The sequence below is a fragment of the Streptomyces sp. NPDC046203 genome (assembly GCF_040646255.1).
Lineage (GTDB): Bacteria > Actinomycetota > Actinomycetes > Streptomycetales > Streptomycetaceae > Streptomyces.
This window is the reverse complement of sequence record NZ_JBEYZX010000030.1, coordinates 1-57,671: the sequence shown is the minus strand read 5'-3', so window position 1 is coordinate 57,671 and position 57,671 is coordinate 1. Positions and strand designations below refer to the sequence as shown.

General features: G+C 72.2%; 48 protein-coding genes (1 of these 48 running past the window's edge). 12 read left to right on the top strand and 36 right to left on the bottom strand.

Annotated elements, in window-relative coordinates:
- The 4 genes from ABZ990_RS21150 to ABZ990_RS21135 form a co-directional block, all read right to left on the bottom strand.
- Positions 1–1,554, bottom strand: the 5' portion of a protein-coding gene (locus ABZ990_RS21150) for a serine/threonine-protein kinase (RefSeq protein WP_361233557.1). Its footprint begins 249 nt before the window's first position; only the first 1,554 of its 1,803 coding nucleotides appear in the window; the start codon lies at positions 1,552–1,554; the stop codon falls past the left edge of the window.
- 275 nt (positions 1,555–1,829) lie between these two features.
- Complete coding sequence (locus ABZ990_RS21145) at positions 1,830–5,453, bottom strand: hypothetical protein (RefSeq protein WP_361233555.1); 3,624 nt, start codon at positions 5,451–5,453, stop codon at positions 1,830–1,832.
- Positions 5,454–5,536: 83 nt separating this feature from the next.
- Positions 5,537–8,107: a protein kinase gene (locus tag ABZ990_RS21140; protein WP_361233552.1), complete on the bottom strand. Its 2,571-nt coding sequence runs from the start codon at positions 8,105–8,107 to the stop codon at positions 5,537–5,539.
- Between the two features lie 141 nt (positions 8,108–8,248).
- Positions 8,249–9,955 carry a glycerol-3-phosphate dehydrogenase/oxidase gene (locus ABZ990_RS21135; RefSeq protein WP_361233550.1) on the bottom strand — a complete coding sequence of 569 codons (1,707 nt, stop codon included), beginning with the start codon at positions 9,953–9,955 and terminating at the stop codon, positions 8,249–8,251.
- Between the two features lie 417 nt (positions 9,956–10,372).
- On the opposite strand from ABZ990_RS21135, the gene ABZ990_RS21130 reads away from it, so the two are divergent.
- A complete protein-coding gene (locus tag ABZ990_RS21130; RefSeq protein ID WP_361233547.1) occupies positions 10,373–11,626 on the top strand; it encodes a nucleotide sugar dehydrogenase in 1,254 nt (417 codons plus the stop codon).
- Positions 11,627–12,485: 859 nt separating this feature from the next.
- On the opposite strand, the gene ABZ990_RS21125 is transcribed toward ABZ990_RS21130, so the two are convergent.
- The 4 genes from ABZ990_RS21125 to ABZ990_RS21110 form a co-directional block, all read right to left on the bottom strand.
- Positions 12,486–13,610, bottom strand: coding sequence for a GuaB3 family IMP dehydrogenase-related protein (locus ABZ990_RS21125; protein ID WP_361233544.1), 1,125 nt, complete (start codon positions 13,608–13,610; stop codon positions 12,486–12,488).
- A gap of 109 nt (positions 13,611–13,719) precedes the next feature.
- Positions 13,720–15,222, bottom strand: coding sequence for an IMP dehydrogenase (guaB, locus tag ABZ990_RS21120; protein WP_361233540.1), 1,503 nt, complete (start codon positions 15,220–15,222; stop codon positions 13,720–13,722).
- A 144-nt stretch (positions 15,223–15,366) separates the two neighbouring features.
- Positions 15,367–15,978, bottom strand: coding sequence for a sigma-70 family RNA polymerase sigma factor (locus ABZ990_RS21115; protein ID WP_361233537.1), 612 nt, complete (start codon positions 15,976–15,978; stop codon positions 15,367–15,369).
- Positions 15,979–16,233: 255 nt separating this feature from the next.
- Positions 16,234–16,845, bottom strand: coding sequence for a response regulator transcription factor (locus ABZ990_RS21110; protein ID WP_003948568.1), 612 nt, complete (start codon positions 16,843–16,845; stop codon positions 16,234–16,236).
- A gap of 494 nt (positions 16,846–17,339) precedes the next feature.
- Between ABZ990_RS21110 and ABZ990_RS21105 the strand changes: the two genes are divergently transcribed.
- The gene (locus tag ABZ990_RS21105) at positions 17,340–17,696 is read left to right on the top strand and encodes a WhiB family transcriptional regulator (protein WP_361233534.1); all 357 of its coding nucleotides are present in this window, start codon (positions 17,340–17,342) and stop codon (positions 17,694–17,696) included.
- Between the two features lie 632 nt (positions 17,697–18,328).
- On the opposite strand, the gene ABZ990_RS21100 is transcribed toward ABZ990_RS21105, so the two are convergent.
- The gene (locus tag ABZ990_RS21100; RefSeq protein ID WP_361233531.1) at positions 18,329–19,252 is read right to left on the bottom strand and encodes a LysR family transcriptional regulator; all 924 of its coding nucleotides are present in this window, start codon (positions 19,250–19,252) and stop codon (positions 18,329–18,331) included.
- A 91-nt stretch (positions 19,253–19,343) separates the two neighbouring features.
- On the opposite strand from ABZ990_RS21100, the gene ABZ990_RS21095 reads away from it, so the two are divergent.
- From ABZ990_RS21095 to ABZ990_RS21080, 4 genes are all read left to right on the top strand, one after another.
- Positions 19,344–20,060, top strand: coding sequence for an MOSC domain-containing protein (locus tag ABZ990_RS21095; protein WP_361233528.1), 717 nt, complete (start codon positions 19,344–19,346; stop codon positions 20,058–20,060).
- A gap of 136 nt (positions 20,061–20,196) precedes the next feature.
- Complete coding sequence (locus tag ABZ990_RS21090; RefSeq protein ID WP_361233525.1) at positions 20,197–20,970, top strand: SDR family oxidoreductase; 774 nt, start codon at positions 20,197–20,199, stop codon at positions 20,968–20,970.
- Between the two features lie 340 nt (positions 20,971–21,310).
- The gene (locus ABZ990_RS21085) at positions 21,311–22,330 is read left to right on the top strand and encodes a hydroxyacid dehydrogenase (RefSeq protein ID WP_361233522.1); all 1,020 of its coding nucleotides are present in this window, start codon (positions 21,311–21,313) and stop codon (positions 22,328–22,330) included.
- 116 nt (positions 22,331–22,446) lie between these two features.
- Entirely contained in the window at positions 22,447–23,145 is a 699-nt protein-coding gene (locus ABZ990_RS21080) for an ester cyclase (RefSeq protein ID WP_361233519.1), read from the top strand.
- A gap of 134 nt (positions 23,146–23,279) precedes the next feature.
- Here ABZ990_RS21080 and groL read toward each other — a convergent pair whose 3' ends face one another.
- From groL to ABZ990_RS21060, 4 genes are all read right to left on the bottom strand, one after another.
- The gene (gene groL / locus ABZ990_RS21075; protein WP_361233516.1) at positions 23,280–24,908 is read right to left on the bottom strand and encodes a chaperonin GroEL; all 1,629 of its coding nucleotides are present in this window, start codon (positions 24,906–24,908) and stop codon (positions 23,280–23,282) included.
- Positions 24,909–25,025: 117 nt separating this feature from the next.
- A complete protein-coding gene (gene groES, locus ABZ990_RS21070) occupies positions 25,026–25,334 on the bottom strand; it encodes a co-chaperone GroES (protein ID WP_004955293.1) in 309 nt (102 codons plus the stop codon).
- Positions 25,335–25,508: 174 nt separating this feature from the next.
- Positions 25,509–26,072, bottom strand: a complete 564-nt coding sequence (locus tag ABZ990_RS21065) for a hypothetical protein (RefSeq protein WP_361233513.1) — start codon at positions 26,070–26,072, stop codon at positions 25,509–25,511.
- Positions 26,069–26,980 carry a polysaccharide deacetylase family protein gene (locus tag ABZ990_RS21060; protein WP_361233511.1) on the bottom strand — a complete coding sequence of 304 codons (912 nt, stop codon included), beginning with the start codon at positions 26,978–26,980 and terminating at the stop codon, positions 26,069–26,071. Before ABZ990_RS21060 ends, ABZ990_RS21065 begins: the two co-directional genes overlap by 4 nt.
- Positions 26,981–27,258: 278 nt before the next feature.
- On the opposite strand from ABZ990_RS21060, the gene ABZ990_RS21055 reads away from it, so the two are divergent.
- Positions 27,259–28,548 carry a class I SAM-dependent methyltransferase gene (locus ABZ990_RS21055; protein ID WP_361233508.1) on the top strand — a complete coding sequence of 430 codons (1,290 nt, stop codon included), beginning with the start codon at positions 27,259–27,261 and terminating at the stop codon, positions 28,546–28,548.
- 2,291 nt (positions 28,549–30,839) lie between these two features.
- On the opposite strand, the gene ABZ990_RS21050 is transcribed toward ABZ990_RS21055, so the two are convergent.
- The 6 genes from ABZ990_RS21050 to tsaB form a co-directional block, all read right to left on the bottom strand.
- Positions 30,840–31,211, bottom strand: a complete 372-nt coding sequence (locus tag ABZ990_RS21050; RefSeq protein ID WP_361233505.1) for a YciI family protein — start codon at positions 31,209–31,211, stop codon at positions 30,840–30,842.
- A 127-nt stretch (positions 31,212–31,338) separates the two neighbouring features.
- On the bottom strand, positions 31,339–32,190 hold the full coding sequence (locus ABZ990_RS21045) for a polysaccharide deacetylase family protein (protein WP_361233502.1): 852 nt from the start codon (positions 32,188–32,190) through the stop codon (positions 31,339–31,341).
- Between the two features lie 79 nt (positions 32,191–32,269).
- Positions 32,270–32,563, bottom strand: a complete 294-nt coding sequence (locus tag ABZ990_RS21040) for a hypothetical protein (RefSeq protein WP_361233625.1) — start codon at positions 32,561–32,563, stop codon at positions 32,270–32,272.
- 20 nt (positions 32,564–32,583) lie between these two features.
- Entirely contained in the window at positions 32,584–33,705 is a 1,122-nt protein-coding gene (gene tsaD / locus ABZ990_RS21035; protein WP_361233499.1) for a tRNA (adenosine(37)-N6)-threonylcarbamoyltransferase complex transferase subunit TsaD, read from the bottom strand.
- Positions 33,705–34,169, bottom strand: coding sequence for a ribosomal protein S18-alanine N-acetyltransferase (gene rimI / locus ABZ990_RS21030; RefSeq protein WP_361233622.1), 465 nt, complete (start codon positions 34,167–34,169; stop codon positions 33,705–33,707). Before rimI ends, tsaD begins: the two co-directional genes overlap by 1 nt.
- A 269-nt stretch (positions 34,170–34,438) precedes the next feature.
- Positions 34,439–35,095, bottom strand: a complete 657-nt coding sequence (tsaB, locus tag ABZ990_RS21025) for a tRNA (adenosine(37)-N6)-threonylcarbamoyltransferase complex dimerization subunit type 1 TsaB (RefSeq protein ID WP_361233496.1) — start codon at positions 35,093–35,095, stop codon at positions 34,439–34,441.
- Positions 35,096–35,235: 140 nt separating this feature from the next.
- Between tsaB and ABZ990_RS21020 the strand changes: the two genes are divergently transcribed.
- Complete coding sequence (locus ABZ990_RS21020; RefSeq protein ID WP_361233620.1) at positions 35,236–35,784, top strand: hypothetical protein; 549 nt, start codon at positions 35,236–35,238, stop codon at positions 35,782–35,784.
- A 101-nt stretch (positions 35,785–35,885) separates the two neighbouring features.
- On the opposite strand, the gene ABZ990_RS21015 is transcribed toward ABZ990_RS21020, so the two are convergent.
- The 8 genes from ABZ990_RS21015 to ABZ990_RS20980 all read right to left on the bottom strand — a co-directional run bounded on the left by ABZ990_RS21015 (position 35,886) and on the right by ABZ990_RS20980 (position 43,813).
- Entirely contained in the window at positions 35,886–36,089 is a 204-nt protein-coding gene (locus ABZ990_RS21015; protein WP_361233493.1) for a hypothetical protein, read from the bottom strand.
- A 282-nt stretch (positions 36,090–36,371) separates the two neighbouring features.
- Positions 36,372–36,887: a tRNA (adenosine(37)-N6)-threonylcarbamoyltransferase complex ATPase subunit type 1 TsaE gene (gene tsaE, locus ABZ990_RS21010; RefSeq protein WP_361233490.1), complete on the bottom strand. Its 516-nt coding sequence runs from the start codon at positions 36,885–36,887 to the stop codon at positions 36,372–36,374.
- 93 nt (positions 36,888–36,980) lie between these two features.
- Entirely contained in the window at positions 36,981–38,180 is a 1,200-nt protein-coding gene (locus ABZ990_RS21005) for an alpha/beta hydrolase (protein ID WP_361233487.1), read from the bottom strand.
- A 10-nt stretch (positions 38,181–38,190) separates the two neighbouring features.
- Positions 38,191–39,339: an alanine racemase gene (alr, locus tag ABZ990_RS21000; protein ID WP_361233484.1), complete on the bottom strand. Its 1,149-nt coding sequence runs from the start codon at positions 39,337–39,339 to the stop codon at positions 38,191–38,193.
- 391 nt (positions 39,340–39,730) lie between these two features.
- Positions 39,731–41,227 (bottom strand): NAD(P)H-hydrate dehydratase, encoded by a 1,497-nt coding sequence (locus ABZ990_RS20995; protein WP_361233481.1) that lies wholly within the window; start codon positions 41,225–41,227, stop codon positions 39,731–39,733.
- A 3-nt stretch (positions 41,228–41,230) separates the two neighbouring features.
- Positions 41,231–41,599, bottom strand: coding sequence for a holo-ACP synthase (locus tag ABZ990_RS20990; protein ID WP_361233478.1), 369 nt, complete (start codon positions 41,597–41,599; stop codon positions 41,231–41,233).
- An 8-nt stretch (positions 41,600–41,607) separates the two neighbouring features.
- Positions 41,608–43,455 (bottom strand): glutamine--fructose-6-phosphate transaminase (isomerizing), encoded by a 1,848-nt coding sequence (gene glmS, locus ABZ990_RS20985; RefSeq protein ID WP_361233475.1) that lies wholly within the window; start codon positions 43,453–43,455, stop codon positions 41,608–41,610.
- A gap of 136 nt (positions 43,456–43,591) precedes the next feature.
- Entirely contained in the window at positions 43,592–43,813 is a 222-nt protein-coding gene (locus ABZ990_RS20980) for a hypothetical protein (RefSeq protein ID WP_361233472.1), read from the bottom strand.
- 53 nt (positions 43,814–43,866) lie between these two features.
- On the opposite strand from ABZ990_RS20980, the gene ABZ990_RS20975 reads away from it, so the two are divergent.
- Entirely contained in the window at positions 43,867–44,334 is a 468-nt protein-coding gene (locus tag ABZ990_RS20975) for a hypothetical protein (RefSeq protein WP_361233469.1), read from the top strand.
- A 303-nt stretch (positions 44,335–44,637) separates the two neighbouring features.
- On the opposite strand, the gene ABZ990_RS20970 is transcribed toward ABZ990_RS20975, so the two are convergent.
- A complete protein-coding gene (locus ABZ990_RS20970) occupies positions 44,638–45,405 on the bottom strand; it encodes a sensor domain-containing protein (RefSeq protein WP_361233467.1) in 768 nt (255 codons plus the stop codon).
- Positions 45,406–45,747: 342 nt separating this feature from the next.
- On the opposite strand from ABZ990_RS20970, the gene ABZ990_RS20965 reads away from it, so the two are divergent.
- Together ABZ990_RS20965 and coaA are read left to right on the top strand one after the other, a co-directional pair.
- The gene (locus tag ABZ990_RS20965; protein WP_361233466.1) at positions 45,748–46,968 is read left to right on the top strand and encodes an acyltransferase; all 1,221 of its coding nucleotides are present in this window, start codon (positions 45,748–45,750) and stop codon (positions 46,966–46,968) included.
- 4 nt (positions 46,969–46,972) lie between these two features.
- Entirely contained in the window at positions 46,973–47,953 is a 981-nt protein-coding gene (gene coaA / locus ABZ990_RS20960; RefSeq protein ID WP_361233462.1) for a type I pantothenate kinase, read from the top strand.
- 175 nt (positions 47,954–48,128) lie between these two features.
- On the opposite strand, the gene glmM is transcribed toward coaA, so the two are convergent.
- The 5 genes from glmM to ABZ990_RS20935 form a co-directional block, all read right to left on the bottom strand.
- Positions 48,129–49,487: a phosphoglucosamine mutase gene (gene glmM, locus ABZ990_RS20955; protein ID WP_361233459.1), complete on the bottom strand. Its 1,359-nt coding sequence runs from the start codon at positions 49,485–49,487 to the stop codon at positions 48,129–48,131.
- Positions 49,488–49,693: 206 nt separating this feature from the next.
- Entirely contained in the window at positions 49,694–50,206 is a 513-nt protein-coding gene (rpsI, locus tag ABZ990_RS20950) for a 30S ribosomal protein S9 (protein WP_361233456.1), read from the bottom strand.
- Positions 50,207–50,247: 41 nt separating this feature from the next.
- The gene (gene rplM / locus ABZ990_RS20945) at positions 50,248–50,691 is read right to left on the bottom strand and encodes a 50S ribosomal protein L13 (protein ID WP_361233454.1); all 444 of its coding nucleotides are present in this window, start codon (positions 50,689–50,691) and stop codon (positions 50,248–50,250) included.
- Between the two features lie 369 nt (positions 50,692–51,060).
- The gene (locus tag ABZ990_RS20940; protein ID WP_361233452.1) at positions 51,061–52,683 is read right to left on the bottom strand and encodes an ATP-binding cassette domain-containing protein; all 1,623 of its coding nucleotides are present in this window, start codon (positions 52,681–52,683) and stop codon (positions 51,061–51,063) included.
- A gap of 267 nt (positions 52,684–52,950) precedes the next feature.
- Positions 52,951–54,348, bottom strand: coding sequence for an endo-1,4-beta-xylanase (locus ABZ990_RS20935; protein ID WP_361233450.1), 1,398 nt, complete (start codon positions 54,346–54,348; stop codon positions 52,951–52,953).
- 345 nt (positions 54,349–54,693) lie between these two features.
- On the opposite strand from ABZ990_RS20935, the gene ABZ990_RS20930 reads away from it, so the two are divergent.
- Complete coding sequence (locus ABZ990_RS20930; RefSeq protein ID WP_361233447.1) at positions 54,694–55,695, top strand: hypothetical protein; 1,002 nt, start codon at positions 54,694–54,696, stop codon at positions 55,693–55,695.
- A 46-nt stretch (positions 55,696–55,741) separates the two neighbouring features.
- Here the strand turns inward: ABZ990_RS20930 and truA are convergent, their stop codons facing one another.
- The 3 genes from truA to ABZ990_RS20915 all read right to left on the bottom strand — a co-directional run.
- On the bottom strand, positions 55,742–56,599 hold the full coding sequence (truA, locus tag ABZ990_RS20925) for a tRNA pseudouridine(38-40) synthase TruA (RefSeq protein ID WP_361233444.1): 858 nt from the start codon (positions 56,597–56,599) through the stop codon (positions 55,742–55,744).
- Positions 56,600–56,723: 124 nt separating this feature from the next.
- A complete protein-coding gene (rplQ, locus tag ABZ990_RS20920) occupies positions 56,724–57,167 on the bottom strand; it encodes a 50S ribosomal protein L17 (RefSeq protein ID WP_361233441.1) in 444 nt (147 codons plus the stop codon).
- A 163-nt stretch (positions 57,168–57,330) separates the two neighbouring features.
- Positions 57,331–57,671, bottom strand: a 341-nt coding sequence (locus ABZ990_RS20915) for a DNA-directed RNA polymerase subunit alpha C-terminal domain-containing protein (protein ID WP_361233438.1), incomplete at its 5' end; no start/stop codon positions are given.

The following is a 57,671-nucleotide window of genomic DNA, read 5'->3' as shown; positions in this document are numbered from 1 at the left end:
GTAGGCGGGAAGCCGCTCGCGCAGCTTCACCTCGACCTCCTGCATATGCAGGTACGGGTTCTCGAAGTCGGGCGACGGGTCGATGCTGACCCGGATGTGGTGCCGGCCGTTGTCGGGCGTGTAGTCGATCTGGCCGTCCCGGACCTGCCGGGTCCAGCCGTCGGGGACCAGGATGCTGAAGCCCACCGGGTCCTTGACCCGGTGCCAGCCGGCCGGGGCGTCGGCGGTCGCCTGGCCGTCTCCCGGGCTCGGGTCGGCGCTCTGGTCCCCGTCCTGGTTCGCGCTCTGGTCCGCGCCCGTACCGGTGCCGGACCCGGCGCCCGGATTCCCGGACGCGCTGTGGGTGGTGCCGTCGGCCTTGTCGTCACTGGGGTCGGCTCCGACGCCGGCCAGATGGGTCATGGTGGCGAAGACCGCACCGCCCGCGAGCAGACCCGCGACTACAGCGGCCAGGACGGCGGTGCGCCAGCGGCTGCGGGCTCGGGGCTGGGCCGGGGCGGAAGCGGCGGCAGGGGCCGAAGCGGGCGCGGTGACGGACGGGGAGGCGGAGGCCGAGGCGCCTGCGGTCGCGGAGGCGGCAGAGCGGGACTCGTCGTACGGCCGCGGGCGCGGCTCGGCGTACGGCTCCGGCAGCGGTGTCGTCGCGGACGGGGCCGCGGCGGCCCGCTCCTCCGCCGTCATCCGGCGCGTCGGCACGTACGCGTGCGCGGCGAGCGGCGTCCGCCCCTCCATCGCGTCGAGCAGCATCCGCTCAACCTCGTCCGCGCCCGGCCGCCGCTCCGGGTCCTTGCGCAGCAGGGCGACGACGACCGGGGCGAGCGGACCTGCCTTCTCCGGATACGGCGGCTCCTCGGTCACCACGGCCTGCATGGTGCTGATCGGCGAGGACCGGCGGAAGGGCGAGGTCCCCTCCACCGCCGTGTACAGCGTCGCGCCCAGCGACCACAGATCGGAGGCCGGGCCCGGATCGGCGCCCTGCACCCGTTCGGGCGCCAGATAGTCGATGGAGCCGACGAGTTCACCGGTACGGGTGATCGACGTGTCGCCCTCGACCTGCGCGATGCCGAAGTCGGTGAGCAGGACCCGTCCGTCGCGGGCGAGCAGGACGTTGCCGGGCTTCACGTCCCGGTGCAGCACCCCGGCGGTGTGCGCCGCGCGCAGGGCGCCGACGACGTGCAGACCGATCCGGGCGGCCTCGCGGGCGTCGACCGTGCCGCCCTCCTTGAGGGCGTCGGCGAGCGAGGGCCCGTCCACGTACTGCATCACGATCCACGGGCGGTCGTCGTGCTGGAGCACGTCGTGCACGGTGACCACACCCGGGTGGCTGATCCGGGCCGCGGCCCGGGCCTCCGTCTGGGTCCGGGTGTGCAGCACCCGGCGGTCGCTCTCGGTCACGTACCGACCCGCCGTCAGTTCCTTGACGGCCACGGTCCGGTGCAGGACCTCGTCGTGCGCGCGCCAGACCCGGCCCATGCCGCCGCGCCCGATGGCCTCGCCCAAGCGGTAGCGCCCGGCCAGCAGAAAACCGGTCCCGGTGCTCTCAGAATGTTCCACTTGCCCCCGCCCGTTCGCTTCGGGGACAAGCGTACGGATCACGGCCCGGAGCGCGGAACCTCGGGGCGGCACCAGCGACAACTCTGTGACAGGAAAAGGGGAAGAGACACGGGGGAACGGTGGTGCGGCCGGTCGGCGCGTGACCGAGCGCGCGATCGGACGGGCTATCGGACGGGCTATCGGACTGGCCACCGAACGGGCCACCGGGCAGGCCACCGGCGGCAGATGACACCGGCGGCATCTGCGGCGGGGCCGCTCGCGAGGCGCCCCGCCGGTCAGCGGGTGACGCGATAGCTCTTCACCGCCTGGTCGTAGACCTCGGAGATCCGGTCCCGTTCGTTGGACGGGCCGACGACCTGGACGACGTGATAGCGACCGCCCTCGATCAGGGCCAGGTTCCGGCCGACCACCTCGTGTCCGGTGCTGTCGATCCAGCTGAACGTCCCCTCCGCCATGGCCTTCTGGCCGATGTCGACGCGCCGCAGTCCGTACTGGTCGGACCAGGACGACTCGCGCCAGCGGGTGAGTTCGCGTTCCGTGTCCCGCTGGTAGCGCAGCGGGTCGTCGCCGTCGGCCTTCACGGAGTCCCGGCCGGGCACGACGATCATCGTGAAGTCGCCGTCGGTGTACCGCACTTGTCCGGCGTCGTTGATCGGGCTGCGCCGCCAGCCGCTCGGGACGCCGACCTGGAAGCCCTCGGGGTCCTTGCGCAGGGTGTAGCCGGAGGCGAGCGCCGGGTCCGAACCGCCGGAGGCAGACGGGGTGTCGGCCGGCGGCTTGGAGGCGGGCACGGAGGACGGCTGGGTGCCGCCGCCGGCGGACGGGGTGGCCGGGTCCTTCGCCGGGGGCGCGGGGGCGGAAGCGCTGCTGCTCGCCGCGCGGTCACCCTGGTCGGGGGCGCCGGCCTTGGGCATGAACACCACCGCGTACGCGACCGCCCCGCCGAGCAGCAGGACGAGCAGGACCAGCAGCACCCGGCCGACCGAGAACGGCGAGTCCGTCGTCCGCCCGGGGGCGCGGGGCTTGCGCAGGGCGCTGCGCGGTATCTCCTGGTGCGGGTCGACCGGCGTCACGTCGTAGGCCGGGTCGTACCTTGTGTCGTCGTACCTCGGGTCGTCGTACCTCGGGTCGTCGTACCTCGGGTCGTCGTACGAGGCGTCGGACGACGTGTCATATGCCGCTTCGTACGGGCGCTCGTCGTACGACGGTCTGTCATATGCCGTGTCGTCGTGGAGCAGATCGTTCAGCGAGCCTCGCGGAGAGGCGCCGGGGGACGACGGGCCGGAGAACGCCTCCGGGTCCCCAGGGTGCCCCGGATGCCCGGCGGGCTCGTACCCGGCGGTGTCGTAGCCGGTCGCGTCGTAGCCGGTCGTCTCGTACGGGTCCGTCGCGCGCAGGACCGAGTCGCGGACGTCCTGTTCGTGGAAGTCCGGCTCGTGGGAGTCCGGCTCGTGGGCATCCGTCTCGTGGAACGCGGGCTCGTACGAGGCGTTCTCGTCCGGGGCGCCGCTCTTCGCGTGCCGGTGCCGCCCGTTCTTCGTACCGCCACCGCCACCGCCCCGGCCCGCCCACCAGCGACGGCGGCGCACCAGCTCGCCGCGCTTGCGGACCAGCGGCAGCCGGGTCGCGTCGGCCGGACCCGGCGGCACGGCGCCGGTCCCGGCGTCGGGCTCCGGCGCCGAGCGCACGAGGGAGCGCAGCCAGCCGCTCAGCTCCTCGACGTCGGGCCGCTCGGTGGGGTCCTGACGCAGCAGCGACTCCACGACCGGCCGCAGCGGACCGCATTCCTCGGCGAAGGCGGGTGGCTCGGCGCAGACCAGCTGGACCAGATCGCCCGCGTTGTCCTCGGGGTACGGCGCATGGCCCTGGACGGCCCGGTAGAGGAGCGCGCCGAGGGCCCACAGGTCGGTCGCGGGGCCGATGGGCGGGGCGAGCCGCCAGTGCTCGTGCACGGGGCCGGCCTGCTCGGGGGCCCAGCGCTCGGTGACGGGACCGACGACGGCCATCCGGGTCTGCCGGGCCCGCTCGGCGGCGAGCCGGGTCACCGGTCCCCGGTAGAGGTCGGCGGCGGGCGCGCCCGCCAGGCTCTCAGCCTCGGGCGCGGAACGGGGCTCCGGGACGGCCGCCGCGTACCCGGCCGGGAGCGCGGGCGGCAGCGGGCCCGGTCCACCGCCGGCGGGCACGGAACGCCCGCTGTCACGGGAGGCGTGCGGCCCGTCGCTCCAGCTTCCGGTGAGGTACGCGCGCGGGGGCGACGGGGGCGTCCGGTCCTCGCCGTAGCCGCCCGGCTCGTCGTCGCCGTCGTCGCTGTCGTCGCCGTCGTCATCAGTTGGCCGCGACCACCACTGCGGCCCGGCGGGCACAGCCGGCGGGGCCGGGGCCGGCTCCTGGGCCTGCGGCAGAGGCAGGGCCGGGGTCGCGGTCGGGGTCGAGGACTGCGGGGCCTGTGGGGTCTGTGGGGTCTGCGGTGACGGCGTGGCCGGGCGCTGGATCGGGAGCGCGCCGGTCTCGCCGATCCGGGCCGCGGCCCGCGCGCCCGCCCGGTAGGCGGCGATGGCTCCGGCCCGGACCGCCCGTACCTCGGCGGTGGCCGGCACCGCGCCCGGCGGTGCGACCCGCTCGGCGGGCGGTTCGGGCCGCGCGGCGGCGCGCCCGGCACCGTACGGCGTGCCCCCGTGCGGGCCGTATCCGGTCCCGCTCGAAGCCCCGGGCACCTCCGGCTCCCGCGGCCCCTCCGGCTCGGGCCGCTCGTCGGACTCGCCCTGGCCGGCGCCGTCTTCGGACGGGTACGGCTCCAGCGCGTACCCACCGGTCCCGGCGGACGCGAGGCCCTCGGCCTCGACGTGGTCCGCGTACACCGCGTGTTCGGCGTATCCGACCGGCTCGGCCCACTCGGCCCGCTCGGTGCGCGGGACGAAGACGGCGTCCTCTCCGTACCCGACGTGCTCGGTCTTCTCGAGGTACACGACCGGCTCGGCCTGCTCGGCCCGCTCGATGTACAGGGCGTCCTCGGCGTACCCGGCGCCCTCCCCCTCGTCCTCGCCCGGCCCTGCGTATCCCGCGCCGCCGGCATCCGCCTCATCCGCGTACTCGGCATGGTCGGCGTGGTCCGCGTGGCCGGCGTACTCGTCATGCTCCGCGTATGCGGCGGACTCGGCAGACTCGGCGTACTCGATGTCGTCGGGTGGTCCCGCGTGCGGGAACTCGTCCGGCGGCGGCACCGGCGCGTACCCGCACAGGGCCTCCTCGGCCGCTCCCGCGGCGAGGCCGGTCAGGACCACCCGGCCGTCCTCGCAGACGAGGACGGTGCGGGCGGTGACATTGCGATGGGTCCAGCCGAAGGCGTGGAGCGTGCGCAGCGCGGTGAGGAGATCGGCCCCGATCTCGGCCGCGCGGTAGGGGCTGAGCGGGCCCATGGCGAGGAGTTCGGCGAGCGGGGCGGCGGCGACGAACTCGCTGACTATCCACAGCGATCCGGCCTCGGCGAACACATCAAAGACCTGTTCGAGGCGCGGATGGTCGGGGATGCGGGCGGCGGCCTGGGCCGCCTCGACGGCGCGGCGCACGACCGGGTCGGCCGGTCTGCGGGTGGCCCGCCCGGCGCCCGGACCGGTGCCGGTGCCGGTGCCGGTGCCGGTGTGCGGGCCGCGGCCGGCGCCCGGCTCCGGATCGCCGAAGTCCGCGGCATCGGCCGGCTCGACGACCTCGGCGTCGACGACCTCCGGCAGCGGCACCTGACGGATCCGCACTTCCTGGCCGCTGTAGGTGTCGAACGCGCGCGTCTCGACCAGGTCGTAGACGGCGGAGTACGCGTACGGATCGGTAGGCCCGTCCGGATCGGGCGGCGGCAACGGCAGACGGTAACGGTCCGCGAGCACTCTTCCCGCGTAGTCGTCCACGACGCCTCCCCACGCGCCCGCCGTGCCCCGTGCCCCGCAGCAGCGGCCGGACGGGGCTTTTCAGGACACGATACGTCCGCGCGTCAGTCCTTGGGGCCGAACGTCGCGAACGCGGTCTCCCGCAGCGTCTTGCACTCCGGTTCGTCCCACGCGTCGGCCCGGCAGCTGACCATGATCGAGTAGCCGTGATCGGCGTCGACCTTGAAGCCCCGGTTGAGCACCCGGATCCGCTGGCCGCCCTGCGTGCGCTCGAACTCCCAGTCGGCGACGGTCGGGTAGCCCTTGTACGAGACCGTGCGGATGCCCAGGTGCCGGTAGCCGTTGCTGGTGGCGGCGACGGCGGCGCGGGCGGCGTTCCAGGCGGCGGCCGCGTCGTCCTTGGGACTGCCGTTGAAGTCGACCTGGACGCGCGGGAACGCGCCCGAGGAGGCGTTGAAGATGCCGCCGGAGTTCCGGCCCGCGATCGCGGTGAGCTTGAAGGACTCGGGCATCGCCATCGTGAAGTGGAACCGGTCGTTGGTGACCTGGTGGTACCCGTCGGGCAGCTTGGCGGCGGAACCGCCGTCGCCCGTGCCGCCGGAACCCTTCGTGTCGTCGCCGCCCTTGCCCGCCCCCTTGCCCTCGCCGTCGCCGGAGGTGCCGGAGGAGGTGCCGGAGGGCTGGGTGCCGCCCGGGCCGCCGCCGTCGGCGGACGGCTTGCCGCCGCCCTGCTCCTCGGGGGCGCTCGGGGTGGTGTCGGCCGTGTTCCGGCCGTCGGCTCCGGCCGAGGCACTGCCCGCGGTGGCGGTGGTGGCGCCACCGGTCCCGCCGCCCTTGCCCTGTTCGGTGCCGTCGCCGCCACCGCCGAGGGCGACGTAGAGGATCGTGCCGAGCAGTGCGGCGACCACGACCGCGGCGATGATCACCAGGGTCCGGCGCGGGACGACATCGGTGAGCGACGCCTTGGCGGGCCCGGCCGCGGGCCGGCCGCCGGGCCGTGCGGCCGGGGCGACCGGAGTCCCCCTGGGAGGCGTGGGGGTGGCGGCCGCGTTCCGTACCGACTTCAGGGCACCGCGCAGCCGCTCGGCCGTCGCCTCGCCGGGAGCCTTGTCACGACCCGTCTTCCGGTTGCCGGACGCGGCCGGGGCGGTCGCCGGGCGCTCGGGGAGCTGCGGCAGCGGGATCATCCGGGTCGCCTCGGCGGACGGCTCGGGCGCCGCCTCCGGCGCGTCGAGCACGGCGCGCAGCAGAGCCCGGGCACCGGCGTCGTCGAGCCGCTCGTCGGGGTCCTTGGCGAGCAGCCCGTAGATGACCTTGGTCAGCTCCGGGCCCGCGTTCTTCGGCGGGTCGACGGGCTCGGTCATCACGGCGGTGAGCGTGGCGATCGCGGAGCCCTTGTCGTAGGGCGGGCTGCCCTCGACGGCCGCGTAGATCAGTCCGCCGAGCGACCAGAGGTCGGCGGCCGGGCCCGGCTTGTGGCCGCGGGCACGCTCGGGCGAGATGTACGAGGGGGCGCCGACGAGCATGCCGGTGGAGGTGATCGAGGGGTCGCCCTCGACCTGGGCGATACCGAAGTCGGTGAGGACGACCCGGCCGTCGTCGTCGATGAGCACGTTGGACGGCTTCACGTCGCGGTGCAGGATGCCTTCGCGGTGCGCGGAGCGCAGCACGTCGAGGATGGCGAGTCCGACCTCGGCGGCGCGGTGCGGGGTGAGCGTGCCGTCCTCGCGGATGGCCTCGGCGAGGGACTTGCCCCCGATGAGCTCCATGACGATCCACGGACGGTCGTCCTCGTCGACGACGTCGTAGACGGTGACGGCGCCGTTATTGCGCACCCGGGCGATGGCCTTGGCCTCGCGGAGGGTACGGGTGATGAGGCGTCGCTTCTCGTCCTCGTCGATGCTGGTGGGGAAGCGCAGTTCCTTGACGGCGACGGTACGGCCGAGCGTCTCGTCGACGGCGCGCCACACGGTGCCCATGCCGCCGCGGCCGAGGACATCGCCGAGCCGGTAGCGCCCGGCGAGCAGCCTGCCCTCGGCGGACGCGGCGTCAGCGGACTTGCCGCGGCGGGCCGTTCCGGACGCGTCGGAGCCGAATCCGGCGGCCGGAGCGGCCCCGTCGGTCGACCCTCCGGCGGCGCTCTTGCCCCGCCTCTCGGACACGGACGCGGCAGCGCTCGCGGTCTTGGGCTTGGGCTTGGGCTCGTCCTTGGGCTCGTCCTTGGGCTCGTCCTTGGGCTCGTCCTTGGGCTCGTCCTTGGGCTCGACCTCTGCCTTGTCCTCGGCCTTGCCCTCTGCCTTGTTCTCCGTGCCCTCCGGGCCCTCGGTGACCGCCTCGCTCGCTGCGGCTTCACCCTTGACCCAGGAGACGCCCCCGGCAGCCGACTCCGGCTCAGCCGCACCCGTACGACGAAGGTCTGACGGCGCATCGGCACCGGACGCGTCCACGTCCTCGCCCGCCGCCTCGCCCGTCACCTTGTCCGCGGCCTCCCCCGCCGCCTTCTCCGCGCGCGGGGCATCGGCCGTCGGCGCGGGCTTCGGCTCGGCCGCTTCCTTGTTCCGTTCCGCCGCGCGGGGCGCGGGGACCGCGCCCCGTTCGCCGTCGGTGGCGGCGCCCGTGGCGGCGTCCCGCCGGGGGTCCTGCCCCGTGTTCCGCGACTGCTCCGCCTCCGACATGCGTCCCCTCTGCGATCCTGTTTCTCGCCCGCGTCCCGGAGCTCCCGCGCAATGCGGCAACCCGCCCTGGAAGAGAGCCCATTGTCCCTCACTCCAGGACCTCCGACTCCCCCGGGTCCGCACTCCGGGGAGCCCACCTGCTCAGATCGGCACGATGTCCGGTGCTCCGAGGCGGGCCGCGTCCGCCGTCAGGTCATCGGGCTGACGCTGTGATTCACATTCCGCCTCGACCCGCTTTTCGTAGTGTTCGACCTCTTTGTCGACCTGCTCGGAATCCCAGCCGAGCACCGGGGCCATGAGCGCGGCGCACTCGCGGGCGCTGCGCGTGCCCCGGTCGAAGGTCTCGATGGAGATGCGGGTCCGCCGGGTCAGCACGTCGTCGAGATGCCGGGCGCCCTCGTGGGACGCGGCGTACACGATCTCGGCTCTCAGGTAGTCCTCGGCGGCCGGCAGGGGCTTGCCGAGGGCGGGGTCGGCGGCGACGAGATCGAGGATCTCCTCCGTCAGGGAGCCGTAACGGTCGAGGAGATGCTCGACCCGGGCCACGTGCAGTCCGGTGCGGGCGGCGATGCCGGCGCGGGCGTTCCACAGCGCCCGGTAGCCCTCGGCACCGAGCAGCGGGGTGACCTCGGTGACGCAGGCGGCGACCCGCTTGTCGAGCCCGTGGACGGCCTCGTCGACCGCGTCCTTCGCCATCACGCGGTACGTCGTGTACTTGCCGCCGGCGACCACGACCAGTCCGGGCACGGGATGCGCGACGGTGTGCTCGCGGGACAGTTTGCTGGTGGCGTCGGACTCGCCGGCGAGCAGGGGCCGCAGCCCCGCGTAGACGCCCTCGACGTCGTCGCGGGTGAGCGGGGTGTGGAGCACGCTGTTCACGTGCTCCAGGAGGTAGTCGATGTCGGCGCTGGACGCCGCCGGGTGGGCCTTGTCGAGGTCCCAGTCGGTGTCGGTGGTGCCGATGATCCAGTGCCGGCCCCAGGGGATGACGAACAGGACGGACTTCTCGGTGCGCAGGATGAGTCCGGTGGCGGAGTGGACCCGGTCCTTGGGCACGACCAGGTGGATGCCCTTGGAGGCACGCACGTGGAACTGGCCGCGCTCGCCGATCAGCGCCTGCGTGTCGTCCGTCCACACGCCCGTCGCGTTGACGATCTGGCGGGCCCGGATCTCGTACGAACCGCCGGTCTCGACGTCCTGGACCCGGGCGCCGACGACCCGCTCCCCCTCGCGGAGGAAGCCGGTGACCCGGGCCCGGTTGGCGACCTCGGCGCCGTAGCTCGCGGCGGTGCGGACCAGCGTGGCGACGAAGCGGGCGTCGTCCATCTGGGCGTCGTAGTACTGAAGGGCGCCGACCAGGGCGTCCTTCTTGAGGCAGGGGGCGACGCGCAGGGCGCGCCGCCGGCTGAGGTGGCGGTGGACGGGCAGCCCCCGGCCGTGGCCGGAGGAGACGGACATCGCGTCGTACAGCGCGACGCCGGAGCCCGCGTACAGCCGCTCCCAGCCCTTGTGCCGGAGCGGGTAGAGGAACGGCACGGGTTTGACCAGGTGCGGGGCGAGCCGTTCGAGGAGCAGACCGCGCTCCTTCAGGGCCTCGCGGACGAGTGCGAAGTCCAGCATCTCCAGATAGCGCAGTCCGCCGTGGATGAGCTTGCTCGACCGGCTGGAGGTGCCGGACGCCCAGTCGCGGGCCTCGACGAGCGCGGTCGAGAGCCCTCGGGTGACGGCGTCGAGGGCGATGCCCGCGCCGACGACTCCGCCCCCGACGACAAGGATGTCCAGTTCGCGTTCGGTCATGGCCGTGAGCGCCGCGGCGCGCTCGGTGGGTCCCAGTGTCGCTGTCCGCACGTCGACCGCCTCCCGTCGTCCCCTGTCTCTCGGCAGAGCCGGACCCGGCACGGGCCACCACGGCGACGCGACCGCGCCGACCGCGGCGACTTCGCCGGCGGCCGAGGAACCGCCCCGACACCATCCCGGCACCTCCCGGCCGCGACCCGACCGGGGCCCGACCGAGACCGGCGTCGCCGCGCCTCCCGCACCGCCGCATCGCCGTACGAATCCGGCTCACAGACTCGATTCTGTCCTGGCTCCCCGACTTCAGCCACCGCCTCCGCCCAGCCTGTGGATAACACTCGGCGACGTTCACCCTCGCAATGCCACATATCGGTCATATTTACGCTTAGTCTGACATCGCGTCGACTCCCTTCGGTCCACCGGGGTTGCGCGTCGCATCCCCTCCGGCTACTGGGAAGGACGGCCCACTCCATGCCCGCTGATCTCGCCGTCATCGGCCTCGGCCACCACGGACTCCCCCTCGCCCAGGCAGCCACCACGGCCGGCGTCGGCACCATCGGCTACGACACCGACCCCCGCGCCGTCACCGAACTCGCCGCGGGCCGCTCCCCCGTCGACGGCTCCCTCACCGCCGCCGAGATCCGCCGGATGCTCTCCGCCGGCTTCCGGCCCACCACCGACCCCGCCGAACTCGGCCGGGTCCGCACCGCCGTCATCTGCGCCCCCACCCCACCCGGCCCCGACGGCGCCCTCGACCTCACCGCCGTCACCGACGCCGCCCGCGCGCTCGCCGCCCGGCTGCGCCCCCACACCACCGTGCTCCTGGAATCCCCCGTACCGCCCGGCACCACCGAGGGCCCGCTGCGCGACATCCTGGAGACCGGCTCACGGCTGCGCGCCGGACGCGACTTCCACCTGGCGTACTCCCCCGGCCGCCTCGACCCCGGCAGCAGCACCCATGGCCGCACCCGGGGCCTCGCCGCCATCCCCAAGGTGATCGGCGGTCTGACCCCCGCCTGCACCGAGTCCGCCGCCGCCTTCTACGGCCGCCTCACGGACAAGGTCGTCCGCGCCCGCGGCCCGCGCGAGGCCGAGACGGTCAAGCTCCTGGAGACCAACTTCCGGCACGTCAACATCGCCCTCGTCAACGAGATGGCCGTGCTCTGCCACGAGCTGGGTGTCGACCTCTGGGACGTCATCCGCTGCGCCGAGACCAAGCCCTTCGGTTTCCAGGCCTTCCGCCCCGGCCCCGGCGTCGGCGGCCACGGCGTCCCCGTGGACACCGTCGACGGCCACCGCCCGCTGCGCCTGGTCGAACTCGCCGGCCAGGTCAACGAGCGCATGCCCGCCTATGTCGTCCAGCGCTCCGCCACGCTCCTCAACGAACACGGCAAGTCCGCGCGCGGGGCCCGGGTCCTCCTGCTCGGCATCACCTACAAGCCCGATCTCGCCGACCGCCAGGGCTCACCGGCCGAGGAGATCGCCTGCCGCCTGATGGACCTCGGCGCGACGGTCAGCTACCACGACCCGTACGCCCAGGACTGGCGCGTCCGCGACCGTCCCGTCCCTCGCGCCGACTCCCTCTACGAGGCCGCCGCCCACGCCGACCTGACCATCCTGCTCCAGCACCACCGCACGTACGACCTCCAGGGCCTGTCCGTGAAGGCCCAGCTCCTCCTGGACACCCGCGGCGCCACCCCGATGGGCGCGGCGCACCGGCTCTAGAGGGGGCGCGCGCCCGGGCCCACGCTCCACGGGACCGCTGCCGGTCAGACCCCGGTCCGGTACCGTACGAAACAGGTGGGGCCCACCACAGAAATTGGTCGCTGCGATGGGCTCCTGGATGGTGCACGGAGTGTCCGCCCCTAGTGCGTATGGGGGCGGCCGCTCACGTCCGCCCCTACTGTGTTTGGGGACGGCCGCTCACCATCCGAAAATCCGCGAGATCCACCTCCTCCGACACTTCACCGTCCACTGGCGGGTCGGTCCCGGCGGGTCTTGTGGCCGCAGAAAGCCGGACGCCGCCCCAGGCCGTGTCCGGTACGTTAAAAAGGTGGAGCCCACCGCAGAATGGGTATCTGCGATGGGCTCCAGGATGGTGCACGGAGTGTCCGCCCCTAGTGTGTGTGGGGGCGGCCGCTCACCATCCGAAAATCCGCAAGATCCACCTCCTCCGACACTTCACCGTCCACTGACGGATTCGATCCCGGCGGGTGGGCCTGCGGTGACGTCCCATGGGCACGCCCCCTTCCGCGCTGCCGCCCAGTGACCCGGTGAGCGGCTCCGTTGGACATCGGGCCGGGCCCCGAGGGCGAGGTCCGGATACGCGTCCTGTGGAAGGGGGCGGCCCCACACAGCAGGGGCGCCGGAAAAGACGCTACCGCCCAAAATCGGCGACTCCGCTCGTATTCGCCCCGAAAGCAACCGCGCGCCCCCTGATCACGCAACGCGCCCCCGTCATATGCCATGCCACGGCACCCGGACACGCGAAAGCCCCGCACCACCATCGGTGGATACGGGGCCTCCGTACGTACGTGTGCCTGCGTCCTGCGTCCCGCGTCCTGCGACGAGGTACGCGCGCGGGTCAGCGCTTGTGCTGGGCGTCCGCGACCGTGACCTCGACGCGCTGGAATTCCTTCAGCTCGCTGTAGCCGGTCGTGGCCATCGCGCGGCGCAGGGCGCCGAAGAAGTTCATCGAGCCGTCGGGGGTGTGCGACGGGCCGGTGAGGATCTCCTCGGTGGTGCCGACGATGCCGAGGTCGACCAGCTTGCCGCGCGGCACGTCCTCGTGGACGGCCTCCATGCCCCAGTGGTGTCCCTTGCCGGGGGCGTCGGTGGCGCGGGCCAGCGGGGAGCCGATCATGACGGAGTCGGCACCACAGGCGATGGCCTTGGGCAGGTCGCCGGACCAGCCCACGCCGCCGTCGGCGATCACGTGGACATAGCGGCCGCCGGACTCGTCCATGTAGTCGCGGCGGGCGGCGGCCACATCCGCGACGGCGGTGGCCATCGGGACCTGGATGCCGAGCACGTTGCGGGTGGTGTGCGCGGCGCCACCGCCGAAGCCGACGAGGACACCGGCCGCGCCGGTGCGCATGAGGTGCAGGGCGGCGGTGTACGTGGCGCAGCCGCCGACGATGACCGGGACGTCGAGCTCGTAGATGAACTGCTTGAGGTTCAGCGGCTCGGCGGCGCCGGAGACGTGCTCGGCGGAGACGGTCGTGCCGCGGATGACGAAGATGTCCACGCCCGCGTCGACGACGGCCTTGGAGAACTGCGCGGTGCGCTGCGGGGAGAGCGCGGCGGCGGTGACCACACCCGCGTCGCGCACCTCCTTGATGCGCTGCCCGATCAGCTCTTCGCGGATCGGCGCGGCGTAGATCTCCTGCAGACGGCGGGTCGCGGTGGCCTCGTCCAGCTCGGCGATCTCGTCGAGCAGCGGCTGCGGGTCCTCGTAGCGGGTCCACAGACCCTCGAGGTTCAGCACGCCGAGGCCGCCCAGCTCGCCGATGCGGATGGCGGTCTGCGGCGAGACGACCGAGTCCATGGGGGCGGCCAGGAACGGCAGCTCGAAGCGGTAGGCGTCGATCTGCCAGGCGATCGAGACCTCCTTCGGGTCCCGGGTGCGCCGGCTCGGTACGACGGCGATGTCGTCGAACGCGTACGCCCTGCGGCCGCGCTTGCCGCGCCCGATCTCGATCTCAGTCACGTGTGTGTGGCCTTTCCCTCTGTGTCTGCGCCTACCAGTATCCCCGAAACACGCACAAGGGGCGGCTCCGGCCGTGCGCCGGAGCCGCCCCCTGCCGCGTGAGACGCGGTTACCGCTTGTTGCTGTAGTTCGGTGCCTCGACGGTCATCTGAATGTCGTGCGGGTGGCTCTCCTTGAGGCCCGCCGAGGTGATCCGGACGAACCGGCCCCGCTCCTGGACCTCGGGAACGGTGCGGCCGCCGACGTAGAACATCGACTGGCGCAGACCGCCGACCAGCTGGTGCACGACCGAGGCGAGCGGGCCGCGGTAGGGCACCTGGCCCTCGATGCCCTCGGGGATCAGCTGCTCGTCGGAGGCGACGCCCTCCTGGAAGTAGCGGTCCTTGGAGAAGGACTTGCGGTCGCCGCGGGTCTGCATCGCGCCCAGCGAGCCCATGCCGCGGTACGACTTGAACTGCTTGCCGTTGATGAAGAGCAGCTCGCCCGGGGACTCCTCACAGCCCGCGAGGAGCGAGCCGAGCATCACGGTGTCGGCGCCCGCGACGAGCGCCTTCGCGATGTCGCCGGAGTACTGCAGGCCGCCGTCGCCGATGACCGGGACACCGGCCGCCTTGGCGGCGAGCGACGCCTCGTAGATGGCGGTGACCTGCGGGACGCCGACACCGGCGACCACACGGGTGGTGCAGATGGAGCCCGGGCCGACACCGACCTTGATGCCGTCGGCACCGGCGTCGACGAGCGCCTGGGCGCCGTCGCGGGTGGCGACGTTGCCGCCGATGACGTCCACCGAGGCGTTCGACTTGATCTTGGCGATCATGTCGCCGACCAGGCGGGAGTGACCGTGGGCGGTGTCGACGACGATGAAGTCGACGCCGGCCTCGATCAGGGCCTGGGCGCGCTCGTAGGAGTCACCGGCGACGCCGACGGCCGCGCCGACGAGCAGCCGGCCGCTCGCGTCCTTGGCGGCGTTCGGGTACTTCTCGGCCTTGACGAAGTCCTTGACCGTGATGAGGCCCTTGAGCAGACCGGACTCGTCGACGAGCGGAAGCTTCTCGATCTTGTGGCGGCGCAGCAGCTCCATGGCGTCCATGCCGGAGATGCCGACCTTGCCCGTGACCAGCGGCATCGGGGTCATGACCTCGCGCACCTGGCGGCTGCGGTCCGACTCGAAGGCCATGTCACGGTTGGTGACGATGCCGAGCAGCTTGCCCGCCGGGTCGGTGACCGGGACACCGCTGATGCGGAACTTCGCGCAGATGGCGTCGGCCTCGGCGAGCGTGGCGTCCGGGTGCACGGTGATCGGGTCGGTGACCATGCCCGACTCGGAGCGCTTCACCAGGTCGACCTGGTTGGCCTGGTCGGCGATGGAGAGGTTGCGGTGCAGCACGCCGACGCCGCCCTGGCGGGCCATGGCGATGGCCATCCGGGACTCGGTGACCTTGTCCATCGCGGCGGACAGCAGCGGGACGTTCACCCGTACGTTCTTCGAGATGTACGAGGAGGTGTCGATCTGGTCGGGCGCCATGTCGGAGACACCCGGCAGCAGCAGCACATCGTCGTAGGTCAGCCCGAGTGTCGCGAATTTCTCGGGCACTCCGTCGATGTTGGTCATGACACCTTCCCCAAACGCCTTGATCGGTGCGGATGTCCATGCTAACGGCCTAAGGCCGCGTCTCATTCCACGAACAAGATCACCAAGGACATTTGTACGAAACTATGTGGCAAGGAGCGCCGACGACCGGCACTCCTCGGCTTGTTACAGGTGCGAGTGCTCCGCCAGAGCACGCAGCCGGCTCAGCGCACGGTGCTGGGCCACCCGGACGGCACCGGGGGACATCCCGAGCATCCGCCCGGTCTCCTCCGCGGTCAGCCCGACGGCCACCCGCAGGACGAGCAGCTCGCGCTGGTTCTCCGGAAGGTTGGCCAGCAGCTTCTTCGCCCACTCGGCGTCGTCGCTGAGCAGCGCCCGCTCCTCCGGTCCGAGCGAGTCGTCCGGCCGCTCGGGCATCTCGTCCGAGGGCACCGCCGTGGATCCAGGGTGCCTCATCGCGGCCCGTTGGAGGTCGGCGACCTTGTGTCCAGCGATGGCGAAGACGAAGGCCTCGAACGGCCTGCCCGTGTCCTTGTAGCGCGGCAGCGCCATCAGGACGGCGACGCAGACCTCCTGGGCCAGGTCCTCCACGAAGTGACGCGCATCACCGGGCAAACGGTTCAATCGCGTACGGCAGTAGCGCAGGGCGAGCGGGTGCACACGCGCGAGAAGGTCGTGCGTGGCCTGTTCGTCCCCCTCGACGGCACGACGAACGAGGGCACCGATCTCCCCCTGCCCGGCGGGCACGGGGGACCCCGCGGTCTCGTCGTCGCGCATCGCTCCATGGTGCCCCGACGCCTGCCCGTTCGCGGCACCGCGCCCGTAGTTGTGCACCGAAGCGTTATGAGCAGGTGCGCCGGGACTCATCTCCTGCGCCCTCCCCTTCCGCTCGTTTTCCACCGGCTCGCTTGGCTCACTCGTCTCGTCCCCGAGGAACTCCACACCTTCAAGGATGCGGCATCCCGCGAGGAAGTGACACAAGCCCGCCCCGTCCGCCCCTCGGCGGACGGGGACGCGACCGGTGGCCGCGGGTCAGCGGACCAGGCCCCAGCGGAATCCGAGCGCGACGGCGTGCGCCCGGTCCGAGGCTCCCAGCTTCTTGAAGAGACGGCGGGCGTGCGTCTTGACCGTGTCCTCGGACAGGAAGAGTTCCCGGCCGATCTCGGCGTTGGAGCGCCCGTGGCTCATGCCCTCCAGGACCTGGATCTCCCGGGCCGTGAGGGTGGGCGCCGCGCCCATCTCGGCCGACCGCAGCCGGCGCGGGGCGAGCCGCCAGGTCGGGTCGGCGAGCGCCTGGGTGACGGTGGCCCGCAGCTCGGCGCGCGAGGCGTCCTTGTGCAGATAGCCACGGGCACCGGCGGCGACGGCGAGCGCGACCCCGTCCAGGTCCTCGGCCACGGTGAGCATGATGATGCGGGCACCGGGGTCCGCGGAAAGCAGCCGGCGGACGGTTTCCACACCGCCCAGGCCGGGCATGCGCACGTCCATCAGGATGAGGTCCGAGCGGTCCGCGCCCCAGCGGCGGAGGACTTCCTCGCCGTTGGCCGCGGTGGTCACCCGCTCGACGCCGGGCACGGTCGCGACCGCGCGGCGGAGCGCCTCTCGGGCGAGCGGGGAGTCGTCGCAGACGAGGACGGATGTCATGACCGACCTCCGCCGCTCTCGCAGCTGATGCGCGTCACCTTGAGCCTCCAGGGCTGGTACGTATCGTCACCTGTGCGGTCGACGCGCTCGGACACCTGCCCGAGCGCTTGTTCCTTCAACCGCCTCCGCACTCTCAACGACGGTCACTCGAAAGAGTTACGGGTCGGACGGCCGCCTTCGGCACTCTACGTGAGGGGCCGGACACGGAGGAGAGCGCCGCAGGTCACCCGTCCTTCAGCCGAAGCTATGCCCCGTTTAGCGGGTTTTCTTCCCTTTTTGCAGTGTCTGTGGCTAGATTCGCAATGAGTCATATTTACATCTACTCAGTCAGTAGTTGTACGGTCGGGGCGAACCCGCGAGAGCGGGCGGCCCCGTCCCCAGGGGAACGAAGGACCCCTGCCCCGCCACCGGTCCATCACCGGCGACATCGATCAGCCATCCATCCGCCCACCTAATCCGTATCCGTTCGACACGGTCTCAAGGGGACTAGCGCAATGGCAGATTTCTCCCGCCTTCCCGGACCCAACGCCGATCTGTGGGACTGGCAGCTCCTCGCGGCCTGCCGCGGAGTCGACAGTTCCCTGTTCTTCCACCCCGAGGGAGAGCGCGGCGCGGCACGGAGTGCGCGCGAGAACTCGGCGAAAGAGGTCTGTATGCGGTGCCCGGTACGCGCGGAGTGCGCGGCACACGCGCTCGCCGTACGGGAGCCCTACGGCGTCTGGGGCGGCCTCACCGAGGACGAGCGCGAAGAACTCATGGGCCGGGCGCGCAACCGCCTGGTCACGACGACGGCCCCGGCGGCCGGGGCGGGCGCGTCCCGCTCGGCGTCGACCGGCGTGGCGCACGCGTGAAGGAACGTTTCTCCGTCATCATGGTCTGACGTCCGGAACCGGCGGCCCACCCGCCCGGCGCCCGCGCGTGCGGCCCGCACCCGTCACCGTGCGCGGCCCCCTCGCCGGTGCGACCGCGCCTGGTTCGCGCCGGTCCGCGCCCTGCCCACGCCCGCTCACCCGTACGGCTCCGGCTCCCGCTTCCGGCCTCACCCGGACGGCGGGCGGGACGGTCACCCGCCCGGCCCCCGGCGCACAGGGGCGTTCACTCCGACGGCCCGCACGCCGTCACGCGAACAGCCCCGGGGCGCACGCCCGCGAGCCCCCGGGCGCTCCGCCGGACGAAGGCGGCCGATCACTCGGACGGCCGGTGGACGGATCACTCGGACGGCCGCCGGGATTCCTCACCCGAACGGCTCACTTCGGCGTGCCGCGCGTTCCACGGGATGCCCGCGGGATGTCCGCGGGCATCGTTCCCGCGCGTGTACGTGCGTGCGTGCGTGTCGTGTGCGTATGTGCCGCGCGGACCCGCTTTCGGGCGGACCTGGTTCAGGGTGGGACGCTCGCCGGTACGGCGCCACGGCGGCCTTACGCGCGCGTGGCCCGCCCGCAGCGAGCCGGCGCCCCACGTACCCGCACGCCGTCCGGCAGCCCTACGCGCGCGTGGCCACGCCTGATGCCGTCGCCGCGCGGGCGGCGGCGCGGGTGAGTTCGTCGAGGGTGGCGGCGACGGCGGGGACCTGCTCCAGGTCCGGGAGGGTCAGGGCGACGATCTCGCGCTCGACGGCCGGTTCGACCGTCACGGCCACGGCGCCCCTGGGCCGTACCGACTCGATGGCGAGCTGCGGCAGCACGGCCACGCCGAGACCCGCGCCCACGAGCCCCATCACGGCCGGGTAGTCGTCGGTGGCGAAGTCGATGCGCGGGGCGAACCCGGCCTCGCGGCAGACGTCCACCAACTGGCGGCGGCAGCGCGGGCAGCCCGCGATCCAGGGGTCGTCGGCGAGTTCGCCGATCGTGACGCGCTCCGCGCCCGCCAGCCGGTGGTCCTCGGGGACGAGCCCGACGAGGCGGTCGGCGAGCAGCGGGCGGACCACCAGGTCGTCCCAGGTGTCCGGGCCCACCCCGTAACGGAAAGCGAGGGCCACGTCGCAGTCGCCCTCGCGCAGCATCTCGACCGAGCGCGGCGGCTCGGCCTCCACGAGGGAGACCCGGGTGCCGGGGTGGGCGGCGCGCAGGGCGGCGAGGGCGGCGGGGACGAGCGCGGAGCTGCCGCTGGGGAAGGAGACGAGACGGACCCGGCCGGCCCGCAGGCCCGCGATGGCGGCGACCTCTTCCTCGGCGGCGGTCAGCCCGGCGAGGATGCCGGAGGCGTGCCGTACCAGGACCTCACCGGCCTGGGTGAGCCGCATCTCGCGGCCCGTGCGGACCAGCAGCGGGGTGCCGGCGGAGGCTTCGAGCGCCTTCATCTGCTGGCTCACGGCGGGCTGGGTGCAGCCGAGTTCGCGCGCGGCGGCCGAGAAGGAACCGGTGGCGGCGACGGCGCGCAGGACGCGGAGGTGGCGGGCCTCGATCATGCTGTGAGCATAAGCGAGTCTTGGGTGGTGCGGCGAATTCCGCAGGTCAACTTTGAGGTAAGGAATGAGCCGAGTGACTAGGGTGCGGCCTATGGAACTACTGAGCGTGAACGTGGGCCGTGCCAAGGCCGTGGAGTACACCAATTCCGCCTCGGGGGCCACGGGCATCGACAAGCGGCCGGTGGCCGGTCCCGTGCGGGTCGAGGCGCCCGGTCCGGCCGGGACGGGAGCGAGCGGGGTCGCCGGGGACGCCGTGTGCGATCTGCGGTTCCACGGAGGTCCCGATCGCGCGGCCTACGCCTTCGCGCGCGAGGATCTGGACGTCTGGGAAAGCGAGCTGGGCCGTCCGCTCGCTCCGGGTTCGTTCGGCGAGAACCTCACCACGCGCGGTCTCGACGTGAACAACGCGCTGATCGGCGAGCGCTGGCGGATCGGCGAGGAGCTGGTGGTGGAGGTGACCGGTGGGCGCATCCCGTGCCGGACCTTCGCCGGATTCCTGGAGGAGCGGGGCTGGGTGCGCCGTTTCAACGAGTCGACGGCCGGGCCCGGGGCGCTGCTGCGGGTGATCACCCCGGGCGAGATCCGGGCGGGCGACCCGATGACGGTCGTCCACCGGCCGGACCACGGTGTCACGGTCGCGCGGCTGCACCGCGCGGCGACGGCCGACCGGTCGCTGCTGCCGGAGATGCTGGTGGCGGCGGAGTGGATGGAGTCGGGGCTGCTGGCGCTCGCCCGCAAGTACGCGGAGAAGTACGGCCCGGACGCGGCGACGGCCTCGGAGACCCCGGCTTCCGATTCCGCTTCCTGAGCCGCGAAATATGCTTCCCAGGTCGGCATATGACAGGCCGTCGCCGACATGACCACCGTCGCGACGGCTCCCCGGCCAGGCAGACGCGACGCCGTCCCGGCTCGCCGGTCCCATGGCGCGGGTTAACGTGCCGCATATGACGACTGCACTGATTACGGGCGCGACCGCCGGCATCGGCGCCGCCTTCGCGCGGCGCCTCGCCGCGGACGGCCACGATGTGGTTCTCGTGGCCCGCGATGTGAAGCGACTGCGCGAACAGGCCACCGAGTTGCACGACCGCCACGGCGTCGAGGCGGAGGTGCTGTCCGCGGACCTGTCCACCGAGGAGGGGATCGCGACCGTCGAGACGCGGCTCTCCAGCACCCGCCGCCCCGTCGATCTCCTGGTGAACAACGCCGGGTTCGGCAACAAGGGCCGCTTCCTCGAAGTGTCCATGGCCGACGAACTGACGATGCTGAAGGTGCACTGCGAGGCGGTGCTGCGGCTGACCTCCGCGGCGACCGAGTCGATGCGGTCGCGCGGCCGGGGCGGGGTGGTGAACGTCGCCTCGGTGGCCGCGTTCCTGCCGCGCGGCACCTACGGGGCGTCCAAGGCGTGGGTCGTGCAGTTCACCCAGGGCGCGGCGCGGGACCTCGCGAGCAGCGGGGTGCGGCTGATGGCGCTGTGCCCCGGGTTCGTGCGGACGGAGTTCCACGAGCGCGCGGGGATGGGGACGGACAACATCCCGGGCTGGATGTGGCTGGACGCGGACAAGCTGGTGGCCGAGGCGCTGCGCGATCTGGCCCGGGGCCGGACGCTGTCCATCCCCGACCCCCGCTACAAGGCGCTGATGGGGGTGGCGAAGCTCGCCCCGCGCGGACTGCTCGGCGGCGTGTCCTCGAAGGCGGGGCGCAAGTACGGCCCCAAGTAGTCCCGTATGGAGCGTGCTTCACCTCCTCTCCGGCATATGCCATGACGGTCGCCGGTCCAGGGTGACCGGGGGCCGGGTGTCGGATGCCGCGTGCCGGGGGCCGGGGGCGAGGCCGGAGGGGTGGCCGGTGCGGTCGGGGTGGCCGGCGGTGGCGGTCGGGGATTCGGTATCGGGGGTCGTACGGGACATCCCGTACGACGACACCCCCGGCGTCGGCCCCGGCCCGACCCCGGCTTCCGCCCCCTCGCCGTCGACGGAGTCCCGTTCCCCGCCTCCCTGTTCGCCGTCGCCCCCTCGTCGTAGCCTTTGGCTCCCCGCGACGGAAGGCCACAGGTCCCGGATGCAGCCGACCACCGACAGCCGCCCCTCCCTCCTCCTCGCCATGGGCCCCGGCATCGCCGAGCGCCTGTTCACCGGCGCCCACCGCGACCGGCTCGCCGCGCTCACCCGGACCGACCCGCACCTGGTCGCCCACGATCTCGCCGCACCCGGCCCGCGGGTCGCCGACGCCCTCGCCGAGGCCGAGATCCTGTTCACCTGCTGGGGCGCCACTCCGCTCACCGCCGAGGTGCTGGCCCGCGCACCCCGCCTCACGTCCGTGGTGCACGCGGCTGGTTCGGTCAAGCACCATGTGACCGACGCCTGCTGGGAGCGCGGCATCACGGTCGCCTCGGCCGCCGCCGCCAACGCGCTGCCGGTCGCCGAGTACACGCTCGCCGCGATCCTGTTCGCCGGGAAGCGGGTGCTGCGCTCCGCCCGGCAGTACGCCGAGCTGCGCACCGAGCAGCCCTGGGCCGACGAGTCCGCCGCCTGGGGCAACTACCGCCGTACGGTCGGCATCGTCGGCGCCTCCCGGATCGGCCGCCGGGTCCTCGACCTGCTGCGCCCCTTCGATCTGGAAGTGCTGCTTTACGACCCGTACCTGACGGCGCCGCCGCCCGGCGTGGAGCTGGTGGGCCTGGACGAGCTGTGCGCGCGCAGCTCGATCGTCTCCGTCCACGCGCCCCGGCTGCCCACCACGTACCGGATGATCGGTGCCGCGCAGCTCGCCGCGATGCCGGACGGCGCGACCCTGGTCAACACCTCGCGCGGCTCGCTCGTCGACGAGGACGCGCTCCTGCCGCACCTGGTCTCGGGCCGGCTGCACGCCGTCCTCGACGTCACCGACCCCGAGCTCCCGGCCCCCGACTCGCCCCTCTACACGCTCCCCAACGTCCTTCTCACCCCGCACGTCGCCGGTTCGCTCGGCAACGAACTCCATCGCATGGCCGACCACGCCCTGGAGGAGGTCGCGCGGTACGGGCGCGGGGAGCCGTTCCTGGAGGAGATACGGGCGGCGGACCTCACGCGCTCCGCGTAGCGGCCGGGCCCCGGACCCCCGGGCCGCCCCGGCCCCAGCACCCCGCGCTCCGCCGAACGGACGAGTGGCGCCTCCCGCCCTAGACTGGAATGGTCCCCTCCGGGGCGGGAGGCGTCATGACCTTCGTACAAATAATCGACTGCAAGACCAGTCGGTTCGACGAGCTGAACCGGCTCATGGACCAGTGGGTCGAGCAGACCCGGGGCAAACGCACCGCCACCCACAGCACCGTCGGCCAGGACCGCTCGGACTCCGCGCATGTGGTGGAGATCGTCGAGTTCCCGTCGTACGACGTGGCCATGCGCAACTCGCAACTGCCGGAGACCGACCGGATCTTCCGCGAGATGATCGCGCTCTGCGACGAGATGCCGTCGTTCACGGACCTGGACGTCGTACGGGACGAAGCGCTGTACAAGACCCAGTCGCGGCGGCTGCTCGACATGCTGGCCCATGAACCCGAGCTGGCGCTGCTCGACGACGTACTCGCCGAGGGCTACCACGACCACGACCCCACCAACGAGCAGGACGTCATCGGCATGGACGCGACCCAGCGCGCCGTCGAGATGTGGCGGGGCGGCTTCGACTTCGACTTCACCGTGGAGGACCAGATCGCCGAGGGCGACCGGGTCTGCACCCGCTGGACCTGGCGGGGCACCCACAACGGCGACTTCCTCGGGCTCCAGCCGACCGGCATCGACGCGACCATGACCGGCACGCTCGTGCACCGCTTCCACGACGACGGGAAGATCGTCGAGGGCTGGTGGCAGTACGACCTGCTGGGCCTGATGGGGCAGCTCGGCGCGGTCGAGGGCTGAGACCGGCCCCGGCCCCGCCCGAGATCCGGCCCCTCTCGGCGACCGGCCCCGGAAACGGGCGAGGCCCGGTGCTCCCGCGACGGGAGCACCGGGCCTCGGCTGCGCCTGACGGTGTCAGGCGCGACGCTCAGGCGTCAGTGGGAGTGACCGTGACCGTGGCCGTGACCCGCGTCCGCCGGCTCCTCTTCCTTCTTCTCCACCACGAGGGTCTCGGTGGTGAGCAGCAGGGAGGCGATGGAGGCGGCGTTCTCCAGGGCGGAGCGCGTCACCTTGACCGGGTCGATGACGCCGGCCTTGACCAGGTCGCCGTACTCGCCGGTCGCGGCGTTGAAGCCGTTGCCCTTCTCCAGCTCCGCCACCTTCGAGGTGATGACGTAGCCCTCGAGGCCGGCGTTCTCGGCGATCCAGCGCAGCGGCTCGACGGCGGCGCGGCGGACGACGGAGACACCGGTGGCCTCGTCGCCCTCCTTGCCCAGGTTGCCCTCGAGGATCTTGGCGGCGTGGACCAGCGCGGAGCCACCACCGGAGACGATGCCCTCCTCGACCGCGGCGCGGGTCGCGGAGATGGCGTCCTCCAGACGGTGCTTCTTCTCCTTCAGCTCCACCTCGGTGGCGGCGCCGACCTTGATCACGCACACGCCGCCGGCCAGCTTCGCGAGGCGCTCCTGGAGCTTCTCGCGGTCCCAGTCGGAGTCGGTGTTCTCGATCTCGGCCTTGATCTGCGCGACGCGGCCCGCGACGTCACCGGACTGACCGGCGCCCTCGACGATGGTCGTGTCGTCCTTGGAGACGGTCACGCGGCGGGCGGAGCCCAGCACGTCCAGACCGGCCTGGTCGAGCTTGAGGCCGACCTCCTCGGAGATGACGGTGGCGCCGGTGAGGACGGCCATGTCCTGGAGCATCGCCTTGCGGCGGTCACCAAAGCCCGGCGCCTTGACGGCGACGGCGTTGAAGGTGCCACGGATCTTGTTGACGACGAGGGTGGAGAGGGCCTCGCCCTCGACGTCCTCGGCGATGATCAGCAGCGGCTTGGAGGCACCGGCCTGGATGATCTTCTCGAGCAGCGGCAGGAGGTCCTGGATGGAGGAGACCTTGCCCTGGTTGATCAGGATGTACGGGTCGTCGAGGACGGCCTCCATACGCTCCTGGTCAGTGACCATGTACGGGGACAGGTAGCCCTTGTCGAAGGCCATGCCCTCGGTGAAGTCGAGCTCCAGGCCGAAGGTGTTGGACTCCTCGACGGTGATGACACCGTCCTTGCCGACCTTGTCCATGGCCTCGGCGATCAGCTCGCCGACCTGCTGGTCCTGCGCGGACAGCGCGGCGACGGCGGCGATGTCGGCCTTGTCGTCGATCGGGCGCGCGGTCGCGAGCAGCTCGTCGGAGACGGCCTTGACGGCGGCGTCGATGCCCTTCTTCAGGGAGGCCGGGGAGGCGCCGGCGGCGACGTTGCGCAGACCCTCGCGAACCAGGGCCTGGGCGAGCACGGTGGCGGTGGTGGTGCCGTCACCCGCGATGTCGTTGGTCTTGGTCGCCACCTCCTTGACGAGCTGGGCGCCGAGGTTCTCGTACGGGTCCTCGATCTCGACCTCGCGGGCGATCGTGACACCGTCGTTGGTGATGGTGGGGGCGCCGAACTTCTTGTCGATGACGACGTTGCGGCCCTTGGGGCCGATCGTCACCTTCACCGTGTCGGCCAGCTTGTTGACGCCGCGCTCGAGGGCGCGACGGGCGTCCTCGTCGAACTTCAGGATCTTCGCCATGGGAGCGGTTCAGCCCTCTCGAAAAATCGTTGAAAGAAACTGCGCCCCCGGCCGCCCGCGGTAAACCAGGGGGTCGGGGGCGCAGCTCAAAGCATCTTGCTCAGGTGCCTTGGTGACTTACTTCTCGATGATCGCGAGCACGTCGCGAGCCGAGAGGACGAGGTACTCGTCGCCGTTGTACTTCACCTCGGTGCCGCCGTACTTGCTGTAGAGCACGACGTCGCCGACCTTGACGTCGAGCGGCAGGCGCTCGCCGTTCTCGAAGCGGCCCGGGCCCACGGCGAGGACGGCGCCCTCCTGGGGCTTCTCCTTCGCGGTGTCCGGGATGACCAGGCCAGAGGCGGTGGTCTGCTCGGCGTCGAGCGGCTGGACCACGATGCGGTCCTCAAGCGGCTTGATGGCAACCTTGGAGCTGGCGGTCGTCACGATCCGACCTCCCCCTTCAGAGATCTCACGGGGTTGACTGTCTGAGGTGGCGACCAGGTGGATCCGTCGTCGCGGGTGCCGGACCTGCCCGTCGCTGTGTTGGCACTCTCCGGTGGGGAGTGCCAGAGCCGAGACTATGACCGCGATTAGCACTCGGTCAAGCGGAGTGCCAATTCACGACCCCGTGGTGTCGTCGGGGAGCGATTCCGGGGGCGGTTCGGGACGTGATTCCGAGTCCGGGGCCGGGGCCGAGTCCGAGTCCGAGCCCGAGTCCGAGGATGGTTCACGGCGCGACGGTGGTGCCGACGGTGCGGCGGTACGCGCCGGGTGAACGCCCGGGCGGGGTGCGGGGTTCCGTACGGGAGCCGTGTTCCGTACGGGCGCGGGGGCCTTGGCGGAACCGGTGGCGCCGACGGAACCGGTGGCACCGGGGTGCACGGCGGTGCGCGGACGGTCGTACGCGCCGGGGCGCGGGCTACTGTGCGGGCGCTCGCGGGAGCCGGGGTGTGAACTGCCGTGCGGGCGCGCGTGCGAGCCGGGATGCGGACCGGCGTGCGGGCGGGTGCGCGGGCGGCGCCGGTGGTGGTGCGGGCGCGCGTGCGGGCGCGGGGTGACCCTCTCGGCGGCCTTGCGGCCGAGCCGTTCGATGGGGTCGACCGAGGAGGCGCACGCCGGGAGGGCCGCGAGCAGCGCGCCGGCCAGGACCAGGACGGCGGCGAGCCGGCGCGCCCGGCTCACACGTAATCCTCGAGTCTCGCCACCGCGTACCCCTTGTCGGTGAGCACCTTCATGACCTTGCGGATCATGTCCGGCATGGTGCCCTTCCAGTCCCCCTTCCCCCGGAAGTGGGTGAGGATGATGTCACCGGGGTGCAGGTCCTCGTCCCACTCGCGCCACTCCATGTGGTCGGGGAACGCCTCGGCGGCCCACAGCGGCACGGCCTTGACGCCGCAGGACTTGGCGGCGCGCAGGGTGTCGTCGTTGTAGTTGCCGTAGGGCGGGCGGAAGAGCACGGGCCGCTTGCCGAACCGCTTCTGGATGATGTCCTGCATGTCGCAGATCTCGTGGCGCTGGGCGTCGTAGTCGAGACCGGGCAGGTAGGGGTGGCTGAGCGTGTGGTTGTTCAGCGTCACCCCTTCGGACTGCATCTTCCTGAAGTAGCCGTAGTCGTCCTTCACCAGGTAGTTGCTGAGGAAGGCGCTGTACGGGACCTTCAGCTCGTTCATCATGCGCAGCAGGTCGGGGTCCTTCTCCGAGCCGTCGTCGATCGTCAGGAAGACGACCCGCTGCTTGGTGGGCACGGTGGTGAAGACCGGCGGCCGGTCCGGCCCGTCGGTCTCGAAGCCCGGGCGGGTGGTGATCTCCGGCTTCACGGCGGGCGGCTCGGGCGCGTCGAGGGGCGGCTTGTCCAGGCCCCACTTCTTCGCGGCGGCCACCCGGGCGGCGCGCTGCGCGCGGACGCGTTCGGCGGCCGAGCCGAGCGCGCCGGCCGCGCCCTGGGGGCCTTGTGCTCCCTGGGCTCCTTGGGCGGCTTCGGCTCCCTGGGTGCCCTGGGCACCGTGGGGCTGTTCGGCGGCGGGCTTGGCGTGCGGGGCGGCGGGGGTGGCCGGGCCGCCGTCCGGGGCGGCGCAGGCGGAGCCGAGCACGGCGACGAGCAGGGCGGCGCCGACGACGCGCGCGGGTCCGACGGTACGGAGGGACCCGGGCCCGAAGGGGCCTGAAGCGCTGGACGTGCCGGAGGGCCCCTTGGGGGGACTCCCGGAGGGGCTCCCCACTGCGGAGCGATGCGAGCCCTTATCTTCCTTTTGTCGTACTAGCTGCATGGCGCTGCATCCTGTCAGCGCCCCGCCCGTCCACCGCCCCGACACCACCGGCACCCCTCGCACCATCCCCCGGGCGGCCCACTTCGCCGGCGGCCAGCACAATGGGAGGGGTGACCGACCTCGCCGCCTTCTCCGCCCTGCGCTCCCCCGAGGGCCAGACCCTGCTCGACGTCCTGCGCGACTACGACCCCGCCCAGGAACTGGCGCTCGCCTCCCGGCTGCGCCGCGACCACCCCGCCGAACTGGTCTCGGCCGCCCTCGGCCAGGCCCGGCTGCGCCAGCGGGCGATCGCCAAGTTCGGCGCCGAGGACGCGTACCGGATGTACTTCACGCCCAACGGTGTCGAGCAGTCCACCCGGGCCACCGTCGCCGCCCACCGCGCGGCCCGGTTCAAGGCGCTCGGCGTCACCAGCGTCGCCGACCTCTGCTCCGGCATCGGCGGCGACGCCCTCGCGCTCGCGCGCGCCGGGATCTCCGTGCTCGCCGTCGACCGCGACCCGCTGACCGCCGAGACCGCCCGCGCCAACGCGGCGGCGCTCGGTCTCGACGGGCTCATCGAGGTGCGGTGCGCGGATGTCACCGAGATCGACACCACGCCGTACGACGCGGTCTTCGTCGACCCGGCGCGGCGCGGCGGCCGGGGCCGCATCTTCGACCCGGAGGCGTACTCGCCGCCGCTGTCCTGGGCGGTCGGCGCGGCCCGCGCGGCCCGATTCGCGGCGCTGAAGGTCGCCCCGGGCATTCCGCACGAGGCTGTGCCCGAGGAGGCCGAGGCGGAGTGGATCTCGGACGGCGGGGACGTGAAGGAAGCCGTGCTGTGGTTCGGCACCGAGCCCGGCGCGCGGCGGGCGACGCTGCTGCCCGGCGGCGCCGCCCTGACCGGCGGCACCCTGCCCGACCCGGCGGTCCGGCCGGTGGGCCGCTATCTCTACGAGCCCGACGGCGCCGTCATCCGCGCGCATCTGGTCGCCGAGGTCGCCGAGGAACTCGGCGGCGGGCTGATCGACGAGACGATCGCGTACATCACGGCCGACACGCTCACCCCCACCCCGTACGCCGCCGCGTACGAGATCACCGACGAACTCCCCTTCAATCTGAAGAAGTTGAAGGCTCTGCTGCGGGAGCGCGAGGTGGGTGTGCTCACCGTGAAGAAGCGCGGCTCGGCGGTCGAACCGGAGGAGATCCGCCGCAAGGTGAAGCCGAAGGGCCCCAACTCCGCGACGGTGCTGCTCACTCGGGTCGCGGGAGCCCCGACGATGCTGATCGGCCGGCCGGCGGGCCGCTGGCCGGAGCCGGGCCGGGCCCGCCGGCGGAACCCGTCGGGCGGATCGCCATGCGGTAGTGCCCGAAGGCCTTCGCGAGCCCGGTCAGGCCCGTCACCCACAGGATGAGGGCCGCGCCCATGCCGTAGACGACGAGCGGGTAACCGCCGTTGTCCCGCGTCGTGTTGAGCGGAACGGCATACGCGACCCACAGGCCGGTCGCACACAGCGCGAAGGACAGCAGCAGCCAGCACACACTGAGCCCCGGCGCGCGCAGCCGCGCGTCGGCCGGGGCATCCCGGTCGAGCGCGGCCCACGCCTCCAGCCGCTCACGGACGGCGCGGTCGCGCAGCAGACTCCGTACGGTCAGCCAGACCATCGGGACGAACAACCCGATCCCGAGGGCAGCGCAGAACACCCCGATCATCGACGTGATCACGTCCGATCCCGCCGGCTCGATGAACGGCGACAGCCCCACGGCGATCAGCCCCCAGCCGAGCTGAAGCAGCAGGAACCACACCAGGAACAGCGTGAGCCGACCGCCCCCGAGCAGCGCGCGGCGCAACTCGTCCATCGCGCGCGCCCGATCGGCCCGGCGCGCCGCCGGGTCCGGCCAGCTCTGGAGTTCCACGGGCGGCGGAGGGGGCGGGAGATACCGGAAAGACGACATGGGGCGACCTTATTCGGTCTCTTCGTAGGGGAGTTGGGCGGAGCTGGGCGGCCCGCAGGGGGTGGGCGGGGCGTGTCATAGCGCGAGGTCCGAGTGGGATGTGACGTGGTGTCCGCCCTCCTTCCGAGAGTCGCGCCCTCCACCACCGCGTCAAGGGCGCTCCTTCGTCGCGTCACTGCGTGACTCCGCTGCGCTCCGCCCTTGACCCGGCGCTTCCAGGCGCGAAAGACACTCTCGGAGGGCGGCCCGGGGGGAAAGGTCCACGCGGGGGCGGTGCCGTCCGTCGGCCGCCGTAGGCGAGTGGCAGGTCGGGGGCAGGGTGGGGCCCGGGTATCGCTCCGGCGGCTTCGTTGTCTGTGCGCCGGTGGGGTGGGGCTCGGCTCGCGGCCCGGGCCGGTAGGACCGTGCCCGCCGGCCCGGGGTGCGCAGCAGTGAAATGGGGCGGCCCGGCCCGGCTCAGCGAATGACCGCCGTCGGCGGGCTGGGATTCATGCCCCGCTGGTCACCGCCCGGTGGCACCGAAGAATCGCCGAGCGCACTCACTGGCACCACCCCCGCGTGCGCGGGGATCACGCCGACCTCTACGCCGCCCTTCACGCCGCCCGGGGACCCCCCCCCCCCCGCGTGCGCGGGGATCACCTGACGGCGCACGTCAGCCAGCCCATCCCGGCCGGACCACCCCCGCGTGCGCGGGGATCACGCCTCCTCGACGCCGCGTTCCGAGGTTCTTTCGGGACCACCCCCGCGTGCGCGGGGATCACAGGAGCTGACCTGCGGCTTCACATCGCCAGACCTCGGATTTTACCCACTTTACCAAGGGGCGACTTAAGCCAACATTCCCGCCCCAAATAGGGCAATTGCGAACTCCCGTGACTTCAGAGACCCCTCCCGGGCGCTCGCGAGCACACTAACTCGCACGGTCGGGCGGAAGGTGTCGCTCCGCCCCTCGATGGAGCGGAGTGTGGCTCGCGTGACGGCAGGGGCGAACGAGGTTGCTCGCGCGCGCAGTTCCTTCGTCTGGCGGGTGAGTAAGTCGAAATCCCCGCCGAAAATGGGGCAGGAGTGAACTCCTGTGACGACTGAGGCGCCCCCAGACGCTCGCGAGCGCACTTACTCACCCAACCCGGGGTGGAAGGCGCGACTCCGCTCCCGCCGTGGGGCGGGTGTGAACTGGTGTGACTCCAGAGGCGATTCCAGGGCCCCTTCCCTCCGCGCGAGCGGGGTTTCCCCCGCCCCACCCACCGGGGGTGACCAGCGGGGCATGAATCCCCGCCTGTCGACGGCGGCCGGCCGCCGAGACGGCCCGGGCCGCCCCACTCCACAACTGCGCACCCCGAACCGACGGACACCGTCCCGCCCACCCCGGCCGCAAACCGAGCCCCACCCCACCGGCCCGCGCCCGACAAGCCGACCGGAGCGATACCCGGACCCCACACCCCACCGGCCCGCCACTCGCCTACGGCGCCCGGCAGCAAGCATCGCCCCCGCGTGGACCCTTTCCCCGGGCCCGCCCTCCGAGTGTGAAAAGGCCCCCGCAGCCGGGCGGTCAAGGGCGAAGCGAAGCGGAGTCGCGCAGCGACGCGACCGAAGGGAGCGCCCTTGAGGGCCCGGCGAAGGGGGCCACACTCGGAAAGAGGGCGGGCCACCACCCGAACCCGACTCGGACCTCAGCCCGTAGGACCCGCCCTGACCCGCACCCTCAGAAGCCCCCACCCCACCCCCACCCCACCCCCGCCTCACACCCCCCACCTCACCCCTCCCGCCCCGGCACATCCTCGATCTCCCGCAGCTCCACCCCCACCGTCCAGTGCTTCGGGTGAACCTCCAGGAAGCGCCGGGACCACTCCAGCGCCTCGGCCTTGTCCTTGCACCGCATCAGCGCGTAGCCGCCGACGACCTCCTTCGTCTCCGTGAAGGGGCCGTCCGTGGAGCCCACCTTCCCGCCCGACCAGGTCAGCCGGGTCGCCTCGGCGGTCGGCTTGAGCCCCGCGGTGTCCAGCATGACGCCGGCCTTGGTGATCTCCTCGAAGAGCGCGCCCATGCGCTCCTGGAAGCCGGCGTCGGCGTCCTCGATGTCGATGGTGTTCTCCTGGATGCGGACCAGGGACAGATAGCGGGGCATGACGCCTCCTCGGCAGGCGGTGGCGGGGCCGTTCCCCGCCCTCCACTCATACGCCGAACGGAAACCGCCCGCATCGACACCGCCGCCGGACTTCTTTCAGAACACTCCCCCGCCGCCCCCGAACGGCTCAGAGATAGTCCTCCAGACGGGCCACCGTGAACCCCTGCTCCTGTATGTGGCGCAGCAGGTTGGCGGTCATCTGGGTCATCGTGCGGCCCTTGAGTTCGGACGGCCCGCGGAAGTGGGCCAGGATGATGTCGCCGGGCCGCAGCTTCCGGTCCGGGCGCTGGTACTGCATGTCCTTGATCTGCATCGACTCGCGCCACAGCACGATCGCGTCCAGGCCGCACTCCGCCGCCGCGGCGCGGGTGCCCTCGTTCCAGTTGCCGTAGGGCGGGCGGAACAGCCGGGGGCGCTTGCCGTACTCCGCCGCCAGTTTGTCCTGCTGCCCGCAGATCTCCCGGCGCTGGGCCTCCTGGGTGAGGGTGCGCAGGTTCGGGTGGGTGAGGGTGTGGTTGGCGAGACCGTGGCCCTGGGCGATGAGCGGGGTGAAGTAGCCCCGGTCGTTCCGTATCGCGCTGTCGGTGAGGAACATCGTCACCGGCACCTTGAGGTCGCGCATCATCGTGACGAACTCGGGGTCCTTCTCCGCGCCGTCGTCGATCGTGATGAAGACGATCTTCTCGGTGGTGGGGATGTCGCTGACGACGGGAACGGGGCCGCCGGCCGGGCGCGTCACCGGCTTCGTCGAGGGCGGCGCGGGCGGGGCCGCGAGGGGCTTGAGCCCCCACTTCCGGTACGCGGCGGCGCGCGCGGCGGCCGGGTCTTCCGTCTTCTTGGCACCCGCCGAGGGGGCCGCGCCCGAGGGGGTCGCGGCCGGGCCTCCCGGCGTCTCGGTGTCGGCGCTGGCGGCCGTACAACCGGTTGCGAACAGAGCCACGGCGGTCAGCGCCGCCCACAGCGCGATCGTCTTCTTCACGCGCTGTGGGATGCCCGAAATTATCGAATGGTTGCTCTATCTACGAATATTCATTCGCACTACATCGGAGCGACGCGCACTACGCCGACCCCGCCGGCCCCACCGTCTCCACCGACCCCGCCGTCTCCACCGGCCCCACCGACTCGAAGCGCCACCGATGCACCGGCCGGGTGACCAGCCCCGCCTCCGGCTCCGGCAGTTCGGGCAGCTCCGCACCCACCCCCTCCGCCGTCTCCCACCAGGTCAGGACCAGCACCCGGTCCTGCGGCGCGCGGAAGGTCTCCCGGCGCGCCGGCGTCCCCGGCAGGACCTGGGCGCGCGCCCACTCCAGGAGTTCGGCGCCGCGGCCCTCGGCCGCGCGCGCCTCCCACATCAGCGTGACGGTGACGGTGCTCACGAGTACAGGTTGTCCTTGCTGACCTCGTGCACGTGATCGTGGTCGTGCACATGGTCAGGACCGTGGGCGTGGGCGCCGGGCACGTGCGACTCGGTCACCGGCAGCGAAGAGTCCGCCGACAGCTCCCAGTCGGAGGCGGCCCGCCCACGGGCGACCATCTCCGCGCCGAGCGCCGCGACCATCGCACCGTTGTCGGTGCACAGCCCCGGCCGGGGCACCCGCAGCCGGATGCCGGCCCGCGAGCAGCGCTCCTCGGCGAGCGCCCGCAGCCGCGAGTTGGCGGCCACACCGCCGCCGATCATCAGATGATCGACACCCTCGTCCTTGCAGGCCCGGACGGCCTTGCGGGTGAGTACGTCGACGACCGCCTCCTGGAAGGACGCGGCGACATCCCGTACGGGCACCTCCTCGCCCGCGTTCCGCTTGGCCTCGATCCAGCGGGCCACGGCGGTCTTCAGGCCGGAGAAGGAGAAGTCGTACGCGGGGTCCCTGGAGCCGGACAGTCCACGCGGGAACGCGATCGCCTTCGGGTCGCCCTCCCGCGCGAGCCGGTCGATCACCGGGCCGCCGGGGAAGCCGAGGTCGAGCACCCGGGCGATCTTGTCGAACGCCTCGCCCGCCGCGTCGTCGATGGTGGCGCCCAGCGGCCGGACATCGGAGGTGATGTCGCTGGACAGCAGCAGCGAGGAGTGACCGCCGGAGACCAGCAGCGCCATGGTCGGCTCGGGCAGCCGGCCGTGCTCCAGCTGGTCGACGCAGATGTGCGAGGCGAGGTGGTTGACGCCGTAGAGCGGCTTGCCGAGGGCGTACGCGTACGCCTTGGCCGCCGACACGCCGACGAGCAGCGCACCCGCGAGGCCCGGCCCGGCAGTGACGGAGATGCCGTCCAGGTCCCGTGCGGAGACACCGGCCTGCTTCAGGGCGCGCTCGATGGTCGGGACCATCGCCTCCAGGTGGGCGCGGGAGGCGATCTCGGGCACGACGCCGCCGAAGCGGGCGTGCGTGTCGACGCTGGAGGCGACGGCGTCGGCGAGGAGGGTGGTGCCGTGCACGATGCCGACGCCGGTCTCGTCGCACGAGGTCTCGATGCCGAGTACCAGGGGTTCGTCAGCAGCCATCAGATATCGGTCCCAGTTCCTTGAACGATCAGTCGCATCACGAGCGCGTCGACGTTGCCCGGCTGGTAATAGCCGCGCCGGAACCCGAGGGGCTCGAAGCCGAAGCGCTCGTAGAGCTTCTGAGCCCGGGTGTTGTCCACCCGTACTTCGAGCAGGACTTCGTCGCACTCGAAGGACGTGGCGGCCTGGATGAGGTCGGTGAGCAGCCGGGCGCCGAGGCCGGTGCCCCACTGGTCGCGGGCGACGGCGATCGTCTGCACGTCGCCGAGTCCGCCGGCCGCGGCGAGACCCGCGTAACCGACGAGCCGCCCGTCGGCCGGGTCCTCGGCGACGACGTAGTGGCGGGTCGCGCGCGGGCCGCGGGCGTGCGCCAGCTCCGACCAGAACATGCCCTCGGACCAGGCGTCCTCGGGGAACAGGTCGGCTTCGAGGGCGAGCACCGGGGCCAGGTCCCACCAGCGCATCTCGCGCAGGACCGCCGCCGAGCGGCGCTCGGCCGCCCCCGCGCCAGCGCCCGCGCCAGCTCCCACGTCAGTGCCCGAGCCCGAACCCGAACCCGAGCCGCCGTCGGCCGTACCGGTCACACCGGCCCCGCCGACCGCACTGGCCACGTCCGCCCCGCGGACCGCGCCAGCCGTGTCCGTCCCACCGACCGCGCCGGCCGTGTCCGTCCCGCGAACCGCGCCGGCCGTGTCCGTCCCGCCGGTCGCGTCCGCCCCACCGGTCACATCGGTCACTTGGGCGTGACCACCTTGTAGTTCTTGGGCACCTGCGCGTCGGGCCGGCGCAGGTACATCGGCTGCGGGTCGAGGAAGCCCTCGCCCCCGGCCGCCAGCTTCTCGGCCGCGAGGGCGGCGAGCGCCGCGGCGGACTGGTGCTCGGGGTCGCGGGCGTCGGGGAATGCCTCGGGGTAGATCCGGGCCCCGGCGCCGACCACGGGCAGGCCCGCGAGCTGCTCGGCGATGTCGGCGGGCCGGTCGACGGCGGCCTCCGTCACGCGCGTACGGGAGTCGTCGTACCGCGCCCAGTAGACCTCCTTGCGCCGCGCGTCGGTGGCGACGGCGAAGGGCTCGTCGAGGCCGGCGGCGTAGGCGAGGCCGTCGAGCGTGCACAGACCGTGCACGGGTACGCCGAGCGCGGAGGCGAAGGCAGCGGCGGTGACGAGGCCGACGCGCAGTCCGGTGTACGGGCCGGGGCCGACGCCGACCACCAGTCCGGTCACCGCGTCGAGCTTCAGCCCGGCCGTCTTGAGCACCCGGTCGACGGCGGGCAGCAGCAGCTCCCCGTGACGGCGGGCGTCGACCTGGGTGTCCCCGGCGACGACGGAGTCCCCGTCGTGCAGGGCGACGGTGACGGCGGGTGTGGCGGTATCCATGGCGAGCAAGAGCACGCGAACAGCCTACGGCGCCGGACGCGGAGGTGCGGCGCCCCGCCCCCGCGGTACGACGACTGCTACGGTCAGGCGTCAGACACCGATACGTACGTACGACAGAAGGTGGGCGCACGGTGGCACGGAGCAGCTCGGGATTCGTGGCCGGGCTCACCGCGGTGGCCGTCGCCGCGGTCGCATTCCTCGCGTATCAGGCATCGGCGTCCGCGCCGGCCCCCAGCGAACTCGCGGCGGACTCCCGCACTCCGAGCGTGGCGCCCACGGCCACGACGACCGGGAAGCCGAAGCCGCCGCCGCAGAAGGATCCGATAACGCTGCCGGAGGGCTCGGGCACCGGCGAGCGGGTCGTCTACGCGCTGGACGACCGCCGGGTGTGGCTGGTCGACGCCAAGAACAAGATCACGAAGACCTTCACGGTGATGCCGAGCACGGTCTCGCCGCTGCCCGGCAATTACGCGGTGACCTCGCGCGCCGGCACGGTGCGCGGCTCCGACGGCGTGCAGATCGAGCACGTGGTGCGGTTCGCGATCACGCAGGAGGCGGTGATCGGCTTCAGCGCGGCGGTGGACGGCTCGATGCCGAGCCCCGACCCGTCGAAGAAGACCGGCGGCGTACGGATGAAGCGCGCGGACGCGGACGCGATGTGGGCGTTCGCGTCGATCGGCGCGAAGGTGGTCGTGGTCCCGTAGGGGCCGCACGCCCATAAGAGAGCACGGAAACCCGCACCCTTAAGGGACAGCGGTGGAACAGCGGGACACCTTCCACCCGTACGGGACCAGGGGCGGGCCGCTCAGGCGGCCTCGTCCCGCACCATCCCGTCCTCGGGCCCGGTCCGGTCCTCCGGCTCGCTCGTCGAGGCCGCGGGAATGCGCGGGATCTCACGCTCGCCGGGCGGCGTCGACACGGCCTCGGCCGCCGCGCAGGCGGCCAGCAGCTCTCGCATCGAGACCTTCTCCGTACCGCGCACGGTTCCGTCACGCTCGGGCGTCGCCATGCTGCCTCCCGTAGGTTAGGTACACCTAACTCGGCTCGTTCCTCCATGTCATCACGGCGGGGAGCACCCGCGCAACATTTTCCCGACACGTTGTCGGAACGAGTGGCCGCGACCCGCGGACATCACCCCTGAGGGTCCCCGGAATTTCCCCGGGAGACCCCCGAGAGTTCCCTGAGCGCGCTCCCCGGAGGAGTGCCCCGTCCGAGTTCTCCGGACGAGTGCCCCGGCGGTTCCCCGGCCGAGTTCTCCGTAAGGCCCCTGAGCCCACCTCCGGTGGGGGGATCACAGCAGCTGGAGGTCCTCCTCGGCCCAGCGCGCGCCGATGCCGTGCAGCATGACCGTGCGCCGGTCGTCGTCGGTGTCGCCGACGACTCGGTGGATCAGTACGTGCAGCCGGTCGTCGGTCAGCTCCTCGACCTTGCCGTCGCCCCACTCCACCACCACGACGGACTCGGGCAGCGAGACGTCGAGGTCCAGGTCCTCCATCTCGTCGAGACCGCCGCCGAGCCGGTACGCGTCGACGTGCACCAAGGCCGGGCCGCCGATCAGCGAGGGGTGGACGCGCGCGATGACGAACGTCGGGGAGGTGACCGCGCCCCGCACCCCGAGGCCCTCGCCGAGCCCGCGGGTCATGGTGGTCTTGCCGGCGCCCAGCTCGCCGGTGAGCATGACGAGGTCGCCGGGGCGCAGCAGCTTGGCGAGCCGGCGGCCCAGTTCCTGCATGAGTTCGGGCGAGTCGACGGCGAGGGTGGCCTGGTTGAGCGGGCCTGCGGGTGCGGGGTCGTGCGGAGTCTCCATGCCCGCCAACTTAACCGCTGCCGCGCCGCGCGTTCGCCGCCCGGGGCCCCGCCCCGTACCCGGGCGGGCGCCGGCGCCGAGACCGGGGTGGCGCTACGTCCGGTGCTGCTTCCGTTCCCTGGCCCGGACCGTCTCCGCCGCCTGTACGAGCAGGTCGGCGAGCCGGCCGGTGACCTCCTCGGGCCGCTCCAGCATCACCAGATGACCGGCGTCCGGCAGGACCACCAGCTCGGCGTCGGGCAGCGCGCGGGCGATGGCCTCGGTGTGGGAGGGCGGTGTGACGAGGTCCTGGTCGCCCGCGAGGGCGAGCACCGGCAGGTCCCGGAAAGCGGCCAGGGAGGCGGTCTTCTCGTGCTCGGCGAACGCCGGGTAGAACTCGGCGACGACATCGATCGGCGTCGATTCGATCATCCGCTCGGCGAAGCGGGCGACGGCCGGATCGATGTCCTTCGTCGCGAACGAGTACTTCTTGACCAGCCCGGCGAACAGATCGGTGGTGGCCCGCCGCCCGCGTTCCACCAGCTCCACGCGCGTGCCGAGGGCCCGCAGCACTCCGGGCAGCACCCGGCGCACCGCCTTGACCCCGGCCGGCGGCAGGCCGTAGCTGACGTCGTCGAGCTGCCCCGCCGACGTCCCGACGAGGGCGACGCCCACGACCCGCTCGCGCACCAGCTCCGGGAACCGGTCGGCCAGCGCCATGACCGTCATCCCGCCCATGGAGTGACCGACAAGCACCAGCGGCCCCTCGGGTGCGGCGGCGTCGAGGACGGCCTTCAGGTCGCGGCCCAGCTGGTCGATGGAGACCGGTATCGCGTCGGGCCCGGTCTGGGCCACCCCGCGCCCCGAACGGCCGTGGCTGCGCTGGTCCCAGTACACGGCGCGGACCGCGCCGCGCAGGGCGGCGCGCTGGAAGTGCCAGGAGTCGGCGGCGAGGCAGTAGCCGTGGCAGAAGACGACGGTGAGGGCCGCCGGCGGCTCGCCGCCGAAGAGCCGCCGCTCCCCCGCACCGGCCCCTGCGAGCCCTGTGGCCCCTCCAACCCCTTCAGCCTCATCGACCTCGTCGATCTCATCGACCTCGTAGAAGAGTTCGGTGCCGTCGTCGGCGAACACCCGCCCCGGGGTGCCGCGCAGGGTGCCGTACGGGCCTTCGGAGTCGAGCGCGAGCCGCGCCTTCTCCCGTACGGAACGTCCCAGGGCGAGCCGTTCGATCGCGACCCCGGCCGCCGCACCGGCGGCGAGCACGCCTATCGCGGCTCCGGCCCAGCCGGCGCGCCGCCAGGTGTCGTCGCCCACGGCCGGTCCGTCACTCCCCCACGTAGACCCGCGGCACGCGCGTGCCGATCCGGGTGACGATCTCGTACGCGATGGTGCCGGCGGCGTCGGCCCAGTCCTGTGCGGTCGGCTCGCCCTGGTCGCCGGGACCGAACAGCACCGCTTCCGCGCCCGGTTCGGGGGTGTCACCGGTGAGGTCCACGACGAACTGGTCCATGGCGACCCGCCCCGCGACCGTCCGCACCCGGTCGCCGACGAGCACGGGGCCGCGCTCGGAGGCGTGCCGGGGGATGCCGTCCGCGTAGCCGAGCGGGACGAGGCCGAGGGTGGTCGGGCCGGGGGTGACGTAGTGGTGCCCGTACGACACGCCGTGGCCGCCCGGGACCTGCTTCACCAGCGCGACGCTCGCCTTCAGCGACATCACCGGCCGCAGGCCGAAGCCAGCGGAGGTGCCGATCGCCGGGTCGGGCGAGACGCCGTACATCGCGATGCCGGTACGGACGAGGTCGAAGTGGGCCTCGGGCAGGGTGAGCGTGGCCGGGGAGTTGGCGATGTGCCGCACCTCGGGCCGGATACCGGCCTGTTCGGCGTGGGCGACCATCGAGCGGAACGCGTCCAGCTGCGCGACGATCGACGGGTGCCCGGGCTCGTCCGCGCACGCGAAGTGCGACCACAGCCCGGTGACCTTGACGAGGCCCTCGGCCTCGGCCTTGAGCGCCTCGGTGACGAGTTCGGGCCAGTCGGCGGGCTGGCAGCCGTTGCGGCCGAGCCCGGTGTCGGCCTTGAGCTGGATCCGCGCCCGCTGCCCGGTTTCCCGCGCGGCCGCGGTGACCTCGGCCAGCGCCCACAGCCCGCTCACCGACATGTCGAGCCCGGCCTCGATGCCCTCGGCCCACGGGTCGCCCGGCGTCCACAGCCAGCACATGATCCGCGGCCCGGTCAGCCCGGCCGCCCGCAGCGCCAGCGCCTCGTGCGGCGTCGCCGTCCCCAGCCAGGTCGCCCCCGCGTCGAGCGCCGCCTCGGCACAGCGCACGGCACCGTGGCCGTACGCGTCGGCCTTGACCACGGCCATCAGCTGGACGTGGGGCGCGACACGGGCGCGAAGCGCACGTACGTTCGCACGCAGCGCTCCCAGATCGATCTCGGCACGGGCGCGGCGGGTCAGCGGTGTCTGGTTCATCGCGCCCTAGTCTCTCAGGTACGGCCCCCGAGCCTGCCCCATCCCATTTTTCTCCCCTTCCCCCACCCTCACCTCCCACCGACGGACGGGTGCCCCCAACGCCCGCCCCTTCCCCCTCCACTTAAGCGGGAGGGGTGCGGGGTGGTGCGCCACGACGCGGGACGGGAGCGGGGGCCGGGAAGGGGGTCGTATTCGAAACGTAAAGCGTGATTTGTGGCGCGGAAACAGCAACGCCTCACGCACTACAAGGGCTCCCGCGCCGTAAATCATGCAGTGCAGAACACGACCCCCGGACCGGCCCACGCGCACCCACCACCACCCACACGCACCACCCCGCAACCCCGACCGCGCCCCCGCACGCCCCACCACCACGCCCCGCACCACCACAAGCTCAGCGCAGCGCCCCCGCCCCCACCACGTCCGCCCACGCCCCCGCCACCCCCGCCGCCACCTCCACCGCAGTCACCGGCGCCCCCGCGCGCCCCCGCGCCCCCGCGCCCCCCGCGCCCCCCGCGCCCCCCGCACCACCCAACGCCGCCGCCCGCCGCCCCGCCAGCCCATGCACATACGCCGCCACACTCCCCGCGTCCACCGCGGACAGCCCCGCCGCCAGCAGGGAGCCGCCGAGCCCTGACAACACGTCCCCGCTCCCCGCCGTCGCGAGCCACGGCGTCCCCGTCGGGTTGACCCGGACGACGCCGTCCCCTCCCGCCGGGCAGACGAGGGTCGTGGCGCCCTTGAGCAGCACGGTCGCTCCGTAGCGCGCGGCGAGTTCGCGTACGGCCGCGAGGCGTTCCGCCTCCACTTCCTCGCGTGAGGTGCCGAGGAGGGCGGCGGCTTCGCCGGCGTGCGGGGTGAGCAGGGTGGGTGCGGAGCGGGCGGCGAGGGCGGCCGGGGTGAGCCCGCGCAGTCCGTCGGCGTCGACGAGGACGGGGACATCGGAGGCGAGGACGTCCGCGACGCCGGGTTCGTCGCCGAGGCCGGGTCCGACGACCCAGGCCTGGACGCGTCCGGCGCGGGCGGGCGGCCCGGCGTGGACGAGGGCTTCGGGGTGGGCGGCGATGACGGCGTCGGCGGCGTGGCCGACGTAGCGGACGGCGCCGGCGCCGCCGCGCAGCGCGCCGGTGACGGCGAGGACGGCGGCGCCCGGGTAGCGGGCGGAGCCGGCGACGATGCCGACGACGCCGCGCCGGTATTTGTCGCTGGCGGCGCCGGGCGCGGGCAGGAGCCGGGCCACGTCGGCGTGTTGGAGGGCTTCCAGGTCGGGTTCGGGCAGGTGGGGGCCGAGGCCGATGTCGACGAGCCGGAGGGCGCCGGCGTAGGAACGCGCGGGGTCGACGAGGAGTCCGGGCTTGTAGGTGCCGAAGGTGACGGTCGCGTCGGCGCACAGGGCTTCTCCGGTGACTTCGCCGGTGTCGGCCTCGACGCCGCTCGGCAGGTCGACGGCGACGACGACGGCGTCGGAGCCGCAGGCGGCGCGGGCGACGGGTACGGCGTCGGGGCGTAGTCCGCCGTGTCCGCCGATGCCGGTGATGCCGTCGAGGACGAGGTCGGCGTCGGCGAGGGCGTCGTACGGGTCGTCGGCGACGCGCCCGCCGGCGCCGGTCAGCGCGGCGAGTCCGCCTGGGTGGGCGCGCGTGCCGAGCAGGACGGCGGTGACGCGGGCGCCGCGGCGGGCGAGGCGGGCGCCGGCGTAGAGGGCGTCGCCGCCGTTGTCGCCGCTGCCGGCGAGGACGACGACCCGGGAGCCGTAGACCCGGGGCAGGAGCCCGGCGCACGCGGCGGCGAGGCCGGCGGCGGCCCGTTGCATCAGGGCGCCGTCGGGCAGGCGGGCCATGAGCGCGGCCTCGGCGGCCCGGACGGTCTCGACACGGTGTGCGCTGCGCATGGGTCAACCCTCGGCGATCACCACCGCGGACGCCACCCCCGCGTCGTGGCTGAGGGAGACGTGCCAGTGCCGTACGCCCAGTTCGGCGGCGCGGGCGGCGACGGTGCCGCGGACTCGTAGCCGGGGCTGTCCGCTGTCCTCCACGTACACCTCGGCGTCGGTCCAGTGCAGTCCGGCGGGCGCGCCGAGGGCCTTGGCCACGGCTTCCTTCGCGGCGAAGCGGACCGCGAGGGAGGCCGGTCCGCGCCGTTCGCCGCTCGGGAGCAGCAGTTCGCGTTCGACGAAGAGGCGCTGGACGAGGCCCGGCGTCCGTTCCAGTGACGCGGCGAACCGGTCGATCTCCGCCACGTCGATCCCCACCCCGATGATCATTTCTTCACTCACTCCACTGTCACGGATTTGGCCAGGTTGCGCGGCTGGTCGACCTCGTTGCCCCGGGCCGTCGCCAGTTCGCAGGCGAAGACCTGCAGGGGCACCGTGGAGACCAGCGGCTGAAGCAGCGTAGGCGTGACGGGGATGCGGACGAGATGGTCGGCGTACGGGACGACCGTTTCGTCGCCCTCCTCGGCGATGACGATGGTGCGCGCGCCGCGGGCCCGGATCTCCTGGATGTTGGAGACGATCTTGTCGTGCAGGACGGACCGGCCGCGCGGCGAGGGGACGATGACGACGACCGGCAGATCCTGCTCGACGAGGGCGATCGGCCCGTGCTTCAGCTCGCCGGCGGCGAAGCCCTCGGCGTGCATGTAGGCGAGTTCCTTGAGCTTGAGCGCGCCTTCGAGGGCGACGGGGTGGCCGACGTGCCGGCCGAGGAACAGGACGGTGTCCTTGTCGGCGAGGGAGCGGGCGAGCGCGCGGACGGGTTCCATGGTGCGCAGGACGTTCTCCACCTCGTCGCCGATCCGGGCGAGTTCGCGGATGAGGGCCTGGATCTCGTCGCCCCACTGGGTGCCGCGCACCTGCCCGAGGTAGAGGGCGAGCAGGTAGCAGGCGACGAGCTGGGTCAGGAACGCCTTGGTGGACGCGACCGCGATCTCGGGCCCGGCGTGGGTGTAGAGGACGCCGTCGGACTCGCGCGGGATGGTGGAGCCGTTGGTGTTGCAGACGGCGAGCACCTTCGCGCCCTGTTCGCGCGCGTGGCGCAGCGCCATCAGGGTGTCCATGGTCTCGCCGGACTGGGAGATCGCGACGACGAGGGTGCGCGGGCCGAGGATCGGGTCGCGGTAGCGGAACTCGCTCGCCAGCTCCACCTCGCACGGGATCCGGGTCCAGTGCTCGATGGCGTACTTCGCGATGAGCCCGGCGTGGTACGCGGTGCCGCAGGCGATCACGACGATCTTGTCGGCCTCGCGCAGCACGGCGTCGGGGATGCGCAGCTCGTCGAGCCGGAGCCGGCCCTCGGCGTCGATCCGGCCGAGGAGGGTGTCGGCGACGGCCCGGGGCTGCTCGGCGATCTCCTTGAGCATGAAGGAGGCGTAGCCGCCCTTCTCGGCGGCGGAGGCGTCCCAGTCGATGTGGTACGTCCGGACCTCGGCGGGCGTGCCGTCGAAGCCGGTGACGGTGACGGTGTCGCGGGTCAGCTCGACGACCTGGTCCTGGCCGAGTTCGATGGCGGTACGGGTGTGCGCGATGAAGGCGGAGACGTCGGAGGCGAGGAAGTTCTCGCCCTGGCCGACGCCGACGACGAGCGGGGAGTTGCGGCGCGCGCCGACGACCACGTCGGGCTGATCGGCGTGGACGGCGACCAGGGTGAAGGCGCCGTCGAGCCGCCGGCACACCAGCCGCATGGCCTCGGCGAGGTCGCCGGCGGAGGAGAACTCCTCGGCGAGCAGATGGGCCACGACCTCGGTGTCCGTCTCGGACGTCAGGTCGTGGCCTCGGCCGGCGAGTTCGGCGCGCAGGGCGGCGAAGTTCTCGATGATGCCGTTGTGGACGACGGCGACCCGGCCCGCGTTGTCGAGGTGCGGGTGGGCGTTGGCGTCGGTGGGGGCGCCATGGGTGGCCCACCGGGTGTGCCCGATGCCGGCGGGCCCGTCCGGCAGGGGGCGTTCCGCCAGCTCCTTCTCCAGGTTGACGAGCTTGCCGGCCTTCCTGGCGGCGGCGAGCCCTCCGTCGCTGAGCACCGCGACGCCGGCCGAGTCGTAGCCGCGGTATTCGAGCCGCTTGAGACCGGCGATGACCACATCGAGCGCCGACTGCCCGCCGGCATATCCCACGATTCCGCACATGTCGGCAGCCTACGGCGGACCGCACCGAATCGGATGGAGCGCACGCGGGGTCCGGGCGGGCCCCAGGAGCTCGGGGTGCGGCCGGGACGGCCGGTCGGCCGAATCAACGTGGTCGCCTCACGGGGCGCCGGTCACATCACGAGGCGCCGGCCCGGGCGTACCAGGTGGGCACCGGTGAACTGACACCTCCGCCCCCGGTCCCGTAGAAGGTGTAGACCCGGGTCGCACCGACGGCGAAGCTGTACGACGTCGTGATGTCCGGCACCTTGTCGCCGTTGACGTCACCCCCTATCCGAGCGAGAGGGAAGTCGCCTTCGTGGGAGGGATTGATGGATCGCTGGTCTATCGAGCCCGTCATTACAAGTGGGGCAGGCCGACTGGCCCCTGGGCCTACAATCCGAATCACGGTGGGTGATGGTGACGGAATTTCACCAAGTAATCGTACTGTCTGCCGATAAGTCCCAGCAGGAAGTTTGGGATCTCCAAGCAGGCGAAGAGTGCCGTCTCGATCTCGTGAGTCCCCACGGCGCAAGATGGAGCGCCATGGGAGGAGATCTGTTTGAAGCACTCGAAAACGTGAGGCTACAGATCGAGCCCCTAGGGTACTTGCTGCTCTGCAACGGGGCGCGCGTCGATGCCCACCCATCGGGCATGTCGCGCGACATGTCGGGCGGGCGCACCCTTTATCTGTTGGAGAAAAAGGGAGTCGCGCGGAAGCATGTGTTCATCTTCGATCACGCAGATCCGACCGTCGTCGGAACCGTGGCGGAGCAGCGGGAGTTCTACGAGGCTTGGCTCCGGATTCCCCGGCGTTATCGATTGACGGACCGAGCAAGAGCCGCAGCGCTTGAGCTGTGGAGCAGATGGCGCGATCGTTGACGCCAGCCGCAAGCAACAGATCACACAGGTCGCAGAAGAGCGCGCCGGATGGACTATCCCCACCGACCTTGCACGGCGACTGAACCAGTGGATTCCACAGAAATTCCCTCTGGGCCCCTCGCCAATTACGTAATTGGCGAGGGGCCCAGAATACTCGCCGACACCGAGGCCACCAGGAACAGCGGCGAGGCTGCGGTGGGCGTGGTCGAGGAGACCACACCCACCGCGTCCCGCTTGAAATCCTCGGGGTAATTCGGTCCCGCCAAGCCCCCGGGTTCTGGCGAGGCGACCCTATTCCCAAAGTCAGCCCAGCTTCGCCACCTGCGCGTCGATCAGGACCTTCGGCTGCTCCTTGGCCGCGCCCGTCATGCTCAGCGTGACGAAGGACGCGAGGTTGTTGCCCTTGCGGAAGACCGCGAGCTTGATGGGGAAGGACTCGCCGTCCATGTCGCGGGCGACCGTCCAGGCCAGGGCCTCGTCGCCGGCGGTCAGCGTGTCGGGGGTGACCTTCGTGATCTTGTTCTTCTCGCCGGCGGCGATGATGGTGAAGCCGCCGGTGCAGGACTCGCCCGCGGCCTTGAGCGAGGCGAACGCCTTCTCCGCGCCGTCGGCGTCGTACGAGCCGAGCACCATCGAGGTCACCGGCGTGCTGAGGGCGGCCATCGGGTCGGTGCCCTTCTTCGGCACCTCGACGGCCTTGCGCTGCGCGCTGGCGCCCGGAGTGCCGGTGGAGATGGCGGCCAGGGCGTCGGCCAGCGGCTTGCACGCGGCCTTGTCGGTGGCGACGGCGTCGGCGGCCAGGGACTCACCCGCCTTGAACTTCTGGACCTTGTGGCCCTTGAGGTCGGCCTGCTCGATGATCCGCTTCTCCAGGTCGGCAGCGGACAGCGCCTTCGCGTTCGATTCGCTCTTGGCGGGGGCGGCGGGCGCGGACGCGGACGCGTCGGCCTTCTTGCCGTCGTCCTTCGCCGGCTTGTCGGCGTCGTCACCACCGCAGGCGGTGAGCAGCAGCGCGAGAGAGGCGGCAGCGGCGGTGGCGATGGCGGCCTGGCGAAGGGTGCGGGATCTCATGAATCGGCTCTCTTTAGTTCGCAAGTAATGTCCTCGCGAACCTTATGCGGACATGACAGCGCAGCGCCTCCACATTTCCGTCGAGAAATCGACACTTTCGCACCGATTGGGGTAACCGTGCCGCTGCCTTCGGGCGTGGTACGTTCGCCGCCGGGTCACGTTCAGGTCACAGACATCCGCACCCGCGGAGCGGCGCCCCGGCCGCCCGCCCGAGCCGCCGATTCCCTTTCCTGGGGGGCTGTCGCCATTCCCGCGCTCACGAGAGACCCCGCGTCCGCCGCCCACATAGAGCCGGCCGGGACGGGCACGCCCGCCTCCTGGTCCCGCCGGACACCATGGGCGATGCCGCTGGGCGGCACGCGGGTGGACTCCGTGACCGGGCTGCGCTGGTTCGCCGCGTTCGGGGTCTTCCTCTTTCACGCCCGCGGTTACTTCGCGGAATCCAAGGGGGCCTATGAACTCGCCGCCCTCGGATACGAAGGAGTCCCTTTCTTCTTCGTTCTGTCCGGATTCATCATGGCCTGGGTGGCACGCCCCTCGGATTCCGCCCCGCATTACTACGCGCGGCGTTTCGCCCGCATCTGGCCGCTGCTCGCCGTCACCACCGCACTGACCGTCGGAATGATGAAAGCGTGGTGGCACGTCCCGGTGTCCGGGGCGGACATCGCCTGGACCCTCACGTTCGGGCAGGCGTGGACCACCGGGCATTTCATGACGATGAACGTCGTCACCTGGACGCTGTCGGTGGAGGCGTTCTTCTATCTGGCCTTCCCGCCCCTCCTGTGGCTGCTGCTGCGCCGCTCCTCCAGGGCCCTGCTCGCCGTGGCCGCGCTGTGCGTGCTCACCACGGCCGGCACCCGGGTGGCCGCCGCGCTCCTGGAGCGGCCGGCGGAGGTGGAGCGGCTGCTGTACGCCTCGCCGCCCGCGCTGACGCCGATGTTCGTGGTGGGCGTGTGCGCGGGGCTGCTCGTACGGCGCGGGGCGCGGCCCCCGGTCCGGACCGGCGCGGCGTTCGCCCTGGTCGCGGGCGTGGCCCTGCTCTGCCGGCTGTGGATGGCCCACCCGGACGCCCTGGCCCCCCTCCCGGGCGCGATCGGCTCCTTCGACGCCCTCCTCGTCCCGGTCTTCGCCCTGCTGATCGCGGCCGCCGCCGTCGGCGACCTCGACGGGCGGCCGTCCTTCCTGCGCTCGCCGACGCTGGTGCGGCTCGGCGAGTGGTCCTTCGCGTACTACCTGTGCCACGCCGTCGTCCTCAAGGCCGTACGCCATCTGGGGTACGGCCCCGGGCCCGGCCTGCCGTCGGACCTCGCCGTCATGACAGTGGCGGCCCTGGCCGCGCTGGGCGTCGCCGCCCTGCTGCACGCACGCGTGGAGAAACCGGCCGAGCGACGGCTGCGCCGCCTGCTCCCCACGCGCGCGTCCGACCGGGTGTCCGGCCGCGCGTCCGACCGGGCATCCGGCGAAGCGCCCGGCCGTACGCCCTCCCGCGTACCGAACCCGGGCCGCCGCACCCCCGCGAACGCGACCCCACCCTCCGCCCGGGCCGGAGAGCCGGGACAATGACAGCGTGATCACATCGCTGCCACGAGGTGCCAACGGAAACGCCGCCGGGCCGACGCCGTACGTCGACCTCACCCGCGAAGAGTGGAGCGCGCTGCGCGACAAGACCCCGCTGCCGCTGACCGCCGAGGAGGTCGAGCGGCTCCAAGGGCTCGGGGACGTGATCGACCTCGACGAGGTGCGGGACATCTACCTGCCGCTTTCGCGGCTGCTCAATCTGTACGTGCAGGCCACCAGCGGCCTGCGCGGCGCGCTGAACACCTTCCTCGGCGAGAGCGGCGAGCAGCGCGGCACGCCGTTCGTCATAGGTGTCGCCGGCTCCGTCGCCGTCGGCAAGTCCACCGTGGCCCGCCTCCTCCAAGCGCTGCTCGCGCGCTGGCCGGAACACCCTCGGGTGGAGCGGATCACCACCGACGGGTTCCTGTACCCGATGGAGGAGCTGAAGGCGCGCGGGCTGATGTCCCGCAAGGGTTTCCCCGAGTCGTACGACCGGCGCGCCCTCACCCGCTTCGTCGCCGACATCAAGGCGGGCAAGGACGAGGTCACCGCGCCCGTCTACTCGCACCTGATCTACGACCGGGTGCCCGACGAGCAGCTGGTCGTCCGCCGCCCCGACATCCTCATCGTGGAAGGCCTGAACGTCCTCCAGCCGGCCCTGCCCGGCAAGGACGGCCGCACCCGGGTCGGTCTCGCCGACTACTTCGACTTCTCCGTGTACGTGGACGCGCGCGCCGAGGACATCGAGGGCTGGTACCTCAACCGTTTCCGGAAGCTGCGTCAGACCGCCTTCCAGAACCCCGACTCGTACTTCCAGCGCTACACGCGCGTCTCCGAGGAGGAGGCACTGGAGTACGCCCGCACGATGTGGCGGACCATCAACAAGGTGAACCTGCTGGAGAACGTGGCGCCGACCCGGGGCCGGGCGACGCTGGTGCTGCGCAAGGGGCCGGACCACAAGGTGCGGCGGCTGAGCCTGCGCAAGCTCTGACCGTACGAGACGCACCGTACGGCGGCCGTACGTCCGCCGTACGCGCGTGTACGGCCCTCCACGCGGCCGTACACACCGGACACACCGGCATATGACAGGTCCCCCGCACCCACCACTGTCCGTGGTGGGTGCGGGGGACCTGTCATATGCCCGTACGGGGCCCTGGCCCGGCGGCTCAGCCCAGCGCGGCCTTCACCGCGTCCGCGAGCCGGCCCGCCACCGCTCCGGCCTGCTCGGTGTCGGCGGCCTCGACCATGACGCGGACCAGCGGCTCGGTGCCCGAGGGGCGCAGCAGGACGCGGCCGGTGGAGCCCAGCTCGCGCTCGGCCTCGCCGACGGCCTGGGCCAGCTCGGCGGAGGTGGTCACCCGCGACTTGTCGACGTCCGGCACGTTGATGAGGACCTGCGGCAGCCGCTCCATGACGCCGGCCAGCTCGGCGAGGCTCTTGCCGGTGGCCGCGACCCGGGCCGCGAGCATCAGACCGGTCAGGGTGCCGTCACCGGTGGTGGCGTGGTCGAGCACGATGACGTGGCCGGACTGCTCGCCGCCGAGGGCGTAGCCGTGCTCCTTCATGGCCTCCAGGACGTAGCGGTCGCCGACCGCGGTCTGGACGAGGTGCAGGCCCGCGCTCTCCATGGCGAGCTTGAAGCCGAGGTTCGACATGACGGTGGCGACGACGGTGTCGCCGCGCAGCGTGCCCGCCTCGCGCATGGCGAGGGCGAGGACGGCGAGGATCTGGTCACCGTCGACCTCACGGCCCTCGGCGTCGACGGCCAGGCAGCGGTCGGCGTCGCCGTCGTGGGCGATGCCGAGGTCGGCGCCGTGCTCGATGACGGCGGCCTTGAGCAGCTCCAGATGGGTGGAGCCGCAGCCGTCGTTGATGTTGAGGCCGTCGGGCGAGGTGCCGATGGTGACGATCTCGGCGCCGGCCCGGGTGAACGCCTCGGGCGACACGCGGGCGGCGGCGCCGTGCGCCTCGTCGAGGACGATCTTCAGGCCGTCGAGACGGTTGGGCAGGACGGCGACGAGGTGGGCGACGTACTTGTCGAAGCCCTCGTCGTAGTCGCGGACCCGGCCGACGCCCGCGCCGGTGGGCCGGTCCCAGGGAGCGCCGGTGCGGTGCTCCTCGTAGACGGCCTCGATCCGGTCCTCCAGCTCGTCGGCGAGCTTGTGGCCGCCGCGCGCGAAGAACTTGATCCCGTTGTCGGGCATCGCGTTGTGCGAGGCGGACAGCATCACGCCGAAGTCGGCACCGAGCACGCCGGTGAGGTACGCGACGGCCGGGGTGGGCAGCACACCGACCCGGAGCACGTCGACACCCGCGCTGGCGAGGCCGGCGACGACCGCGGCCTCCAGGAATTCGCCCGAGGCGCGGGGGTCGCGCCCGACCACGGCGGTCGGCCGGTGCCCCTCGAAGCTGCCCGCTTCGGCGAGTACGTGCGCGGCCGCGACCGACAGGCCGAGCGCCAGCTCCGCCGTCAGGCCCGCGTTGGCCACGCCACGCACGCCGTCCGTGCCGAAGAGTCGTCCCACAGCTGTCCTCCGAATGTGCTCCGAAAATGCGATGCCCTGACCGGCTCGTGCCTGTTTCTGCATCCGAGCCGCTCAGAAAGTGCCCAGGTCCATGCCCAGGTGTGTTCCCAAGACTATGAAAGCAAGGTTCGGAAAAGCCGAACGCCCCGGCGGCACGGGAGTGCCGCCGGGGCGCACGGACCGACCAAGCAGGCCGAGCAGGCGATTTAGCGCTTGCTGTACTGCGGAGCCTTGCGGGCCTTCTTGAGACCGGCCTTCTTCCGCTCGACCGCACGGTCGTCACGGGAGAGGAAGCCGGCCTTCTTCAGCGGGCCGCGGTTGTTCTCGACGTCGGCCTCGTTCAGGGCGCGGGCCACGCCGAGGCGCAGGGCGCCGGCCTGGCCGGACACGCCGCCGCCGGAGATGCGGGCGACAACGTCGTAGCGGTTGTCGAGCTCGAGCACCTTGAAGGGCTCGTTGACTTCCTGCTGGTGCACCTTGTTGGGGAAGTAGTCCTCAAGGGTGCGACCGTTGATCTTCCACTTGCCGGTGCCCGGAACGATCCGGACGCGGGCAATGGCGTTCTTGCGACGGCCCAGGCCGGCGGCCGGCTGCGGGTCGCCGAAGCGGGAGGCGAGGGACTCGGAGGTGTACTCACCCTCGAAGGCCTCGGTCTCGGTCGTGTACTCCTCGACGCCTTCGAACTCGTCGATGGTCGTCTCGGGGGTGGTCTCGGCCACGATGCTCCTCAGATTCTTTTCGTCTTAGGGGGTGGCCGGAACTACTGCGCGACCTGGGTGATCTCGAACGGAACCGGCTGCTGGGCAGCGTGCGGGTGGTTCTCGCCCGAGTAGACCTTCAGCTTCGAGAGCATCTGACGGCCCAGGGAGTTCTTGGGGATCATGCCCTTGATGGCCTTCTCGACGGCCTTCTCGGGGTTCTTCTCGAGCAGCTCGTCGTACCGCATGGAGCGCAGACCGCCCGGGTACCCGGAGTGACGGTAGGCCATCTTCTGGGTCTTCTTGTTACCCGACAGGTGGACCTTGTCAGCATTGATGATGATGACGAAGTCGCCCATGTCCATGTGGGGGGCGTAGACCGGCTTGTGCTTGCCTCGCAGGAGGTTCGCAGCCGTCGTGGCCAGACGACCCAGGACGATGTCCTGCGCGTCGATGATGTGCCACTGGCGAGTGACATCGCCGGGCTTGGGGCTGTACGTACGCACTTCGTAGCCTTCGCTTCTTCAGTGGATGGAGTCCAACACGCCTGAAGCGATCATGCAGCTGGGGCCTGCACTGCCGGGTCATCGCCCGTATGCGAGCCACTGGTAACTGCTCCAGGGAACCTGCGCAAGGCCTCTTCGTGTGAGAACGGCGAAGCCAATACGCATAACAAACCGCAACAGTACCCGCGCCACCCCCGACGGGTCAAAATGCCGCAGAGCACCAGGTCAGCGCGGTCGCCGCACCCGGCGCCCGGCCCGGACCGGAACCGGGGCCCCCGCCCCCGGCGCCGGACTCACCCGGATGGCCCCTGGCCCCGAGCACCCGGCGCCCGACCACGATCCGCCGGCCCGCCGAGCCTCCGACCCGCCTCAGCGCGCCCGCTCGACCCGCCGCTCGTCCCACACCGGCTCCGACGTCTCGCGGACGACGCCGTCCGAGCCGAAGACCAGGTAGCGGTCGAAGGAGCGGGCGAACCAGCGGTCGTGGGTGACCGCGAGCACCGTGCCCTCGTAGGACTCCAGGCCGTCCTGGAGGGCCTCCGCGGACTCCAGGTCCAGGTTGTCCGTCGGCTCGTCCAGGAGCAGGGCAGTGGTGCCGGCCAGCTCCAGGAGGAGGATCTGGAAGCGGGCCTGCTGGCCGCCGGAGAGCTTCTCGAAGGGCTGGTCGCCCTGGCGCTCCAGCTCGTAGCGGCGCAGTACGGACATCGCGCCGCCCCGGTCCTTGGCGTGCTCCGTCCACAGGATGTCGACGAGCGAGCGGCCGAAGAGCTCCGGGTGGGCGTGGGTCTGCGCGAAGTGGCCGGGTACGACGCGGGCGCCCAGCTTCCACAGGCCCGTGTGGGCCACCGACGTATCGCCCGCCAGCAGCCGCAGGAAGTGCGACTTGCCGGAGCCGTTCGAGCCGAGCACGGCCACCCGCTCGCCGTAGAAGACCTCCAGCGAGAACGGCTTCATCAGGCCGGTCAGCTCCAGGTTTTCCACGGTCACCGCGCGCACCCCGGTCCGGCCGCCGCGCAGCCGCATCCGAATGTCCTGCTCGCGCGGCGGCTCCGGCGGCGGGCCCGCCTCCTCGAACTTCCGCAGCCGGGTCTGCGCCGCCGCGTACCGCGAGGCCATCTCATGGCTGACCGCGGCCGCCTGCCGCAGCGTGACCACCAGCTTCTTCAGCTGCGCGTGCTTCTCCTCCCAGCGCCGCTTCAGCTCCTCGAAGCGCGCGAAACGCTCCCGCCGGGCGTCGTGGAAGGTGTCGAAGCCGCCGCCGTGCACCCAGACGTCCGAGCCGCCGGGGCCCGGCTCCACGGCCACGATCTTCTGCGCGGCGCGGGAGAGCAGCTCCCGGTCGTGGGAGATGAAGAGCACGGTCTTGCGGGTCTCCCGCAGCCGCTCCTCCAGCCACCGCTTGCCGGGGACGTCCAGATAGTTGTCCGGCTCGTCGAGCAGCAGCACCTCGTCGCCGCCGCGCAGCAGGTACTCCAGGACCAGCCGCTTCTGCTCGCCGCCGCTGAGCGTGCTCGCCTGCCGGAACTGCGCCGTGTCGTACGGCACACCCATCGCGGCCATCGTGCACATGTCCCACAGGGTCTCGAACTCGTACCCCTGCGCCTCCGCCCAGTCGCTCAGCGCCTGGGCATATGCCATCTGAGCGGCCTCGTCGTCGACCGTCAGGATCCGTTCCTCCGCCGCGTCGACCGCCTTCGCGGCCTCCCGGATGCGCGGCGGGGCGACGGAGACCAGCAGGTCGCGGACGGTCGACCCGTCCCGGACCGAGCCGACGAACTGCGGCATCACACCGAGTCCGCCACTGACGGTGACGGTGCCGCCGTGCGGCTGGAGCTCCCCGGAGATCAGCCGGAGCAGAGTGGTCTTGCCGGCGCCGTTGGCGCCGACCAGGGCGACCACCGCGCCCTCCCCGACCCGGAAGGAGACGTCCCCGAGCAGGACCCTCCCGTCCGGCAGGTAGTACTCCAGATGTGCGGCCTCGACATGTCCCATGAGGGGCATTGTCACCGCCCGCGCCGCCCGATCCCAAGCGGATAAGAACCGGGCGGCGGCCAGGAGACCCCGAAGAGGCCGCGCAGAGGCCACGGAGGCGCCGCGAAGGAGCCGCGAAGGAGCCGCGAACCGGCGCCGGACGGACGCCTCACGAACACCGCACGGCTGCCGCGCGGACGCCCCGCGAACACCGGACCGGCCCGGCCGGCCCCTCGGCATATGCCGCCGAAGAGCCGGCCGGGCCCGGTCAGGCCCGCGGGCCCCGGGTCAGGACGCCGTGCAGGCGCCCACCGTCGGCGCGGTGCCGTCGGTGCCGTTGACCGTGAAGCCGAAGCTGGTGGAGCCTCCGGCGCCGACCGAGCCGTTGTGGCTCGCGTTGGCCACCGTCACCACGTTCCCGTTGGTGGTGCTGGTGCCGTTCCAGACGCTGGCGACGGTCTGCCCCGACTTGAAGGTCAGCGGCACCGACCAGGCGGTGATCGCCGCACTGCCGGCCGTGATGGTGACCGTGCCGTTGTACCCGCCGTTCCAGGACGACGCCGTGGTGTACGTCGCCGTGCACGCCTTGCTGCCGCCCGGCGGGGTCGTCGGAGGCGTGGTCGGGGGCGTCGTGGGCGGCGTGGTGGGCGGGGTCGTGGTGCCGTTCAGCACGTCGAGGACCGAGGTGTACGCGGCCTTCTTCTGGTACGAGCCGTCGAACAGCAGCGGCGTACCGCTGGAACGCCACGAGTACTTGTCGGTGACGCCCCACACGGTGAGACCCGTGCAGCGGGTGACGGCGAGACAACCGCGGACCACGGTGGCGTAGTTGGTCGCCTGGGCGGTGCCCGACCCCTCGATGTCCAGCTCGGTCAGCTGCACGTCGACGCCGAGGTCGGCGAAGCGCTGCAGGTTGGCCTGGAAGTCCGAGGGCACCGGCGAGTTGGGGTTGAAGTGCCCCTGGAAGCCGACGCAGTCGATCGGCACGCCCCGGGTCTTGAAGTCCTTGACCATGTTGTACACGGCGGTGGACTTCGCGTTGACCCCGTCGGTGTTGTAGTCGTTGTAGCAGAGCTTGGCCGCGGAGTCGGCGGCCCGCGCGGTGCGGAACGCCTCCTCGATGAAGCCGTTGCCCAGCTTGTCCTGGAAGGGCGAGCTGCGCCGGGCGCCGCTGGAGCCGTCCTGGAAGGCCTCGTTCACCACGTCCCAGGCGGCGATCTGGCCCTTGTAATGGGTCATCACCTGGGTGATGTGGTTGTTCATCGCCGTACGCAGGTCGTCGGCGCCGAGCGAGCTCACCCAGCCCGGCAGCTGCGAGTGCCAGACCAGGGTGTGCCCGCGCACCTGCATGTTGTGGCTCTTGGCGTGCGTGACGATCTTGTCGGCGTTGGTGTACGAGAAGCTGCCGCGGTTCGGCTCGACCGCGTCCCACTTCATCTCGTTCTCCGGCGTCACCGAGTTGAACTCGGCGTTGAGCGTGGCGGCGTAGTCCGTCTCGCCGAGGTGGTTGTTGGCGACGGCCGTACCGAAGTACCGGCCCTTCGCCGCCGCCGCGGATCCGAGGGTGGAGGCCGCCTCGGCCGTACCGGCCAGAGCGACGACCGCTCCTCCGGCGGCCAGGGCGCCCGCGGTCCCGAGGACGAGTGCCTTTGTCGCGGCCGTATGCCATAGGGCCTTGATGCTCATCGACTTGCGATCCTTCCGCTCGTTGGGGGGTGGAGCAGGATCGAACAAGCAGCGGACGACTCAGAGCGATACCCGTCCCGAAACTTTCGGCAGGGAAACTTCGAGTCAGGCGGCGCTCACCGCTGCGAACGCAGAAATTAGCGAAACAGGTGGGTCTCTGGCGCCACCCTGAGCATGCTTTGTTACGAAACTTCGGCGAAACTTTCGAGTACGCGCTCACGCGGACCCGCGTCATCCCGGCTCCGCGCCGCCGGCCTTCTCCGTCCCCCGTACCCCCGGCCGCCCGTACCCCCAGTCCCCCCGGTCCCCCAAGTCCCCCGCGAACGCGGTACTAGGATGCGCCGCATGAGCTTTGGGGGGCCTCAGTGGCCGCAGCAGGGCCCGGGACAGCAGCCGTACGGGCCGGGGCAGGGGCAGGGTCAGCAGGGGTACGGACAGGGGCAGCAGCCGCCACAGCAGCACCCGTGGCAGCAGCCCCCGCCGCACCAGCAACACCAGCAGCACCAGCAGCCAGGGGGCTTCCCGGGCGCGCCCGGCGCGCAGCCCGACGGGACCCCGGACTGGGGCGCGCTCGCCGACGCCTCCGCCACCCGTGACCGGCGCAAACGCCGTCTGATGATCGGTGGCGGCGCCGTCGCGGCGCTCGCCGTGGGCGCCGTCGTCGCGACCACGATCGTCGTCACCAACAAGAGCAACGACGAGGCCAAGAACGGCGGTACGGCCCCGACCGGGTCGGCGGCCCCCTCGGACACCGCCACCCCGTCCCCGACCTTCTCCTCCGTCGCCCCGCTGCCGCCGCCGAACCCGCGCGACTACATCTCCGACGCGAAGAAGGACACGGCGCCGCTGTCGGCCGAGGGCCTGTTCCCGGGCACGAAGCTGACGATGAGCGGCCGCCCGTACCGCAAGGGCGCGACCGCCTCCACCACGAACTGCGCCGCCGTCACCGTCGGCGGTCTCGGCTCGGCCCTCGCGGACAACGGCTGCACGCGCGTGCTGCGCGCGACCTACGTCAAGGACGGCGTCGCCGTCACCGTCGGCGTGGCCGTCTTCCCCACCGAGAAGCAGGCCACCCAGGCGAAGAAGCAGGCCACCGGCGGCATCGCCACGCTCCCCGGCGCGGGCGTCGGCGACTTCTGCCACGCCACCGTCTGTCTGCGGCGCACCAACGCGATCGGCCGCTACGTCTATCTCACCCAGGCCGGCTTCCAGAACGGCCGCAAGGTCACCACCGGCGACCAGTCGGTCTTCCAGGCCAGCGACGACCTGGGCACCTTCGCCTTCAACCAGATCTACGCGCGCGGGAAGGCCCAGGCCTCGGCGGCGGCCGACGCCCCCGCCCAATGACCACCGCCTGAGCGGCGGCCGACGCCCCCGCCCGGTGCCTACCGCCTCAGCAGCAGCCGGCGCTCCCGGGCAGCGACCGCTTGTTGCGGGCCTCCCGGCTGCGCGCGGCGAGCAGCTCGTCGGCCGGGTAGCCGACCTCTTCGAGGGTGAGGCCGTGCGGTCGTACGACATGCACGGCCGAGTCCCGGACGCCCGCCGCGAGCACCTTGCCCGGCCACTCCACCGGCCGGTGCCCGTCGCCCACGAACAGCAGGGCGCCCACCAGCGAACGCACCATGTTGTGGCAGAAGGCGTCGGCCTTGACCGTGGCCTCCATGATCCCGTCGGGCCGGCGCTCCCAGCGCAGCTCCTGAAGGGTCCGGATGGTGGTCGCGCCCTCGCGCTTCTTGCAGTACGCGGCGAAGTCGTGCTCGCCCACCAGGTGCTCGGCGGCGGCGTTCATGGCGTCCATGTCGAGGGTCCAGTCGTGCCACAGCACATGCCCGCGCAGCAGCGGGTCGACGCCGCCGGGGTGGTCGGTGACCCGGTACGCGTAACGGCGCCAGATCGCCGAGAACCGGGCGTTGAAGCCCGCGGGCGCCTCGGCGAGGGACCAGATCCGCACATCGTGCGAGAGCCGGCCGGCGAGCCTCCGCAGCAGCTTCTCGCGGTGCTCCTCCCACAGCGCGACCGGCAGGTCGACATGGGCGACCTGGCCGCGCGCGTGCACCCCGGCGTCCGTGCGGCCGGCGACCGTCAGCTCGTACGTCTCGGTGGAGCGGGTGACGGTCTTCAGGGCGGCCTCGATCTCGCCCTGGACGGTGCGCTGTCCGCGGGCCTGCTTGGCCCAGCCGGAGAAGTCCTTGCCGTCGTACGACAGGTCGAGCCTGATCCGTACGAAACCGTCCTGAACCTCGTCGCTCACGCCGTCAATCCTCTCAAAACCCTGGGTGCGGGAAACGCGGCTGCACACGCGCGTACCCGCGAAGATACGGAACGGGCCCGCACCCCTAGGGGTGCGGGCCCGCCCACGAGATCGATCAGAACGCTCAGGCGTCCTGCGCGGCCTCGTCGGCCTCCTTGACGGCGCGCTTGGTGGCGGCCTCGGCCTCGGCGACGGTCGCCTTCTTGGCGATCTCGCCCTCGACCAGCTCGATCACGGCCATCGGGGCGTTGTCGCCACGACGGTTGCCGATCTTGGTGATACGGGTGTAACCACCCGGGCGCTCGGAGTAGCGCGGGGCGATCTCGGTGAAGAGGGTGTGGACGATGCCCTTGTCGGTGATCGTCTGCAGCACCAGGCGACGGTTGTGGATGTCGCCCTTCTTCGCCTTGGTGATCAGGCGCTCGGCGACCGGACGCAGGCGGCGGGCCTTGGCCTCGGTCGTCGTGATGCGGCCGTGCTCGAAGAGCGACTTCGCCAGGTTGGCGAGCAGCAGCTTCTCGTGCGCGGCGGAACCGCCGAGGCGGGCGCCCTTCGCGGGACGCGGCATGGTTTTCTCCTCAGTGTCTGCCCTGGCCGTATCAGGTACCGGGGTCAGTATCCGAGCAGGCGGTTACCTGTCGGAGACCCGCGCCCCCTAGGGGACGCGGGGCACTGTGGGGTCCGCCGGAGCGGACCCACAGCATGATCCGGGCCGTTTCCGGCCCGAGTCCTTAGTACTGCTCGGTCTCGACGAAGCCCGCGTCCGCGTCGTCGTCGGCGCCGAAGGCGTCGGCGGCGGCGGTCGGGTCGAATCCGGGCGGGCTGTCCTTCAGGGCCAGGCCCATGCCGGCCAGCTTCGCCTTGACCTCGTCGATCGACTTCGCACCGAAGTTGCGGATGTCGAGCAGGTCGGCCTCGGAACGCGCCACGAGCTCACCCACGGAGTGGATGCCCTCGCGCTTGAGGCAGTTGTACGGGCGGACCGTGAGCTCCAGCTCCTCGATCGGCAGCGCCAGGTCGGCGGCCAGGGCGGCGTCCGTCGGGGACGGACCCATGTCGATGCCCTCGGCGT

What these genes read in the sequence shown, in the direction of transcription:
- ABZ990_RS21140 (WP_361233552.1), bottom strand. Translation starts at nt 8,107, where the DNA reads ATGTCGGAGGCGGAGCAGTCGCGGAACACGGGGCAGGACCCCCGGCGG.
- ABZ990_RS21130 (WP_361233547.1), top strand. Translation starts at nt 10,373, where the DNA reads ATGCCCGCTGATCTCGCCGTCATCGGCCTCGGCCACCACGGACTCCCC.
- guaB (WP_361233540.1), bottom strand. Translation starts at nt 15,222, where the DNA reads ATGACCAACATCGACGGAGTGCCCGAGAAATTCGCGACACTCGGGCTG.
- ABZ990_RS21115 (WP_361233537.1), bottom strand. Translation starts at nt 15,978, where the DNA reads ATGCGCGACGACGAGACCGCGGGGTCCCCCGTGCCCGCCGGGCAGGGG.
- ABZ990_RS21110 (WP_003948568.1), bottom strand. Translation starts at nt 16,845, where the DNA reads ATGACATCCGTCCTCGTCTGCGACGACTCCCCGCTCGCCCGAGAGGCG.
- ABZ990_RS21105 (WP_361233534.1), top strand. Translation starts at nt 17,340, where the DNA reads ATGGCAGATTTCTCCCGCCTTCCCGGACCCAACGCCGATCTGTGGGAC.
- ABZ990_RS21100 (WP_361233531.1), bottom strand. Translation starts at nt 19,252, where the DNA reads ATGATCGAGGCCCGCCACCTCCGCGTCCTGCGCGCCGTCGCCGCCACC.
- ABZ990_RS21095 (WP_361233528.1), top strand. Translation starts at nt 19,344, where the DNA reads ATGGAACTACTGAGCGTGAACGTGGGCCGTGCCAAGGCCGTGGAGTAC.
- ABZ990_RS21090 (WP_361233525.1), top strand. Translation starts at nt 20,197, where the DNA reads ATGACGACTGCACTGATTACGGGCGCGACCGCCGGCATCGGCGCCGCC.
- ABZ990_RS21085 (WP_361233522.1), top strand. Translation starts at nt 21,311, where the DNA reads ATGCAGCCGACCACCGACAGCCGCCCCTCCCTCCTCCTCGCCATGGGC.
- ABZ990_RS21080 (WP_361233519.1), top strand. Translation starts at nt 22,447, where the DNA reads ATGACCTTCGTACAAATAATCGACTGCAAGACCAGTCGGTTCGACGAG.
- groL (WP_361233516.1), bottom strand. Translation starts at nt 24,908, where the DNA reads ATGGCGAAGATCCTGAAGTTCGACGAGGACGCCCGTCGCGCCCTCGAG.
- ABZ990_RS21055 (WP_361233508.1), top strand. Translation starts at nt 27,259, where the DNA reads ATGGGAGGGGTGACCGACCTCGCCGCCTTCTCCGCCCTGCGCTCCCCC.
- ABZ990_RS21050 (WP_361233505.1), bottom strand. Translation starts at nt 31,211, where the DNA reads ATGCCCCGCTATCTGTCCCTGGTCCGCATCCAGGAGAACACCATCGAC.
- ABZ990_RS21040 (WP_361233625.1), bottom strand. Translation starts at nt 32,563, where the DNA reads ATGTGGGAGGCGCGCGCGGCCGAGGGCCGCGGCGCCGAACTCCTGGAG.
- tsaD (WP_361233499.1), bottom strand. Translation starts at nt 33,705, where the DNA reads ATGGCTGCTGACGAACCCCTGGTACTCGGCATCGAGACCTCGTGCGAC.
- rimI (WP_361233622.1), bottom strand. Translation starts at nt 34,169, where the DNA reads ATGCGCTGGTGGGACCTGGCCCCGGTGCTCGCCCTCGAAGCCGACCTG.
- ABZ990_RS21015 (WP_361233493.1), bottom strand. Translation starts at nt 36,089, where the DNA reads ATGGCGACGCCCGAGCGTGACGGAACCGTGCGCGGTACGGAGAAGGTC.
- tsaE (WP_361233490.1), bottom strand. Translation starts at nt 36,887, where the DNA reads ATGGAGACTCCGCACGACCCCGCACCCGCAGGCCCGCTCAACCAGGCC.
- alr (WP_361233484.1), bottom strand. Translation starts at nt 39,339, where the DNA reads ATGAACCAGACACCGCTGACCCGCCGCGCCCGTGCCGAGATCGATCTG.
- ABZ990_RS20995 (WP_361233481.1), bottom strand. Translation starts at nt 41,227, where the DNA reads ATGCGCAGCGCACACCGTGTCGAGACCGTCCGGGCCGCCGAGGCCGCG.
- ABZ990_RS20990 (WP_361233478.1), bottom strand. Translation starts at nt 41,599, where the DNA reads ATGATCATCGGGGTGGGGATCGACGTGGCGGAGATCGACCGGTTCGCC.
- glmS (WP_361233475.1), bottom strand. Translation starts at nt 43,455, where the DNA reads ATGTGCGGAATCGTGGGATATGCCGGCGGGCAGTCGGCGCTCGATGTG.
- ABZ990_RS20980 (WP_361233472.1), bottom strand. Translation starts at nt 43,813, where the DNA reads ATGACGGGCTCGATAGACCAGCGATCCATCAATCCCTCCCACGAAGGC.
- ABZ990_RS20970 (WP_361233467.1), bottom strand. Translation starts at nt 45,405, where the DNA reads ATGAGATCCCGCACCCTTCGCCAGGCCGCCATCGCCACCGCCGCTGCC.
- ABZ990_RS20965 (WP_361233466.1), top strand. Translation starts at nt 45,748, where the DNA reads ATGCCGCTGGGCGGCACGCGGGTGGACTCCGTGACCGGGCTGCGCTGG.
- ABZ990_RS20940 (WP_361233452.1), bottom strand. Translation starts at nt 52,683, where the DNA reads ATGGGACATGTCGAGGCCGCACATCTGGAGTACTACCTGCCGGACGGG.
- ABZ990_RS20935 (WP_361233450.1), bottom strand. Translation starts at nt 54,348, where the DNA reads ATGAGCATCAAGGCCCTATGGCATACGGCCGCGACAAAGGCACTCGTC.
- ABZ990_RS20930 (WP_361233447.1), top strand. Translation starts at nt 54,694, where the DNA reads ATGAGCTTTGGGGGGCCTCAGTGGCCGCAGCAGGGCCCGGGACAGCAG.
- rplQ (WP_361233441.1), bottom strand. Translation starts at nt 57,167, where the DNA reads ATGCCGCGTCCCGCGAAGGGCGCCCGCCTCGGCGGTTCCGCCGCGCAC.